The sequence below is a fragment of the Psychrobacillus sp. FSL K6-1464 genome (genome assembly GCF_038003145.1).
Lineage (GTDB): Bacteria > Bacillota > Bacilli > Bacillales_A > Planococcaceae > Psychrobacillus > Psychrobacillus psychrotolerans.
On sequence record NZ_JBBOOP010000001.1, the window covers coordinates 1,613,395 to 1,671,065 of the forward strand.

The window sequence follows — 57,671 nt, forward strand, 5'->3', positions numbered from 1 at the left end:
GATTATTATTTAGAGAAGAAAAATCGTCGTATTACTTTTGAATATATACTACTCAAAGATGTAAATGACCATGTAGAAGAGGCACTTCAACTTGCTAAACTTCTAGAAAACAAACGTCATCTTTCGTATGTGAACTTAATCCCATACAATCCAGTAGATGAGCATGGTCAGTATCAACGAAGTGATGAAAAATCGATTAGTGCTTTCTTCCAAACATTGAAAAACAAAGGGATTAATTGTGGTGTTCGTATGGAGCAAGGTAGTGATATCGACGCTGCATGTGGTCAATTAAGAAGTAAACAAATTAAAAAAGATAAAGTAAAAGTAAACAATTAAATTGTGCATGAATGAAAAAACGCATTAGCCATTATGGCTATGCGTTTTTTTATCGTCTTTTTCAGGTAAATCATCAATTGTATGCTTAAATGCGTACCCTTTATTAATAGTGAAAATAGTGAGACCTAATACTATTAAGAAAATAAAAATACTAATAATAATTACAGTAGTCATTTATATACCTCCTAATTCGGATTATTAGTTATATCATAGCAGATATTTTAATATACATCGTAAGGGTTCTAACTTTAAAGGCAATAAGTAAAAAAATAAGGCTATGTTAAAGTTAATGCTAGATTTTGTATAGAAAAAGGCGAGCTTGGAAAAACACTTTTAAGCTCACCTTTTTCTGTTATTTCTTTGGCTGTTTCAAAATAATTTTTTCTTTACCTTCCCAAGATGAACAAGAGAAAAAGTAACATAGCTTATTTTTTAATTCGAATATTCCTCATGTAAACATAAAGTTCTATACCTAGCATAAAGAGCGTTGCAACTAAGAATCCAATCATAAAAATTTCATGTAAAAGAGCAAAATACGCTATATAAATTACAATAGCTATTAAAAATAAAATAACTAAAAGATGAAACTTTACTGCTTTTTGATTATTCAAGATTTGCTTTTTTATATTACTGTTACCTTTAATCAAATTGTCTAAGCTAATATTCATTTCATCGCTTAATAAAATTAAATTTTCAATATCTTGGGCACCTTTTTCTTGTTCCCATTTTGAAATAGCCTGTCTAGTAATTCCAATTTTATTTGCCAATTGTTCTTGGCTTAAATTATTTCTTTTACGATAATCTAAAATCGATTTCCCAATTTTCATTTTTATCATTCCTTTCTAAATTTGATATCACCACCATATCAAATTTTTTTCTGTGGCAAAAGAAACCAATGATTTCAAGTTCGCAACGCTTCGTTGCAATCAAATGAAACTTACGATTTCTTTACTGAATACGTATGCAAACCGAAAAGAAGTTGCAAAAATCCATTTATGTTACTTAAACTAACTAACCTGCTTAGTTAGTTTAAGTAACACTTTCACAAACCTGTACCTATTCTTCGTAATCATTAACGACTATCAACCTTTTTCTTTAGACCCAAACTAAAAGCATACAAATTAAATTAATTAATAATTCATAATGTTATTGACTATTATTCTTATCCGGTGTAACATTGCTTTATCGTAATACTTTAGCGAGTTGAATCACTGATGTATTGAATGTAAATTGGGGGTATTAAAGATGGGAAAAACAAAGAAAAAGTTTGGTATGGTATTATCCGCTGCTGTTTTACTATTAGCTGCATGTGGTACAGATGATTCTGCTGCAACAAAATCCACTTCTACAAAGTCTGACGATAAAGAAGTATTTAAAATAGGTGTTACTCAAATTGTAGAACATCCATCATTAAATGCAGCTTACGAAGGATTTCAAAAAGCCATTGAGGATGCAGGACTCGAGGTCGAATATCAATATGAGAATGCTCAAAATGATAATAGTTTAAACTCAACTATTGCTAATAATCTAGTAAACTCAGGAGCCGATTTAATATTTGCCAATTCAACACCTAGTGCTCAAGCAGTTGCGGCTCTTACAGAGGACATTCCAATTGTATTTACTTCTGTAACTAACGCTGTTGATGCTGAACTTGTAGATTCAATGGAAAGCCCAGGTGGAAATGTAACTGGAACAGTTGATACACAACCTGATGCGATTCCAAATACTATTGCATTTTTGAAAAATGAGTTAGGTGCAAAGAATGTTGGTATGGTATTTAATGCAGGAGAGCAAAATTCACGTTCATCTGTAGATGCAGTAAAAGAAGAAATGGCCAAAGTTGGTCTAAATGTAGTAGAAGCTTCCGTTTCAACATCAGCTGAAGTGAAGCAAGCAACTGAATCTTTAATAGGGAAAGTTGACTCCTTATATATCATCACTGACAATACGGTTGTTTCAGCTCTTGAATCCGTAGTAGATGTTGCTAATGAGCATAAGTTACCGATGATGGTAGGTGAGTTCGATTCTGTTAAACGTGGCGGATTAGGAGCATATGGCTTTGAATTTTATGATATCGGTTATGAAGCTGGAGAAATGGCTGTTAAAATCTTGAAGGGTGAAAGTAAACCAGCTGATTTGGCCGTTCAATATCCACAAAATTTGAAATTTATTTTAAACAAAGATACTGTTGATGCCCTTGGAATAGAAGTAAAAGATGAATGGGAATCAGAATTTGCGGAATAGATAGGAGTTTGATGTTTTATGTTTACAGCAATCTTTGGGTCAGTTGAGCAAGGGTTTATATATGCACTTATGGCTCTCGGTGTTTATTTGACCTTCCGAGTGTTGGATTTTCCTGATTTGACGGTTGATGGAAGCTTTGTAACAGGAGCAGGAACAGCAGCGGCGATGATAGTGTTAGGCTATCATCCTGCTATTGCAACACTCGTTGCTATATTTGCAGGATTCCTAGCAGGATGTATGACAGGGATTTTACACACGAAAGGGAAGATTAATCCACTACTGTCGGGAATATTAATGATGATTGCTTTGTATTCCATCAATTTGAGGATAATGGGTTTTACAATTGAGAATTCTGTAGGAAGACCTAATATCCCTTTGATGAATGAAGGAACTATATTTAGCCAGTTTTTCAGTTGGTGGGGAAGCTTAGGTATAGATGATACTATTAATGGATTCTTAACTTCTTTAGGTGTTCAATATGTTCCTAAAACTTGGGGGACACTAGTAATTGTAGCTATTTTAATAGTTATAATAAAATTTATTTTTGATTGGTTCTTAAAAACGGAAGTTGGTTTAGCAATTCGTGCAACCGGTGATAACAAGAAAATGATTCGCAGTTTTTCAGCAAATACAGATACGCTTGTCATATTAGGATTAGGTATTTCCAATGCCCTTGTTGCATTTTCTGGAGCTTTAATTGCTCAGTATACAAAAGCTGCTGATATAGGGTTGGGTATTGGAATGATAGTAATCGGACTTGCCTCCGTCATAATAGGAGAAGCAATTTTCGGTACGAAAACAATCGTTAGAACAACTATTGCTGTAATCACTGGTGCTATCATTTATCGTATCGTTTTAGCATTAGCGCTTCGCGTAGAATTCTTGGATGCAGGAGATATGAAGCTAATTACTGCATTTATCGTAATTGTAGCACTCATTTTACCTCAGTTCTTCGAAAAACGACGTGAAAAGAGCAGGAAAGCAAAACGACATGCATTGCGTGAATCGGAAGTCTTAGCTCTTAATAGAAGTAAGGAGAGTGAGAACCTTGCTTAAATTAAATAATATTAACAAAGTTTTCAATGAGAGTACTGCAGATGAGAAAATTGCATTAGATCGTATAAATTTAACGCTAAATGTTGGTGACTTTGTTACCGTTATTGGAAGTAATGGTGCGGGTAAATCTACCATGTTAAATATGGTTTCTGGGGCATTGACTCCCGACTTTGGCCAAATTTATATTAATGGAGAAGAAGTGACAAAATTACCCGAATTTAAACGATCCAAGTTGATAGGAAGAGTGTTTCAAGATCCAATGTCTGGTACTGCACCAACCATGACAATTGAGGAAAACTTAGCAATTGCCTATTCTAGAAATAAAAAAAGAAGCTTGAAAATTGGAGTTGATAAACAGAGGAAAGAACTTTTCCTTCACTCACTTGAAAGTTTGCATTTAAATCTTGAAAACCGATTAAACGCTAAAGTTGGACTGCTTTCAGGTGGAGAAAGGCAGGCATTATCATTGTTAATGGCTACATTTACAAAGCCTTCTATATTATTGCTAGATGAGCATACAGCTGCCTTAGATCCTTCTCGAGCAGAACTAATAACAAATTTGACCGAAAAGCTTGTAAAAAAAGATAATCTAACCACTTTAATGGTTACTCATAATATGCAGCAAGCATTAGACTTAGGTAATCGTTTGATCATGATGGATAAAGGACAAATAATATTAGAGGTTGGGGAAGAAGAGAAGAAACACTTAACCATTGAAAAGCTAATGCAAGAGTTCCAACGTATTCGTGGCCAAAAGTTAACAAGTGATCGAGCATTATTATCGTCCTAAACAACAAAAAGAGCAGCCATGGGTTGCTCTTTTTGTCTGTTTAATGAGTCACGAATAGATAGACGTTTCCTTTTCGTAAGTATTGTTCAGTTGGTGCCATTCTAGAGGGTTTTTAACTATATAAAAAGTGGTTAGTAGTAACCTAAGTTACTACTAACCACTCTGTGAGTAAAGCTATGTTATTAAGTGGATATATTAAGCCATTGCAGCTTCGATATTGCCCCACGGAATTTCCATTGCTTCTGCAAGACCTTGTCCGTATGCAGGATCTGCTTTATAGCAGTGAATGATGTGACGAATCTTAATGAATTCCTCTACGCCGTCCATATTGCGTGTTGTGTTATCAAAAAGAACTTGTTGGTCTTCTGGACTCATCAATCTGAATAGTTTACCTGGTTGCTCATAGTAGTTATCATCATCTTCACGGAATTCCCAAATTCCAGCATCTCCATGAAGTGGTAAACGTGGCTCAGTGTATTGAGGTTGAGTTTTCCATTTTCCATAACTATTTGGCTCATAAGGTAATGTTCCACCTAAGTTACCATCCACACGCATTGCTCCGTCTCTATGGAAAGAGTGTACCGGGCATTTTGGTGTGTTAACTGGAATTTGATGATGATTTACACCTAAACGGTAGCGTTGTGCATCACCATAAGAGAATAGACGACCTTGTAACATTCTGTCTGGAGAGAAGCTAATACCAGGTACAACGTTAGCTGGTGTGAAAGCTGCTTGCTCTACTTCAGCAAAATAGTTTTCAGGGTTACGGTTAAGTTCCCATTCTCCAACTTCAATTAGAGGGAAGTCTTTTTTATACCAAACTTTTGTCAGGTCGAATGGATTGTAAGGCATGTTGTTAGCTTGTTCTTCTGTCATTACCTGAATGTACATTTTCCATTTCGGGAAATTGCCTTCTTCGATATTATCGTATAGGTCACGTTGGTGACTTTCACGGTCCACACCAACAACTTCAACTGCTTCTTGATCAGTTAAGTTTTCAATGCCTTGTTGTGAGCGCATATGGAATTTAACCCAAACGCGTTCATTGTTAGCATTGATCATACTGAATGTATGGCTACCAAATCCGTGCATTGTACGGTAAGATTTTGGAAGTCCTCTGTCACTCATTACGATAGTCACTTGGTGAAGTGCTTCCGGTAATGATGTCCAGAAATCCCAGTTGCTATTTGCACTGCGCATACCAGTACGTGGATCACGTTTAATAGCGTGATTTAAATCTGGGAAGTTAAGTGGGTCACGGAAGAAGAATACAGGAGTGTTGTTACCAACTAAATCCCAGTTACCTTGCTCTGTGTAGAAACGCATAGAGAATCCACGGATATCACGTTCAGCATCTGCTGCTCCACGTTCACCAGCTACTGTGGAGAAACGAACGAACATTTCAGTTTCTTTACCGATTTCTGAGAAAAGAGCTGCTGAAGTATATTGTGTAATGTCATGAGTAACAGTAAATTTACCGTAAGCACCAGATCCTTTTGCATGCATACGACGCTCAGGAATTACTTCTCTATCAAAATGTGCTAGTTTTTCTAATAACCATACATCTTGTAATAATAATGGGCCACGTGGTCCAGCTGATTGCGAGTTTTGATTGTCTACTACAGGCGCGCCCGCTGCAGTTGTCATTTTGTTATTGTTGTTGTTTTGATTTTCTGACATTCAATTTCCCCCTAGATTAGAATATTTATAATACAAGAATCATTATATCAAACAGATTAAAATATTGCTAGAATAGAGGTGTGAAGATTTTTAAAAACTTTATATTAGTATATTAAAAAATGTAACATCAAACGCTATAAACGTTGATGTTACACAGGCTTTTATCATATAAGTAATTCAAATAGAGTGCTATCTTTATTTACTTCTTTGTAAGAAAACCCATTCTCATTCATACGATAAAGAATACCAGAATAGTCTTCTTTGTTTTTCAATTCGATGCCCACAAGTGCAGGTCCACTTTCTTTGTTATTTTTTTTAGTATATTCAAAAGTGGTAATATCATCATTTGGTCCAAGAACCGTATCCAGGAATTGACGTAATGCTCCTGCTCTTTGAGGGAATTTGACGATGAAATAATATAGTAACTCTTCATAGATTAATGATTTTTCTTTAATCTCTTGCATACGCCCAATATCATTATTACCCCCACTTATGACGCAAACTACAGTTTTCCCTTTGATTTCTTCGCTATAAAAGTCCAATGCTGCTACGGATAGAGCACCAGCAGGTTCAGCGATAATTGCATGCTTGTTGTATAAATCTAATATCGTCGTACAAACTTTTCCTTCCGGTACAAGAACAATATCATCCACGTACTTTTTGCTTAGTTCATAAGAGAGATTACCAACACATTTTACCGCTGCTCCATCTACAAATTTATCTATTAAATCTAGCTTAATTGGACCTCCGTTTTGGAAAGCAGCCTGCATACTTGCAGCTCCCTCAGGTTCAACCCCAATTACTTTGGTGAAAGGAGAGACATTCTTTATATAAGTAGATAGTCCAGATATTAAGCCACCACCACCAATGCTACCAAACAAATAATCTATAGGAACATCAATATCATTCATTATTTCTACAGCAACAGTTGCTTGACCCGCAATGATATCCGGATCATCGAATGGGTGGATGAAAATTCTATCCTCCGTATCTGCATAAGCCGTTGCACTTTCTGCGGAATCATCAAATGTATCACCGGCTAGAATGATTTCCACAAATTCACGACCAAACATTCTCACTTGATCAATTTTTTGTGAGGGCGTGGTTAAAGGCATGAAAACCTTTGCGATGATACCGAGTTGTGCACATGCGTAAGCGACACCTTGTGCGTGGTTACCAGCACTTGCACAAACTACTCCTTTTTCCCTTGCTTCTGTCTCAATTGTTTTAATCTTATAGTAAGCCCCACGTAATTTAAAAGAGCGGACATGTTGTAAATCCTCTCGTTTGAAATAAATAGTTGCTCCATACTTTTCTGATAAATACTCGTTTTTTTGTAAGGGAGTATGATAGACGACATCTTTTAAAAACTGATGTGCAATTAGGACATTCTCCACTTGTATTGATTTCGTATCTGTTAATTGCATAAGGCGGTATACCTCCAATTTCATATAAAAGATTAATATAGTTTATCACACTACATCGCTAAAATGCTAGTTAATATTGATAATTCTAAATTGTTTTATAAATGGTTAAATGTTCGTTATTAACACTAAAAGTTTAAATTAAACAAAATATATTGACTTTATTGGTAGAATCGAACATAATATGTTCATAGTAAACGTTTTTATGAAAAGGAGAATTGTATGACTCCGATATTAAGAAAGAAACGCATCATTGAAGAGCTTGCCATAAATGGAAAAGTAGAAATTTTGGATTTAGTAAATTTACTAGATGTATCTGCGATGACCATTCGTCGTGATCTAGATGAACTAGAAAAACAGAAGAAATTGATAAGAACTCACGGTGGAGCCGCTATACCCGAGGCTATTATTGCAGAACAGAGCTATATTCAAAAAATTTCTGAAGCTCATCCACAAAAAGTAGAAATTGCTGAAATCGCTATAGGACTTGTAAAAGATGGTATGAAAGTTTTTCTCGATTCTGGTACTACTAATTTTGAAATTGCCAAACGTTTAAAACAGAAAATAAATTTAACGATTGTAACAAATGACATTAAAATAGCTGCAGAATTGATGGATAGCAAAGTGGAAGTCATTATGTTAGGTGGAAAAATTCAAAATGGTGTAGGGGCAGTTTTCGGAACATATGCAGAAAATATGTTAAAAGAAATCCATGTAGATATTTTGTTTTTAGGTGCCCATGCAGTTCATTCAACACTAGGCATTACATCTGCTACTTTTGAAAAAGCTTCTATAAAGAGAGAAATGATTAATAGTAGTGAATCAGTTTATCTAGTAGTGGATGCTCAAAAGTTCGGAAAGAAAGCGTTTGCTAAAATAGCGGATATCGATTGCGTGACAGCTATCATAACAGATCAAACACTTCCAGAAGAAGTAGAAGAAATCTACAGTGAAATGACTACCTTTATTAAGGGCGTGAAAAAATGAAAGTTGGAATTATTGCAGATGATTTAACCGGTGCTAATGCAACTGGAGTTCTCCTTTCTAAAAATGGGTTCAATAGTGCTACTGCAGTTTTTGGGGGTGAGGTGCCAAAAACGGGTGGTTTTACTTCCATTAGTGTTGACACAGATAGTAGATATTGTGCACCAAGTATTGCACAAAGTAGAGTGTTGAATGCGTACGAACAGCTTTCGACATGGGGGGCAAGTATTTTTTGTAAGCGCATTGATAGTACGGTACGTGGAAACCTTGGAGTAGAAACAGACACATTATTAGATGCAATAGGAAAAAATAGTGTGGCAGTAGTTGTTACATCCTATCCAGATTCAGGACGTATCGTATCTGGGGGGTATCTATTGATAGATGGTGTACCAGTTGAATCTACGGACGTTGCGAAGGATCCAATGAATCCAATTACAATCTCTCATGTGCCTACTATAATGATAGAGCAAAGTCAGTATCCAGTTTCCCACATAGGATTAGGGAGGGTTTTAAAGGGAAAAAATAGTATTCAATTGGAAATGATGAAACAAATAGAAACTGGAAATCGGATTATTGTTGTAGATGCTGTGACAAATGAAGACATTGATCATATAGCAGAGTCGATGGCTGCAATTGAGGGAGTGGTTTTTGTGCCCGTGGATCCAGGTCCATTATCCGCATCTTATAGTCGTTTAATGGCTCATCAGCATGTGTTGACGAATAAGTTCATCGTAACGGTTGGTAGCATAACTCCTTTAACTGGAAGACAACTAAATTATCTTATAGACAAGAAAAATGCTGACCCTGTTTATGTCAATACGGAGGCATTAGCTTCTACTACTAGTACGTGGGACGAAGAAATAGAGCGTGCGATGAAGGAAGCAATCATTAAATTAGAGGATCAAGAAGTATTAATCATCACTACGTATGCACCGGGTTCAGGGAAACTAGATTTAAAAGAAATAGCTGTTAGAGAAGGAGTAACAGAAGAAAAGCTTGCCAAGCGCTTAACGGAAGGTTTGGCTAGAGTTACTCATAGTGTTATTGACCAAACAGAACATGCAATTGATGGAATGTTTTCCAGTGGTGGCGATGTGACAGCAGCTCTATGCTCTGTCAGTGAAGCGCAGGCTATTGGTTTGCAGGATGAAGTACTTCCTTTAGCGGCATATGGTCATTTTATAGGAGGAGCTTTCGATGGCATTCCTGTAATTACTAAAGGTGGCATGGTAGGGGATAAGTACTCTATTTATAAGTGTGTAAGATTCTTAATAAACAAAAAAGAAGAAGGAAGTGTTTAGGATATGACTACAGTTCGAGAAATTATTGCAATTCCTATGGGAGATGCGGCAGGTATTGGTCCTGAAATTACAGTTAAATCTTTAGCAAAAGAAGAACTTTACACAATGTGTAAACCTCTAGTTGTAGGGGATGCGAATATACTTCGTAAAGCAATCGAAGTAACTGGTGTAAATTTAAAAGTTCGTGTCGTTTCATCACCAGCAGAAGGTTCCTATGAGTTTGGGACGATAGATGTAATGGACTTAGCAAATATTAATATGGAAGATTTCGCGCCAGGAGAGGTTTCGGCACAAAATGGACAAGCAGCATTTGAATTTATCAAACGCTCAGTGGAACTTGCAATGGCTGGCGAAGTTAAAGCAATTGCAACTACTCCGATCAATAAAGAATCATTAAAAGCAGCAAAGGTTCCTTATATCGGTCATACAGAAATGCTTGAGGATTTAGGTGGTGCTCCAGATCCACTAACAATGTTCCAAGTAAAAGGAATGCGTATATTCTTCTTAACAAGACATGTGTCAGTTGCAGAAGCAATTACGCAAATGACGAAAGAAAGAGTTCGTGATTATTTAAATAGATGTGATAAAGCTCTACAACGTCTAGGAGTTGAGAGTCGTAAGCTTGCAGTCGCAGGATTAAACCCCCATTCAGGGGAGGGCGGTCTATTTGGTATGGAAGAAGTAGAAGAAATTAAACCAGGTGTCGAACTTGCGAAAGCAGATGGAATTGATGCCTACGGTCCAGTACCGGCAGATTCAGTTTTCTTCCAAGCACTAAATGGTAAGTATGACGCTGTTCTTTCTCTATATCATGATCAAGGTCATATCGCGGCGAAAATGACGGATTTCCACCGTACAATATCTATTACAAATGGTCTGCCTTTCCTACGTACGTCTGTTGATCATGGTACTGCATTTGATATAGCGTGGAAAAACATTGCATCTGAGGTAAGCATGTACGAATGTATTAAACTTGCTGCTGAATATGCACCGAAATTTACTCGTGAATCATTATAAGTAATTAGTATAGAAGGAAAGTATTATACTTTCCTTTTTTAAAAACAGAGGATTGAAAGGGGTTTCATGGGATGTCATCTGAGTCACAAGTAATTTTAGGTCTTATCATTGGGGTAATTCTATTAGTTTATCTAGTAGTAAAAACGAAAATTCATGTGTTTTTAGCATTAATAATCGCAGCAGCAATAACAGGAATCATCGGAGGAATGTCACCACCTAAAGTAGCCGATGCCATAATTGGTGGTTTCGGTAGTACGTTAGGGTCCATTGGTATCGTAATTGGGTTTGGAGTTATGATGGGTAGATTATTGGAAGTTTCCGGTGCTGCAGAACGTTTAGCATATGCACTTATCAAGTTTATAGGAAAGAAAAAAGAAGAATGGGCCATGGCCCTTGCAGGATACATAGTTGCGATTCCTATATTTGTAGATTCTACGTTTATCATTTTAACGCCATTAATAAAATCTGTTGCAAGAAAAACTGGTAAATCAGTTGTTGCAATTGGAATTCCGTTGGCAATTGGTGCGGTAGCAACGCATCATGCGGTTCCACCAACTCCAGGACCACTAGGGGTTGCAGGAATTTTCGGAGTAGACATTGGTCAAATGATTATTTATGGATTGATTTTTGCGATTCCTATTATGTTAGTTGGAGTTTTCTATGGTAAGTGGTTAGGTAAGAGAATATATCAATTGCCAAATGAAGACGGCACGGACTGGGTTCGTCCTGAGGATGAAATGACGTATGATGAATTTGTTCAACTCTCAAATGAACGTAATAAAGAGCTACCATCCTTGTTCCGTTCTATATTACCGATTGTCTTACCGATTGTATTAATCTTCCTGAATACAACGTTGACAGCATTAGAAATTACGGGTGGAATTTATGATTATCTTATTTTCTTAGGCCAACCAATTATTGCGGTAGGGTTAGCTGTAATTGCAGCTATTTATGCATTAGCAGGGCGTTGGAGTCGTGAAGATACACTTGCCAGGATGGAAGAAGGTATGAACGCAGCCGGGGTTATTCTATTAATCACTGGTGCAGGTGGAGCATTCGGCTATGTATTACGTGAAAGTGGAGCTGGGGACTATATTGGAAATCTCGTTGCTTCCTTACCATTACCTGCTGTATTAATACCGTTCATAGTTGCCTCCCTTATAAGGTTGATCCAAGGTAGTGGGACTGTTGCAATGATAACAGCTGCATCTATTTCAGCACCAATTCTAGTTAATATAGATGGTGTAAATATGGTGCTCGCAGCACAAGCCGCAGCACTTGGCGCAATGGTATTCTCATATTTTAGTGATACAATGTTTTGGGTTGTTAACCGGTCACTTGGTATCACAAATACGAAAGAACAGATTATGGTATGGTCAGTACCAACTACATTAGCTTGGGGTGCATCACTAATAGCTATTCTGGTTGCAGATATATTTGTTTAATAATTTTTTCTAAAGACGCTCTCTATGGGCGTCTTTTTACTATTAGAGAATAATTCGTTTTAATGGTGAACGAATAATACGTAATTATCAATTCCATTCTTCTAAAATGATATAAGGTCGACTGCAGGACGAAAATGGAGAATCGAAAATCTTGAATATAACGAATTTTTTCGCTTAGTAGAAGGAAATTTAAATAGATGCTAGGAGTGAAAGGGTGTATAGTGTTTAGAGTGGTTTTATAGATTCGGTGAGATGTTGAAGGGAAGTAATAGGGTTGAAAAAAATTTTCACAAAGTCCACAATGCTACTCTTGTTTTTAATTTTTGTTTGGGGAGCAAGTTGGCCTATATATAAACTTGCATTACCATATACTCCTCCCGTCATATTTGCAGGAATGAGAGCAACAATGGGTGGATTACTATTAGCAGTAATATTATTTAAAATTAGGGATAAATTAAATTGGCGTGAGAATTGGCGTCTGTATTGCACTTCTGCCTTATTAAATACAACTTTATTTTTTGGAATTCAAACAGTCGGGTTAAATTATTTACCGGGTGGATTATTTTCCATTCTTGTATATTTTCAACCTGTATTATTAGGGCTTTTTGCATGGATTTGGCTCGGTGAATTTATGACTCCTGGAAAGATTTTGGGGTTAGTAATTGGCTTTATAGGTATTGTTATTGTGAGCTTGGATGGTTTGACTTTCCATGTATCAGTTATTGGTGTAATTTTAGGGTTATTAACTGCTTTCTTTTGGGCTTTAGGTGTTATATACGTCAAAAAAGTGAGCAATAGAGTGAATCCATACTGGATGGTTTCCATGCAATGTATAATAGGCGGTTTTATATTGATAGGATTCGGGAGTTTTTTCGAGGACTTCTCAGATATCGTTTGGAATAGTAAATATATCAGTGCCTTAACATATGGTTCCGTATTAGGTATACCTCTGGCACAAATAGTATATTACAAACTTATTAGAGAAGGTGAAGCTAGTAAGGTAGGTTCCTCCACTTTTATGGTACCAATTATTGCCGTCATATTAGGAGCGGTATTCCTTGATGAACCAATTACATATTTACTAATTATCGGGTTAGTTATGGTTGGCATTAGTATCTTCCTTGTAAACTATAGAAGTAAAAAGAAACTGATAGACTATAGTAATAATCGCTAATAATTTTAATAGAAGGTGATAATATGAAAAATAAGACTGTAGTTCGTTCAATGGATATCTTAAATTTGTTTCTCGAAAACCCAGAACTCACTTTTCAAGAGATAATTGATCTATCTCAAATACCGAAAACTTCTGTTTACAGAATGCTTCTGACTTTAGAAGAAATGGGTTTCGTAGAAAAAGGAAAAGATTCAAAATACCGATTGGGTTTATTGTTTCTAACGTATGGAAACCTTGTAGCTTCCCGATTAAATTTGAGGCAAATTGCTTTTGATATTATGCAAGAATTACATAAAGAACTAAAAGAAGCTATAAATTTAATCGTTCGACAAGGCGATGAAACAATTTATATTGAAAAAGTGGATGTCTATCAAAAAGTTCGCTTGTATACTGCTGTCGGGAGAAGAAGCCCTCTTTACGCAGGGGCATGTGCAAGGGCTATTCTTTCTTTTTTACCTGACCAAGAAATCGAGACCTATCTAAATAAGACAGAGTTTGAAAGAATTGCAACTGGAACAATAACTACTAAAGAAGAGTTATTAAGATCTATAAGTGATGCAAGGGTAAATGGATATACAATAAGCCATTCTGAACTAGAGGATTATACTTCTGCAATTGCAGCACCCATTTTGGACTTTAAAGGGGAAGTAGTAGGTGGGCTTAGTATTGCAGGTATCGAAGCTAATTACCAAGATGAGAATATTGAATTTTATGCCCAAAAAGTAATGAAGGCTGCTGACGAGATTTCATATAAGCTAGGCTACACTAAACCCCCTCAATAAAAAATGAGGGGGTTTTGAATTTATGGATATAGTTTAAAGTTAATCGCTTTTTTGATAAGGTTTATCTTTTGTTCATTTTGAATAAATGCCTGCTCTGCTTCTTCCAATGTTACTAATTTAAACTGGATAGTAGCTTTGGGTGGAAGTTGAGCAAGGGTAGGCAAATCTGCAGAAATTACCTGTCCTATCTTTGGATAACCACCTGTTGTCTGTCTATCGGCCATAAGAATGATTGGCTGTCCACTAGGGGGGATCTGAATAGTACCAAATGTAACTCCTTCCGATAACAGTTCAAAGTTTTCAGAAAGAGAAAGTGATGATCCCTCTAACCGATATCCCATTCGATCAGACTGTAACGATAAAGTGAAAACTTCCGTCAAAAGTTTATGTTGACTTTCTTTATCGAACCTATCAAATTCTGTCCCCTGTATTACTCGAATTATTTGATGTTTGCCCAAATTTATCAACTCATTATAATTTATGCTCCAATTGCCCTTGTTTTTCTGCCTAATTTTTGACGTCTTGCTATTGAAGACTTTTGAAGAAGTTAGAGGAAGCACATCTCCTTTTTGTAAGGCCCTCCCTTTAAATCCGCCAATATTGGCACGAAGATACGTGCTTTTACTACCCATCACCTCAGGAATGTCAATTCCGCCTGCAATTGCTATATATGCTCTACTTCCATCTATGGCTGTATGAAATTTTAACACCGAGTTTTTCCTAACAATAATCGGACTCCATAGCGGTGCAGGCTTATCATTAATAGTAGGTAAGAAATTAGCACCAGTTATAGCAATTAGTGTATCTTCCTCAAATTGAAGCTTAGTTCCATACAGTGTGATTTCAAGAGCAGCCTCATTTTCAGTATTACCAACTAAGAGATTACCAAGCCTTAAGGAATAGGAATCCATTGCTCCACCTACGATTACACCGAACTTTTGAAAGCCGTACCTCCCTAAATCCTGAATAGTAGTCAGCAATCCCTGGTGTAGCACTTTGATACTCATTTCTTCAACCCCTCGTATAAGAAGTATTCCTCAGGCGCAATGGAAACAAATTGAATTTTGTCGCCTGCCTGTAAAAGTGAGGGAGGAGACTGTTTTGGAAGAAATAAGTTTAGGGGAGTTCGACCAATGATTTGCCATCCACCAGGTGTTTCTAACGAATAAATCCCTGTTTGTTTACCAGCAATACCTACTGAACCTTGCGGAATAGACAATCTTGGGGTATCTCTTCTTGGAGTTGCTATTCGTTCATTCATACCTCCCATAAAAGGAAAACCCGGTGCAAATCCTAACATATAAACCAAACAATCACTACTTGTATGAATATCAATAACCTCGTCAATTGTTAGGTTATTTACTGACGCAACATTCTCTAAATCAGGACCGAATTCACCACCGTAGCAAACAGGAATAGTTACAGTTCTTGTGTCGGTTCTGTTCTCCAAAGTTATTTGTTGAACAATTTTCTCTATATGATTACTCACTTTATCATAGGCGCTATTCGAACCACTGTGTACGTTTTGTACCAAAAAAGGATTATAGTACACGGTAATATTATTATAAGCAGGTACGTATTCTATAATTCCCTTAAAGGGATTAGTAGAAATCAGCTCTGAGAGACTTTTTACAAGTTTATGTAGGGTAGGACTTATACCTTCTCCAAGCTGAACAATAAGTGCAGAATCTCCTAAAGGTTTAATGTCGACTTCTAACTGGGAAGAATTCATAATTGGAAAAACTCCTTTAGTTTCGAATTGCGGTACTTTAGTTCTTAAAAATGAACTATATAAATTATTATAATTGTCTAAATTTAAATTACAAGTTTTGTTTTTGCACCATATTTAATAACTTAATAAAAAATAATATCTATTCAGAAAAATCAAACTGTGGTAAACTTTTTTTAAGTTTCAAAACTAAGGTTCCATATTACGGAACTAATCAGAGCTGATTCTTTTATTTTAAATCTAGGGAGGGTTTAGAAAAATGTTTAAAATAGATATAAATTGTGATTTGGGTGAAAGCTATGGACGTTATCAATTAGGAGAACAAAAAGAGATATTGAAATATGTAACTTCTGCTAATATAGCATGTGGTTTTCATGCGGGAGATCCTAGTGTGATGCGAGAAACTGTAAAACTAGCTATAGATTATGGGGTTAAAATCGGTGCACATCCAGGTTTACCAGATTTAAACGGATTTGGTCGTAGAGAAATGAATATCTCTCCCCAAGAAGGCTACGACATGGTAGTTTATCAAATAGGAGCATTACAAGCATTTTTAGCAACATTTAATGAAAAGATGCAGCATGTAAAACCTCACGGAGCATTATTTAATATGGCAGCGAAAAACAAAGAGCTAGCCGAGGCTATTGCTCAAGCCGTTTATGATGTGGATCCATCCATAATTCTCTTTGGGCTAGCGAATAGTGAATTAACAGCTGCAGGAGAAAGAATTGGTTTACAGACAGCTCATGAAGTTTTTGCAGACCGCACCTACCAGGAAGATGGAACTTTAACTTCTCGTCAACATGCAGATGCATTAATAACTGATACGCATCAATCGGTTGCACAAGTTGTCAAAATGATTAAAGAGGGGGTAGTGATATCTCAACAAAATACGGAGGTATCGATAAAAGCAGATACAGTTTGCATCCATGGGGATGGAGAACATGCGGTTACATTTGCAAAACAGATTAAAGAAACTTTAGAGCGCAGCAATATTGCTATATCTTCGTTAGTAGACTAGGGGGAGAGAGAGATGTCAAAAAAGAATATTATTGCTGTGAATAGTAACAAGAAAGTTACGAATAGCGTATTGCTTGGTGCTGCATTTTTAATGGCAACTTCATCCATTGGACCAGGTTTTTTAACACAAACAACCGTATTTACTCAACAATTAGCAGCTAGTTTTGGATTTGTAATTTTAATTTCTTTAATATTAGATGTATTTGCTCAACTTAATATTTGGAGAATCATTACTGTATCTGGTCTTCGTGGTCAAGAGATTGCAAATAAGGTATTGCCAGGGCTTGGTGTAGTTTTAGCAATTCTTATTGTGATGGGTGGACTAGCATTTAATATAGGAAACGTCGCAGGTGCTGGTCTAGGATTAAATGCAATGCTCGGAATTGATCCGATTACTGGTGCAATAATAAGTGCTGTCTTTGCTATATTTATCTTCGTAGTTAAAGAAGCAGGTAAAGCAATGGATAAAGTTGCTCAAGTAGCTGGCTTTGTCATGATATTACTAATGCTTTATGTAGCGTTTATAACATCTCCTCCAGTAGGAGAAGCGATAGTAAGAACATTTGCACCTTCTGAAATAAGTATTTTTGCGATAGTTACATTAGTCGGTGGTACAGTAGGCGGCTACATTACTTTTGCCGGTGGACATAGATTGCTGGATGCAGGAGTAAGTGGAATAGAATCGATACCAGATGTGACAAAAAGTTCGGTGACCGGAATTGCTGTTACAGGTATCATGAGAGTCGCTTTGTTCCTTGCAGTTCTAGGAGTAGTATCTCAGGGGTTGGCAATAGACCCAGAGAATCCACCAGCTTCAGTATTTAAACTTGCTGCCGGTGAGATTGGGTATCGTATATTTGGTGTAATTATGTGGGCGGCAGCCATTACTTCAGTGGTAGGCGCAGCTTATACATCCGTTTCATTTATTCGTTCTTTCCACCCAAAAATCGAAAAATATCATAATTGGGTAATTATATTATTTATTATTGTATCTACTGTGACATTTGCTTTTATCGGAAGACCTGTAAACGTTCTTATCCTTGTAGGAGCACTTAATGCACTAATTTTACCACTTGCCCTCGGCACTTTACTGATTGGAGCTTATAAAAAAGAAGTGGTTGGAGAGTATAAACATCCTCTTTGGATGACGATAGGTGGTGGATTAGTAACGATAATCATGGGTGTTTTAGGTATCATGACACTTATAGAACAAATTCCATTGCTTTTTTAACTAGTTAGGAGTGAATTAGTATAAATAACTATATATCCATGTCACCCAGTAACATACGTGAATTGATACGTTCTGGAGAAATCACAGGTCCTACAGCTGGAATGTCTAAAGGCTATACACAAGCAAATCTAGCGATATTAAAGAAAGAATATGCTTATGATTTCTTGCTGTTCTGCCAGCGAAACCCTAAGTCATGTCCTTTAGTCGATGTAACTGATATAGGTTCTTTTGTGCCTAGGTCAATTGCTCAAAATGCTGACATACGCAAAGATATCCCAAAGTATCGGATTTATAAAGATGGCATCTATGTAGAGGAAGTTTTGGATATTACTGATTACTGGGAAGATGATATGGTAGCTTTCCTTATTGGATGTAGTTTTACGTTCGAAACTCCACTACTGGATGCTGGTATCCCGATTAGACATATTGAAGAAAACTGTAATGTACCAATGTATAAGACGAATATTGCGTGTGTGAAAGCAGGAGTTTTTGAAGGGCCGACAGTAGTAAGTATGAGACCAATGTCTTCTGCAGACGCAATTAGAGCTACACAAATTACTTCCAGATTTCCAGGGGTACATGGTGCGCCAATCCATATTGGAGATCCAAGAACAATTGGAATAACGGATTTATCGAAGCCTGATTTTGGAGATTCAGTTACGATAAAGGATGGAGAAGTGCCAGTTTTCTGGGCTTGTGGTGTTACACCTCAAGCAGTCGCTATGCAGTCCAAGCCTTCTATAATGATTACTCATGCACCCGGTTGCATGTTTATCAGTGATTTAAAAGACGAAAAACTGAGTGTATTTTAAGGCTTAGGTAATCCATTAAAACATGAAGATCGTGTAATTGCGATCTTCGTGTTTTTTTATGATTTATGTTAAAAGCCATTTAAAGAATTGGCTTTTAAATATTGTTGGCATTTACGGTTTTATTAATAAAACAATATAAGATGAATAAATTGAAGTAGAGGGAAACTAAAGGAGATGTATGGTTGGAAAATAATTACTTGAAAAGTGCAGTCTTTGAACATCAGTTTTGGCTTCGCGTGCTAGGAGATCATTCTCGCTTTATTCATGATTCGCTCTATCCTTCTCAAAAGAAGGACATCGAGAAGGCGAATTATTTCATAAAACATTTCTATCAACTTTTTTCTCAAGTAAATGCTTTGAACGAAACAAATGCTATTTCTTTTGCTAATATTGTCGCAGAATATGTGGATCAATTAAAATCATTTAAATTGTCCATTATCAAAAGGCATTTACTAGGGGAGATGGGGATTCACCTTACGCCTACCTTTATAAGTCATATGGTAAACGAGTTAGAAGAATATCAACTGGTATTAAGCTATCTGGAAAAAGGGGAAGTACCACCTATTTATCATGAATTGCATCACCATCTAATTTGGCTACTGGATGCTTCTGGTCATGCTGGTGCAATTGATGCTCGAATGGATGACACAGAGAAAAGACTAAAAGAAAAAAGTGAAATCTTTGCCAAACATTTTGAACAGTTTTATTTGAAAGCGGTTGAATTGACTGGTTACCTACGCACGAATATCAACAAGTTCCCAGCATTAAATAGATTTAATGATAATGTAGAGTTAGAAATAACTCTTTTTTTAGCTTTTCTAGATGAATTAGAAGAAATGGAACTAAATGCAGAGGTGCTTGGAACTTTTACTGTATCTATGGCTGACCATATGGCAAGAGAAGAACAATATTATTTATCAAAAGTGGCCGAATCCACCAATGCTGATAAAAAATAATCGCATTTATGCAGGGCATTATGATAGGTTTGAAATTAAAAGAACCGGGCGTGTAAAATGCCCGGTTCTTTATGGTTTTAAGAGGAAGATGTATGTTCGGTTACTGATATTGCCCAAGTAATGAGAAAAATTGTACAACGAAATCATGAAATACTTTTTCAGAAGGTGATAGATTCCTGGAAGCCGGACTAATGATTCCGACTGTTCTTCGAATATTAGGTAAATCAATAGGGATTTTCTTCGTGAATCTAGGTGTAGAGTCATAAAAAGTGCTTTCTGGCAACAGTGTTAGACCAATACCTGCGGCTACTAAACCTTTAATCGCATCCATATCCTCACCCTCTGAGGTAATTTTTGGTGTAAAACCAACAGAGTTGCATGCTTCGACCACTAGTTTTTGCATAATATAGCCCTCAGGGAAAAGAACAAAATCCTCATTGCGAAGATCAATAAGAGGAATCTTACTTCTTTTCGCAAAGGGATGGTTGGCATTTAAAAGAACGGAAAAATTCTCTGTAAAAAGAATCGTGTTATTTAAATTACTATCTTTGGGAGGAAGTGGGCCTAAAAACGCCAAGTTGAGCTCACGCTGTTTAACCGCTTCTATTAAATAATTGTAAGATCCCTGTCGCAAGTGAAAAGCAACGTTTGGATGCTCCTTTTTAAATGCAGAAATTACTGTCGGCAACAAGTGACCTGCTAAACTTGTTGGGAAGCCAATTTTAATAGTTCCTATTTCAGGATTTAAATATTCATCAATTTGTTTCTTGGCAAAATCGATGGCCTTAATAGCAGAGACACTGTGGTCTAAGAAAATCTTCCCTATTGGTGTTAGCTTTACATTTCTACCGATCCGTTCAAATAATTGAACTCCGAGTTCATCCTCTAAATTCGCTATCTGTCTACTAACTGCGGACTGAGCAACATGTAAATGGACTGCAGCCTCCGAAATATGCTCTCTTTCTGCTACTTCTATAAAGTATCTCAATTGGCGTAGTTCCATCGAATTCTCCTTATCTATCTCAATATTAGATGGTTTATATCCAAATTATATATTGTTTATATTATTTTGAAAACATACAATATTCTTAAGACACTTTTTTAGGTTAAAGGGAGGTATAAACATGACATTTCACCAACTACCACAAGCACAAGGTATGTATGACCCGTCTTTTGAACATGACGCATGTGGGATAGGTTTATACGCACATATAAAAGGTAATGCAACACACGATATCGTAAAAAAAGGACTTGAGATGTTATGTCGCTTAGAGCACCGCGCTGGCAGAGGTGGCGATGGTAAAACGGGGGATGGAGCAGGCTTAATGGTTCAAATACCTGACATATTCTTTCGTGTTGTATGTAATGAATGGGATTTACCCGAAAAAGGTAAATACGGAGTCGGAATGTTATTTTTCACAAACGATTCCAATGAACGCGAACTAATCGAACAAAAAATAAATGATTTGATAGTTGCAGAAGGGCAAGTTCTGATTGGCTGGAGAACAGTACCAATCGATACAAGCATGTTAAGCGATAAAGCAAGGGAAACAGTACCTTTCGTTCGCCAGGTTTTTATTCAGGCAAATAATGAAATGGAATCATTAGCTTTTGAACGCAAACTATATATTATCCGCAAGCAAGCGGAACATTGGGCTGGTCATCAAAGCCTTAAATTCTATTGTGCAAGCCTTTCTAGTCAAACAATTGTTTACAAAGGATTGCTAACTCCAGAAGAGGTAGATTTGTTTTATGTAGATTTACAGGATGAACTATTCACTTCTGCATTTTCACTTGTACATTCTCGTTATAGTACAAATACATTTCCGAGTTGGGAGCGAGCACATCCCAATCGCTATATAGTTCACAATGGGGAGATCAACACATTGCGAGGCAATATCAATTGGATGAAGGCTCGAGAAAAACAATTTGTTTCCAAAGCCTTTGGTGAGGACTTAACCAAGTTACTACCAGTTATCGATACAAATGGTAGTGACTCTTCTATGCTAGACAATGCATTTGAGTTATTTGTTTTAGCAGGTAGAACTCCTGCCCATACAGCTATGATGCTTATTCCTGAACCTTGGACTGAGAATCCTCATATCACAGAAGAAAAGAAAGCTTTCTATGCATATCATAGCAGTTTAATGGAACCATGGGATGGACCAACAGCAATTTCTTTTACAAACGGCAAACAGATAGGTGCTATTTTAGACCGCAATGGATTACGCCCAGCGCGTTATTTGGTTACGAAAGATGATTATATTGTGTTTTCCTCTGAAGTTGGGGTTGTAGATATTGAAGAAGAAAATATTTTATATAAAGAGCGTCTAAGTCCTGGCAGAATGCTATTAGTAGATTTGGAAAAAGGCAGAATTATTTCGGATGAAGAGATTAAATCAGAAATGGCTCAAGCGCAGCCTTATCAGCAATGGTTAACAGATAATATGTATAAAGTACCAGCGACCGAAGAAAAAGTAGAGCAACTAGAGGATTTGTTATTCCGTCAGAAAGTATTTGGCTATACGTATGAAGATGTGCATAAATATATGATTCCGATAGCGTTAGACGGGAAGGACCCAATTGGATCGATGGGGAACGATACTCCTTTAGCGGTATTATCTGATCGTCCCCAGTCTTTATTCAACTACTTTAAACAGCTATTCGCGCAGGTTACTAATCCTCCGATTGATTCGATTAGGGAGCATATTGTAACTTCAACGATGACACTGCTTGGAGCGGAAGGTGACCTACTACATCCGAATGCGTCAAATGCAAAACGGATTTTCTTAGAAACACCTATTTTAACAAATAGCCAACTAGCACATATTAAAAAGAATAGTATAAAATCATTTACTGCTGCTTCACTCCAGCTGAATATGTCTGAAGACTTAGAAATTGACTTGGACCTTCTATCCAAAAAAGTGGATGAATTGATCGACCAAGGAATCTCTCTCTTCATACTTTCAGATAGAGGGATATCGGTACAACAGCAGACCATTCCAGTTTTGTTAGCAGCAAGTCATGTGCATCAGCATTTACTGCGAACTGGTAATCGGACAAAGGTGAGTATTATTGTTGAATCGGGTGAGGTACGTGAGGTACATCAGTTTGCTGCACTTATCGGCTTTGGGGTAGATGCTATTAATCCCTATTTAGCTTACGCGACGATTGCCGAGGCAATACAGGATGGGCACATAACGAGTAGTTATCCAGATGCAGTTGCTAAATATAGTAAAGGAATAGCAGATGGAGTAGTAAAAGTAATGTCAAAAATGGGCATTTCCACTGTACAAAGTTATCGTGGTGCACAAATTTTTGAAGCAGTTGGAATTAGTAAAGACGTAATTGAACGATATTTTACTGGAACGGTTTCACAACTTGGTGGAATTGACCTAGCAACAATTGCGAATGAAGCTAACAAAAGACATGAACAAGCAATTCTTTCGACTAGTGATTCTTTAGAATCTGGTAGTGATTTTCAATGGAGAAATACGGGAGAACATCATGCCTTCAATCCAAAAACAATTCATACGCTACAATGGGCAACTAAAAGAGGGGATTATGGTTTATATAGACAATATGCGCAAATGGCAAATGAGGAGCGTATCGGGTTCTTAAGAAATCTACTGACCTTTGATAAAGCAATTAAAAAAATTCCTCTAGAGGAAGTAGAATCTGTCGAATCAATAGTTAAACGTTTTAAAACGGGCGCTATGTCCTATGGTTCTTTAAGCCAAGAAGCACACGAAACACTAGCTATTGCGATGAATCGAATAGGTGGTAAAAGTAATAGCGGAGAAGGCGGTGAACACCCTAGTCGTTATGAACTGGATGCAAACGGCGATAATCGTCGCAGTGCTATTAAGCAAATTGCATCTGGTCGATTTGGTGTTAAGAGTCATTATCTCGTTCAAGCAAATGAATTGCAGATTAAAATGGCGCAAGGGGCAAAACCAGGAGAAGGTGGGCAATTACCTGGTAACAAAGTATATCCTTGGGTTGCAGATGTTCGTGGTTCAACTACAGGAGTAGGGCTCATCTCTCCACCACCACATCATGATATTTACTCAATTGAAGATATGTCTCAATTAATACATGATTTAAAAAATGCAAATAGAGCAGCTAGGATCAGTGTTAAACTTGTTGCAAAATCAGGTGTAGGAACAATTGCTGCTGGTGTAGCAAAAGGGGCAGCAGATGTAATTGTAATTAGTGGATACGATGGTGGAACTGGTGCATCACCTAAAACGAGCATAAAACATACCGGTCTTCCGTGGGAATTAGGCCTTGCAGAAGCACATCAAACGTTAATGCTAAATGGTTTGCGCGACCGAGTTGTGTTAGAAACTGATGGCAAGTTAATGACAGGTAAAGACGTAGTAATGGCAGCTTTGCTTGGCGCAGAAGAATATGGTTTTGCAACAGCACCACTTATTGTAATGGGTTGTATCATGATGCGAGCATGTCATTTAGATACATGTCCAGTTGGAATTGCGACACAAAATCCAGAGTTGCGTGATAAATTTACTGGAACTGCAGATTATGTAGTTAACTTTATGAAGTTTGTAGCAGAAGAAGTTCGAGAATACATGGCATTATTAGGATTCAGAACAATGGAAGAAATGGTCGGTAGAACCGATGTATTGCAAGTTAGTGAACGTGCTAAATCCCATTGGAAAGCAAAACAGCTAAATCTAGAGGCTCTTTTATATCAACCAGAAGGACCGAGAACTTGGAATACATTACAGGATCATAAAATTGATGAATCATTCGATATGCGTGTATTGTTACCAAAACTGGAAAAGGTAATAGAAAGTCAGTCAAAAGCAGAATTGTATTACCCTATAACTAACAGAGAACGTGTAGTAGGTACCATAATTGGCAGTGAAATCTCTAAAAAATATGGAGCGCGAGGGTTAGTGGATGATTCCATTGTTTTAAGATTTACAGGAGCAGCTGGCCAAAGTTTTGGGGCATTTATACCAAAAGGAATGTCGATGTATATAACCGGCGATGTAAATGACTATTTTGGGAAAGGCTTATCTGGCGGAAAACTAATCGTAACAGCACCGATTCAAGGAAAAGCAGAACAAAATGTTATTGCTGGAAATGTTGCGCTTTACGGGGCAACGAGTGGAACTGCTTTTATCAATGGCCGTGCTGGGGAGCGTTTTGCAGTACGAAATAGTGGTGTCGACGTTGTCGTTGAAGGTATTGGCGATCATGGCTGTGAATACATGACAGGTGGTCGAGCGGTTATATTAGGAGATGTAGGAAAGAATTTTGGAGCAGGAATGTCGGGTGGAATTGCATATGTTCTTGTGGATGATATGAGTGGCTTTAAAGAAAAGTGTAATCCAGAGATGATTGGGTTTGAACAAATTCAAACTGCAGATGAGCTACATGCTGTACGCCAATTAATCATGGATCATTATTATTATACGAAAAGCACAAAAGCTATGAATCTCTTAGACAATTGGGATGAAGCATCTAGTCGATTTGTGAAAGTTGTACCAAATGATTATAAAAAAATGGTGGATAAAATTCAATCGTTCAAAGTTCAAGGCTTAACAGACGATGCTGCTGCAATGCAAGCATTTTTGGCAACTTCGAGTGTGGAAAAAAAGGAAAAGAAAGTACTAGCGAAAAAATAAGGAGAGGGGAGATACTTATGGGAAAACCTACAGGGTTTATGGAATATGAGCGTGAAAAAGGTAAAGAGGTGGCCCCTCTCAAACGTATAAATAATTGGAAGGAATATTCTTCTAAACTATCGGATGTGTCCTTACAAAAACAAGGGGCAAGATGTATGGACTGTGGAACTCCATTTTGTCATATGGGTATTGAGGTTAGGGGGGCAACTTCCGGTTGTCCTATAAATAACCTTATTCCAGAGTGGAACGATTTAGTATATAAAGGGAAATGGGAAGAAGCATTAGAAAGATTGCAGATGACTAATAATTTCCCGGAGTTTACTGGGAGAGTTTGTCCGGCACCATGCGAAGGGTCATGTACTTTAGCTATTTCAGATCCAGCAGTTTCCATCAAGAATATTGAGCGTACTATTATTGATAAAGGATTTGAAAATGGGTGGATCGTACCAAGAATCCCATTGGCGAGAACTGGGAAGAAAATAGCTATTATCGGCTCAGGGCCTGCTGGTCTTGCCAGTGCAGATGAGCTCAATCAGGCGGGACATTCCGTTACCATTTTCGAGAGAGCTGATCGAGCGGGAGGTCTTCTTATGTATGGAATTCCGAATATGAAGCTGGAAAAAGATATAGTAGAGCGTCGAATTCAGATACTCCAGCAAGAAGGTATAGATTTTGTCCTGAACACGGAAGTAGGTAAAGATATTTCCGCAGACCAGCTAAAGGAACAGTTCGATGCCGTAATCTTATGTATAGGAGCACAAAAACAACGTGTGCTTCATATGGAGGGCAGTGACTCTAAAGGGATACATCTTGCGATGGAATATCTAACGACGACTACAAAGAGTCTATTGGATTCAGATTTTAAGGATAATCAGTTCATCAATACGAAAGGGAAAGATGTCATCGTAATTGGTGGTGGGGATACGGGAGCAGACTGTGTGGCGACAGCCCTACGACAAAAATGTCGAAGTGTAGTTCAATTTGGGAAGCACCCTCAATTGCCATTAACACGAGCAGATGATAATCAATGGCCAACGGACCCTTCTATATTTAAACTGGAATATGCTTATGAAGAGGCAGATGCAAAGTTTGGAAAAGATCCAAGAGAGTATTTAATTCAGACGAAGAAAATCGTTGCAGATACGAATGGTCATTTAAAAGAACTGCATACGATTCAAATGGAGAAAATTCTTGGAGAAGACGGCTTCTACTTTTTTAAAGAAGTGCCAGGTACAGAAAAGATATGGCCTGCTCAGTTTGTTTTTGTTGCTATTGGCTTTGAAGGAGCAGAAACTACATTGCCGGACCAATTTGGGGTACAAATGACCAATAAAAAGATTGCTGCATCTTCTAAAGATTATCAAACAAATGTAGAGGGGATCTTTACAGCTGGCGATGCTAGAAGAGGTCAAAGTTTAATTGTTTGGGCTATCAAAGAAGGGCAAGAAGTAGCTAAACGAGTAAATGAATATGTTAGTAAAAAACCGGTCATAGTCTCATGACCGGTTTTTACCGTGCTAGTGAACTAAAGTTTTTGTTCCGTTTTTGGTCATAAGATGTCATAATAGTTACATAACGAATATGGAGGCAATAACATGATTGGTATTATAGATTATGGTGCAGGGAATTTACATAGTGTGTTAAAAGCGATCAAGCAGCTTGGCTATGAAACAAAACTTATTACAAAAGCTAGTGATCATACCGATGAAATTACCAAGCTTATCCTGCCTGGCGTTGGAAATGCAAAAGTGGCGATGGATGTGTTGGATCGGAGCGGTTTAAGTGATTACTTAAAAGAAAGAGTTTCAGATGGTATTCCATTACTTGGTATCTGTCTTGGGATGCAGCTTTTATTAGAAAAGAGCGAGGAAGGAAATGTGGATTGCCTCGGATTTCTAAAAGGCAGTGTACCTGAATTTACCGATGAATCAGAGAAAATTCCCCATATGGGTTGGAACCAAGTGACAGATGTACAAAATCATTTTCTTTTTGAACATATTCCAGATGAAACAGACTTTTACTTTGTGCATTCTTATTTTGCTATGCCGGAAAATCGGGAAGATATTTTAGGAGAGACAAATTATGGTATAAATTTCGCTTCTGTTATTGGTAATTCACAAGTAATGGGCGTACAATTTCATCCAGAAAAAAGTGGTAAATACGGCATCCAACTTTTAGATAACTACTGTAAGCAAGGAGATAAATAAGATGTTAAGAAAACGAATTGTACCAGCCATCGATGTACTAAATGATCAAGCAGTGAAGTATATTCAATTTAGAAATCCTACTATTATTGGTGATCCTGCCGAACTTGGTAAAAAGTATACGGAAGATGGTGCGGATGAATTAATCTATCTTGATACGACCGCTTCTTTAAAAAACCAAGATGTAAAATTGGAATGGATCCAACGGGTGGCCGAACAAGTAAATATTCCATTTTCCGTAATCGGAGGGGTGCGCACAGTAGATGACTTTAAAAATTTACTACGGGCTGGGGCAGACAAAGTTGGAGTCAACTCGGCGGCAGTAATGCGCCCAGAGTTACTGAAGGAAGCAGCAGATATTTATGGTAAACAATGCGTCGTTTTAGGCTTAGATGCTATGCCAATATATAATGGTGACCAAGAAATTATTAGATGGGAAGTTTATACACATTCTGGTCATGAGAAAACAGGAATGGATGTTGTGGAGTGGGCGCAGCAAGCAGCTGACTTAGGTGCGGGAGAAATTATTTGCACAAGTATCCATAAGGACGGCATGAAAAACGGTTATGATGTAGCGCTGATCAAGTTATTATCGGAAAAAGTTAATATTCCTATTATCGCGTCAGGTGGGGCAGGGAAGATCGAACATATCGAAGAAGTCTTCTCTGACGGTAAAGCTGATGCGGCTTTAGTAGCATCCATGATTCACTACGGAGACTACACAATTGGAGAAATAAAATCTTACTTACATTCAAAGAATGTGAATGTCCGACTTACTTAATAATACGACCTAGTCTCGGTATGGAGACTAGGTCGTTTTTGGTAGAAGGGACAATCGGTCGAATAGCCTTCCGAAATGTCGTCCAACAATTTATTAAATTTCCTATTGCACTCAGTCCATTACTTCCCAACCGCGTGCATTTGCTAGGCTTCTGAGCTTTTCCTCTGGTCTAACAGCAACTGGATTTCCTACAAGCTCTAATACAGGCATGTCTGAAAAGCTATCTCCATATGCATAACTATTTTCCCAATCTATTTGATGACCATCCAAAGCTTCATGAACCTTCAACGTTTTTTGCTGTCCGTTTACATGGTTGATTGCATTCTTTGTGTAAACTTTGTCGTCCTTATAAAATATATCGGTTCCAATAATCTGATTGAACACGAGACCATCCGTCACACGTTCTAAAAACTGCGTATACGCACCAGATACTAGTAATATATGAATATTCTCTTCCTGGTGACGTTTGAGTCTTTCTAATACTTTTGTGTTGAAATCTTGCTGCATAGTAGCTTTAATTTCACTAAAATAGATATCCATTTCTAGTTTTGTCAGTCCATTAAATGCCTCTAAATATAATTGCATGGATCGCTTTTTCATTTTGTTGTCCGGGTATAACTTTAACTTATTTGCTATGTACGGTGGAACAATAGCGCGATAAAAACGTTTGTATGAGGAATGATAAGTAGGGTGTTCTTTTAAATGTTTCATTAGTAGTGTGAATGTTTCTTCCGCATAGATAGTACCATCAAAATCAAAAATAGCTACTCGCATAAATTTCACCCTTTTCTCCATTAATAATTCATAAAGTTATTATACATGAACAAACAAAAAATCGCCCCAATCTCATGGGGCGAAATTTGTTATTTAGCTCATCATATTTCCTTGTGCAGGGGCATATGAATTCGTCAGAGCTTGCATACTTTGTTGATCCAACTGAGGTACTTGGTAATAATGGTGCTTGTTTTGATAAATAGAGAGCTCATAAGCCATTTCAATACAATTTGGAATGGAATCTGCAAGTACTCGGCGAACAACAGGATTAGTTGTTTCAAGTGCAGCGGTAGTTTTAATAGTTGCGGAAGCTTTAGCGGCACCAAGAAGGTATCCAGAAATCAGTTCGTCTGAAAGCTCATTGGCAGATTGAATTGGCTTTTTAGGTTGGGAAGGTTTTATCCCATATATGAAGTCATTTCCAGTCTGCATTTTATAGCTAGTAGTTGGATGGGAAGGATCTGCACCTGTTTTAAAGCATTCAACGGTAATATTATATTCGTCTAATGCAAATGCATATTGACGGTCTAACATACTTAGCAGTTCCTGGTCTTTTACATGGGGACGTAGAAGTACTTTTAAATTTAATCCGGAAATAACAGTCCCTAAAACTTCATGGACGTCAAATACCTCATGACCACCATGATTCATATTTTGTGAGATATTACCAGTTTGCATATTTTGATGCGTTTGACCTTGACCTTGTCCAAATGGATTTTGTGTCATTCCAATTTTCCTCCTTGTAGAAACTTTGATGGAACATCCTTTGTAGTTTGAGTAAAAAGTCATCAAATATGCAAGCTATAAAAAAATAAAAACAATCCCAATATCATTCTATTGGGATTGCGGATCAAAACTTATTTAATATTCGTCATTAATTTAAAGATTAATGAGTATAATAATTGATAAACTTCTTCCATAGTAAAGGAATCATCGAATCCTTTTATATAATTTATCGGTAAATTAATTTCCCATAAACCTTCGTTACCTGCGAACATTATACTATATTGCATCTTCTCTGAATTGTAATGTTCATCTAAAAATGCTCTAATTTCTGCTGTATATTTTTTTTGGATAAATAAACCAAACATTGCTGTGTAAACTTCAAACACTTCATCATATTCAACTGCAATCGCATCTACGCTTACAACATCCAACATATTAGCTTCTAAATAAACATATTCTTGCATATTGTCTTTAAGATAGGATGCAGGTGTTTGTAAAAATGAGGTAGGCTCTTTAGCTATTAACTCATCTGTTTCTTTATTGTACCTTTCGATAATTGCATCGTTAAATAAGTCTTGTGGAAGAATATTTAATCCTTCAGGAAGTAAAAGGTTTTTTTCTGCAAAATCTTTTTCCTCCATTGTTAATGTTATTTCATTGTTTGTAGCTTCTTCGATCTTTTTAGTTAGTTTGTTTGTAATCATAGAAATTGGTTCCTTCCTTCTTCTGCTATTTCTTCTGCTATTAATTGAAGATCATATGCATCTATGGTAATTACTCGGTAATCATTTTTTTCCGCATATTGCTCTGCTAATTTTTTGATGAACTTTGGAGAGCCCTCATTTTCTTCGTCGTAAATTATTAACATTCCATCGGTATTACGAACAACGAATTTATTTCGCTCTATAAACTGCCAGGGAGCTTCATACGGTTTTTTTGTGACACTTGTCTGATAATCAGCTTGCCTTAATAGGCTCTCATACTTTTCTTTCTTTTGTTCATTCCAATTTTTTTCCTGTTCTAAAAATGGGGTAATTATGGCAAACTTTAACTGCGGATACTCATCTTTAAGCACTAGGATTAACTCCGCAGTCCAAGTTTCTATACCTTGTTGACCACCTAATATTACCCACTCTAAACCTTCCTCCAACAAAACACGAAGTTGTGTTTCTATTGCTTTTTTTATGATAGGAATCCCATCATGAGTATCATTAAATATTCCCAATTCATGTGCTTTATAACCTGTTACTAATATTCTCTTAATCATTATCACCCAACTTATCTAAACGTCTTAGTCCATCATAGCATGTTCTCGTAACCATATAAAACCTTATGTCATACACTAGTAAGATTGTTAGGAAAGGATGGATAGACCATGAACGACAAGCCACAGGGAACGGTCGAATTTGTAAGTCAATTTGAAGGTTATGTTTACCAGGCAGCTAAAGGATTAAAGGACAAAATGATTGCTATTCAAACAACTAGAAGTACCATGCAAGGTATACTTAAAGGTATTGCACCTGATCATCTAGTATTAGATGTAAGTGGAACTCCATTTTACATTAGAATACAGCAAATAGTGTGGATTTCACCTACTAAATAAAAAAAGAGGAGCATGTTATTTGTTTCAACGAGTGGATAAGTTATTAATTGATCTACCTAGAGTTGAATATGGCGATGCAAATGCTGCATCGGCAGTTCAAGAGTTACTCGGCGGGAAATTTGGGGAAATGTCGACGTTAAATAACTATATGTATCAATCCTTTAATTTCCGTGGTAGAAAGAAATTAAAACCATTTTATGATTTAGTAGCAAGTATTACTGCCGAAGAGTTTGGTCATGTGGAACTTGTATCAAATACAATTAACTTGTTAAATAAAAATTCTTCTTTTACTGGTGATCCAAACAGTTCCCCTCTTCAAGATGCTATCGATAAACGAAATACGTATGCTTTTATAGCAAATGCTCAAACTTCATTGGCAGGAGATTCTATGGGGAATCCTTGGAGAGGTGATTATGTATTTTCTAGTGGCAACTTAGTGTTAGATTTACTGCATAACTTCTTTTTAGAATGTGGTGCTAGAACACACAAAATGCGCGTGTATGAAATGACAGATCATCCTACGGCGAGAGAAATGATTGGCTATTTACTAGTACGTGGAGGAACACATATTTTAGCGTATGCAAAAGCAATTGAAATAGCAACAGGGGCAGATGTGACGAAAATGCTTCCAATTCCTAACCTCGATAACCGTGTTTTTGATACTGCAAGAAAGTATGAGGAGCAAGGGTATGGAAATGTATTATTTACGTGGAATAATGTAGGGGATTACAAGGATATAAATCAGATTTGGAAAGGTAACAATCCTATGAGTGGCGAGAAGCTATTTGTGAAAGAAGGAAGTCCAAAAGGATATGATATTCCAGATTTAAGATCACTCCCCGAGGAGTTTGCACCTGGAATAGGACCTGAAGAATATGAAGCTATTGCTAAAAGATTAATGGCTAATATGTAAATCTACTATTAAAAAGACCAATTGCCCCGAGCAATTGGTCTTTTTAATATGAAAGCCCCAACGTTAGCTATTAATAACCTTGGAGGATAGCAATGACTGTGTTTCCTGTTCATTGTATCCAAGCTCCGTAAGTATTTCTTTGTTATGCTGTCCAAGCAGGGGAGCGGGAGTTCTAAATTGACCTGGTGTTTCGGAAAACTTAGCTGGAAACCCTAGTGTTTTCATTGAACCTGCTACAGGATGTTCGTAATCGACTATCATTTCTCTCGATAGAATATGTTCATCGTTTAAAGTTTGATCGTAAGAATAGATGGGTCCAGAAGGTACACCCGATGTATCTAGCAAGTCTAGCCAGTAGGAGGAGGGGTGTTTGCTTAGAACCTTCTCAATCTCCAACTCGAGTTGGCTAGCGTTAGTTGCTCGAATACTATTTGTTAAAAAACGTTCATCTGTAAGCCATTGTGGTTTATGGACGACTTGTAAACAAAACTTTTCCCAGAGTTTCTGATTGCCTGCCCCAATAAGGATAAAACCATCCTGTGTTTTAAATCCTTGATAGGGAGCAGAAACACGATGTGCTGTTCCATTTCTTTGAGGCACTTCACCTTTGCCGAAATATGCTGCGGCTTCCCACACAGTCCATGCAAGACCAGAATCTACAAGGGAGACATCAATATATTGACCAGTCCCTTTTTTAAGTCGATAAATATAGGCAGACAAAATAGATTGAATGGCCGTTTGAGCAGCAGCTATATCATGAATAGCGATTCCAACTTTGACAGGTTTCCCATTTTTTTCTCCGGTCATGTCAATCAGACCAGATAGACCTTGCGCCATAATATCATAGCCGCCTTTGTCTTTATACGGGCCTGTTTGACCATAACCAGATATAGAACAATAAATCAAAGCGGGATTTAAAGCTTTCAGCGTGTCATAATCAATGCCGAGTTTTTTCGTAACTCCCGGTCGATAATTTTCTATAAAAACATCCGCTTCTTTAATAAGTTTATATAATACCTCAAGACCTTTATCTGTTTTTAAATTAAGGCATATTCCGCGTTTGTTTCGATTGACCATCATATACATATAGCTTTCTTCATTTATATAAGGACCCATACTTCGAGTGTCGTCCCCATTTGGGAATTTTTCCACTTTTATAACGTCTGCACCCATATCAGCTAAAACCATGGTGCAATAGGGTCCAGCGAGAACTTGAGATAGATCAACTACTTTCATTCCATTTAATGCTTGTTCCATCACCAATCTACCACCTTATAAAATCCTTAATCCTTAAATAACTGTAGGTTTTGTACTTCTTCTAGATTCCGCGCACCACTCAAGGAGATAGAAACTCTAGTTTCTTGTAGGAAGTTTTCTAACACGCGTTCCACGCCTTCCTGTCCGCCACTGGCTAATCCCCATATTACTGGACGACCTATGCAAACTGCTGTTGCTCCAAGTGCTAAAGCTTTTACTGCATCAGAACCTCTTCTAATTCCACTATCAAATAAAATAGGGATTCGTCCATTAACTGCTTGAACTACTGCTGGAAGGGCATCGATACTCGCAATAACACCATCTAACTGGCGACCCCCATGATTAGAAACGATAATTCCATCTATTCCTTTTTCCACGGCAAGTTTAGCATCTTCCGGATGAAGTATTCCTTTTATTAGAATTGGTAGTGTTGTATGTTCACGTAACTCGGAAATATTCGTCCAGTTTAAAGTAGGATGGTATATATTTTCAATAATTTTATGGACAATAGTTTCTTGAGAATGATCGTTCAGTGCGGACATGAATACTGGATCAGACACATAATTACCTTGTCCGAAACCGCGTTTTAACGGAGAGTACTGATTGCGAATATCTTCCTCACGCCATCCAAGCATCGTCGTATCGACTGTAAGTACAATTGCTTTGTAACCTGCAGCTTCTGCTCTTCTTACCATACTAAAGGAAACTTCCTTCTGTTGAGAGGACCAATATAATTGGAACCATTTTGAACTTCCCTTTGTTTCAGCGGCAATTTCTTCAATAGAAAAACTAGACACGGTGCTTTGAATATATGGGAATTCCAATTTTGCCGCAGCTTTAGAAACCGCCAATTCGCCGTCTTCATGTGCTATTTTATTGACTCCAACAGGAGCTATAAAGAGGGGGTGGGGATATGTATGTCCAAGAATCGTTACTTCTGTATTTAAAGTAGACACATCCGTTAAAAAGCGGGGGATGATTGAATACTTATAAAAGGAATCTGTATTTTTCCTGTAGGTTTCTTCTCCACCAGCAGAAGAACGAATATAACCAAACGGGCCGGGTTCTAATGCTTGTTTTGCAGCAGCTTCCAATTCGGTAAAATTTAACGGGTAATGCTTACTTGCCTCGATACTTTTTAATAATAAATCATTCGTAGACATATCAAAGTTCACCTCTTATGCAAAATTTGGTTTTCTTTTTTCTAAAAACGCTTCAATGCCTTCTTTATAGTCATCGGAGCTGAAAGATTCTAAAATTAGCTTTTCAATTTCTTCTGTTTCTTCGTTGTCGCCATCAATAATTGCTTGAATTACTTGTTTTATCCCGTTGTTGGCAACAGAAGACTTACGAATAATTTGACGAGCGAATTCAAAGCACTTTTCCTCAATTTCTCCCAATGGATAAATATAATCGACTAAGCCAATTTCTTTTCCTTCTTCGGCTGTGATTAGCTTAGCGGTATACAATAATTCCTTTGCTTTCGTAGGACCGATAAGATTTACCAAGCGTTTCGTACTAACGAGATTATAAATAATGCCAATGTTTGCAGCGGTTATCCCAAGCTTGCTACCAGAAGAGGCGAATCGGAAGTCACAGGAATTTGCAAGTTCTAATCCCCCGCCTATAGCTAATGTTTTAATAAGGGCAATAGTAGGTTTAGGGAAACGATATAATTTCTCAATAGATTCAAGAGTTGCATCATTATAATCTTTTGCTTTTTGAGCAGAGAAACGATTTTCTAGAAACTCTGTTATATCTGCACCAGAAGAGAATGCAGTTTCATCTACTCCTTTAAGGATTAATAATTTAACTTTTGAATCCTTCTCCAGTTCAGTCAATAATTCACCTAACTGTTTAAACATAGCCAGTGAGAATGAATTCTTCTTGTCTGATCTGTTAAAAACAACTGTTGCGATAGATTCACTGCGCTCCACATATAATAGATTTGTCATTCGTAACCCTCCTACTAGTCTTTTTTAATATTCGCTGCAATACGGTTTCCGATAGATTGAATACTTTGGACAAGGATGATTAAAATGACTACTGTTGCATACATAACATCTACTTCATAGCGCAAATGTCCGAAACGATATGCCAAGTCGCCTAAACCACCTGCTCCGACCATTCCAGCCATTGCAGTAGCTCCAATCAAACTTACCGTTGAAATGGTTAACCCTAAAACGATAGAAGGGCGAGCTTCACGAAGTAAGACATTCCAAATGATGGCACCTGTACTAATACCCATTGCTGTATATGCCTCAATAACACCGTTCTCCACTTCAAGTAGGGCAGATTCCATTAGTCTAGCAATATATGGTGCTGTATAAATGACTAATGGCACGATAACTCCTTGCACACCAATAGTTGTTCCAACGATGAGTTTTGTAAATGGCAAGATGAAGAATAGTAAAATGATGAACGGGATAGAACGTACAATATTTATGATTAAATTAGTTAATTGATAAATAAACTTATTTGCCAATGCCTGACCAGGTCTAGTTAAAACGATTAAAATACCTAATGGAATCCCGATTAGTACAGAGAAGAAAAGGGAAATACCAACCATTTGAAATGTTTCTACAACAGATTCACCAATAATCGGTAGCCATTGCTCTACAAATTGATCTGTTCTACTCATGAGAATGTCCCTCCAATTCTTCCGTTGCTACACCCTGTGCTTCTAGATAGTGAATAGCGCTTTTCACGTGTTCTTTGTCGCCAATTAAGTGAACGACTATATTTCCGACGATGCCATTCTTCAATTCGATAATATTAGCAGTTAAAATGTTTGGCTGAACATTAAATTTTTGACTAACTTCTGCCAATAACGGTTTTCCAGTACTTTCCCCTACAAATGTTAAACGAGTGACTGCGCCTGTAACATTCAACTGAGCAATCAATGAATTGGATAAATTCCGTTGGCTAATTGTATTTAAAAACTTTTTGGTAGTAGGGTGGGTAGGCTTCGTAAATAGATTAATAGCTGTATCCTGTTCCACGATAACTCCATTTTCCATGACATATACATGATCGCAAATTTTTTGAATGACATTCATTTCATGCGTGATTAAGAGTATAGTAATTCCTAATTCACGATTGATCTTTAGTAGCAAGTCTAAGATGGAATCAGTTGTTTCTGGATCCAGTGCACTGGTTGCTTCATCGCTAAGCAATACTTCAGGTTCCTGAGCAAGTGCGCGAGCGATAGCAACACGTTGCTTTTGTCCGCCTGATAACTGGTTAGGATAATTTGTATGCTTGTCAGTTAAACCAACTATGTCTAAATATTGCTCCACCCGTTTTTTTACCTCGTCTTTGTTATAGCCGAGTAGCTTTAGTGGAATGGCGATATTATCATAAACCGTTGCTGTTTTAAGTAGGTTAAATCCTTGAAAAATCATGCCAACTTTATTGCGAGTTTTACGCAATTTAGGGAGGGGTAAGGAAGTAAGTTCGATGCCGTTTATGAAAACTTTACCTTCTGTAGGTTTTTCCAGTAAATTTACACAACGTATTAGTGTGCTTTTTCCAGCACCACTATATCCTATAACACCATGGATTTCTCCTTGATTTACCCGTATATTGACTTGTTTTACTGCCTTTACAGTTCCACTTTTACTATTAAACTCTTTCGAGACATTTTCTAATACAATCATTTCACGATCTTCCTTTCTTTTTAAAGAAAACGCTACCGAAGTCGGTAACGTTTATGACTCCATTATTCGTCCCAGCTAGGTAAAACTGAACCTTTAAATTCTTCTTCGATGAATTTTTTAACTTCTTCCGATTGATATGCTTTGATAAACTTTTGGATTGTCGGATCATCTTTGTTTTCTGCACGGACTACAATATAGTTCACGTAAGGAGAATTGGAAGATTCTAGTAATATGGAATCCTCTTTTGGACTAATACCTGCTTCAAGTGCAAAGTTTGTATTGATGGCAGCTGCATCTACTTCACTCAGTTGTTTCGGGATTTGAGCAGCTTCTAGTTCAATAAATTCTAGGTTTTTTGGGTTTTCTTCAATGTCATAAATACTTGCTGATTCTCTTTTATCTTTTTTAATTTTGATAAAGCCATTTTCTTCTAAAATATATAATGCACGAGCGCCATTTGTAGGATCGTTTGGTAAACCAAAAGTTGCTCCATCTGGCAGGTCATCTATAGAATCATATTTGTCTGAATAGACACCCATTGGATTTAATATCGTTTTTCCTACAGGAACTAAATCTGTGCCATGGTCTTCGTTAAACGTATCTAGGAATGGCTCATGCTGATAGCTATTTGCATCTAAATCCTCTTCCGATAAGGCTGTATTAGGTAAAATATAGTCAGAGAAAACTTTAAGCTTAACTTCTAATCCGTCCTTAGCAGCCACTTTAGCAGCCACTTCTACAATTTGTTCATGTGGCCCAGCAGTTACACCTACTACTATTTTGTCCTCATTAATCGCTGTAGCTTCTGAAGTTGCATCATCTCCACAAGCTACAAGAGCTCCAGATAAAAGTACCGTTGACAATAAAAATCCAAATTTCTTCATTTTCCATTCCTCCAAATAATTATTCAGAACGTTGTATAAATATAAAAGCCTCTCTTTCAAAAGAAAGAGAGGCGCATACATACGTTAGTCCTCTCTTATCTATCAAAACAAATTGTTTTGCTGGATTTAGCACCTTTCCACATAGATTATTAGGTGGATGGTTGCCGAGCTTCATAGGGCCAGTCCCTCAGCTACTCTTGATAAGAGATATCAGCTATTAAGTTTTTCAACAGTTCATAAAATATAATTTACTACATCAACTTATTAAAGTCAACCTACTTTTTTTGTAGTTGCGTATAACATTCTAAATAGTATATGTTTAATAAAAATAAATAATTATACAAAAAGGGTGTGTAAGCGTTGTCAAAAGTAAGAGCAAACTTTGCAGTTGGTCAGCTAGGAAAGGTAGTAGGAGCGCGTTTAGTATATGGAACTGATTTGCTAGAAGGAATAGAGGAATTGTGTAAAGTGAATGGAATTAATTCTGCTACAATTCTTAGTTGTTTTGGAAGTTTTCAAAGAAGTGGATTTGTTTATTTGATACCAAACGAAGATTCACCCATAGGTGTAGGGTACAATAACCTCGTTGTCAAAGAGGGGCCAATCGAGTTTTTGCAGGGGACGGGAGTTGTCTGTCAAAGAGATGGACAGTTTGAAACACATTTCCATGGGACAATATGTGACCAATATGGCAATATTTATGGTGGTCATTTTATGAAAGGGGAAAATCCTGTTATTACAGTAGATTTAGTGTTGGCAGAAACTATTGGTATGGATTTTCAGCGAAAGTTTGATGAAGAAACAGGAGCAAATCAGTTTTATCCGGTAGAAAAGAAAATAGATAAACCTAATCAGCTTTACCATAATTAGAAAATGCCGCCTCATTTAATGGGCGGCATTTTTGTTAAAATAAATCGCTATGTTAAAAGTGTTACGCTTAAACTAACGCAGCGGTTTAGTCGAATAAATAAAATTAGAAAAAAGCGGAACTTTAGTTTGTTTATATTCGTAAATTATTATTATGACACTTGAAAGGGGGATTTTTTATGTACAAAGTGAATGGTATAGAAGCTTATGAAGCACATAATCGAACTGAGTTATTAGCAGGTTTAGAGGCAAAATCTGAATATATTCTTATTAAAGGAGACTATTATAAAGAAGTAAGAAAGATTATGGATACTCATCTTCCAGAGAACGAAAGTATAGGAGTGGCACTAGGAAGTGCGGGTGTGTTATCAATTCTTATTTATGCAATAGATGCAGTAAGAAATTCATTCAGTAATGCAGATAAAATGGATAAAAAAATTGACAGAAAGTTAAATTCATTCATGGTTAAAAAAATTACAGATGATGGTTTATTATTGAGCTTAAAGCAGTTAGATTATTAGAACTTGCATACATAGAACTATTTTGGATAGTTCTATGTGAATAAATACACTTAAACAAACGGGTGTTTTAGTAAAAACATACACCAAAGTAAAATGAGCGTGGAGATATATTCCAGCTCATTTTTTTATGTGCATTTTAAAATCAACCTTTGCCTTTAGCATAGCCAAATAAATTAAGCTTTCCGATCCTTGTAATTGCTTCTTTCAATCGGTCTTCATCCACTAACAATCCTACTCGAACATATCCTTCGCCGGATGACCCAAATCCATTACCAGCAGCAACCGCTACGTCAGCTTCTTGTAACAATAAATCTGCAAAAGCTTCACTCGTATAATTATTAGGGACTGGTAGCCAAGCAAAGAAGGATCCTTTCGGTGCAGTCACCTTCCATCCAATGCTAGTACAAGCTTCGACTAAAGCATTCCGTCTGCCTTCATATAGATCAACCAGTTCCTTTACACATGCTTGGCTACCGTTCAAAGCAACAGTTGCAGCATCTTGAACAGCAGGGAAGATACTAACAAATAAGTGGTCTTGAATAATATTAATAGCTTCAATGATTTTAGAGTTTCCAACTGCAAAACCAACGCGCCAACCAGCCATATTATAAGTTTTGGACAGTGTGTACATTTCGATACCAACGTCTTTTGCTCCATCAGCTTGTAAGAAGCTTACTGGCTTCACACCGTCAAAACCTATTCCTCCATATGCAAAATCATGAACAATAGCAATATCATTTTCTTTTGCCAATGTAACAGTTTCTTGGAAAAAGTCTAAATTAGCGATAGCGCCAGTAGGATTATTTGGATAATTTAAGTACATAAGTTTTGCTTGTTGTTTTTGTTGTTCTGTTAATGAGCTATAATCCGGCAGGAAATTATTTTCCCCCAGTAATGGCATAGTATTAAACTCGACATTTGCCAATCCTACTCCCGATAAATAATCAGGATAACCAGGGTCTGGAAGTAACATTAACTCATGCTCATTCATCAAAGCTAATGGGAGCTCTACTAACCCAATTTTCGTTCCAAATAAAATTGCCACTTCCGTTTCAGGGTCAATATCTACATTATATTCCCGTTTATAAAAGTTGGATGCTGCTTTTTTAAAATCCCCCGTTCCACGAAAGGGACTATACTTATGATTTAGTGGATTAGCGGCCGCTTCTTGGACTGCTTGCACAATATGTGGGGGAGTGGGCTGATCAGGATTACCTTGTCCTAAATTAATCACATCTCGCCCCTCTAGAACTGCATCTCCCACTTTTTTGACAAGTGTAGCAAAGAACTGAGAAGGTAGATTGTTTAAACGGTTTGAAAATTCCATGTACAAAACCTCGTTTTCTAAAAAGTTGCATTTGTATTTTTATTCTAACAAAAATAAATAGCTTGTCTATGTATTGGTTGGTTTTTATAGTTATTGATTTTTAAAATGTGAATCTTTTTTCATGCTTGGACGTGTAGGACTGGACATCTTTTTCCTGTATTACATTTTTCCAACTAGCATGACGATAATTCCAACTAGAAAGCCCAAAATTCCAACTAAGTGTCCCAGAATTCCAACTAACCATCAAATTAGAGCTCCAAAAGATTGCCTTGATATCACTTACGCCCACTTTTTAAATAATTCCCTTCGTAATTCACTGAAAACCGCTTAATGAGATACTAAAAGCTACATAAAAAAGTATTACGGATGATTTTGCGTGTCTTGGCATAAGGTGTTGCCTACTAGGAATATATTAAGATAGGACTGCCAAAAGGATAGGATGGGTGCGATTAGACAGAGGTCGGTAACATCTGGCGGAATTGGATTTGGAGTAATATTAGCGATAGTTATCTCATGGACAGTTAACAAGTCGATACTGTGGGCGATTATTCATGGTTTCTTTGGATGGTTCTATGTACTATATTATCTGTTGCAATATTGACCTTCCAAGTACCCCAATAAAGCACTTAGGCACATAGTCTAGGTGTTTTATTAATACGACTCATCTTAGAAATAGTGGACTTTAAAATTAAACGTAAGTCCAGAATTGCACCCCATGCATAGTGCAATTCCATGGCAGATTACAATTTTCAAAAGAAGGGGGTTGTTAGATGAAACGATTATTAATACTTCTTACACTAACCTTACTAGTAACAGCATGTGGATCCGTTAACGAGAATATTAAAGCAGAAATGCATGGCGATGTTGAGCAGGTGCTTACTACTATTGAAACCTCATTAGAAATGGACAGAGAGCCGACAAGCGAAGAATGGGAAACTTTTAATGAATACAAAGAAAAGTATGACTCAAAATTAAGTGATGGAGAACTCAGTGATGATGAACGATTACTAGATACGTTGGTGGAAGGTCTCATTAGCAAAGTAGATAACAAACAATCTTTAGACTCTGCGGATAAAAGATTAAAAGGAGAGATAGAAGAAATACGGACTTTTATGGAGAAAGGGGAATATTAAATAAAGCAACGAATTCATTGTTTGATTTACAAGAATAGTTGCATTTATCCGTCAAATCTTATAACCTTTTAATAATTATGTCTTTAGGAGTGTCAAAATGAGAATTGCATGTGTTCAGTTAAATATAGCTTTTGGGGATCCGAAGGAAAACTTTAGAAAAGTAGAAGAAAAGGTGCGAAAAGCTGCGATGCTGAATGCAGAAATCGTTGTATTACCTGAAATGTGGAATACGGGTTATGATTTAACGAATCTTGAAGAAATAGCTGATGTAAACGGCGAAGATACTAAAAGTCTCCTCACGCGATTAGCTAAAGAATTACATATTCATATCATTGGCGGATCCGTTTCTACGAAAAGAAGTAATCATTTCTTTAATACGATGTATGTCGTGAATAATATTGGTGAGGTAATAGCCGAATATGATAAAGCACATTTGTTTAAATTAATGGATGAGCATCTTTATCTAAAGGCGGGAACAGACAAAAATATCTTTTCGTTAAATGATGTCGATATGGGCGGCGTTATTTGTTATGATTTACGTTTTCCAGAGTGGTTCCGAACACATTCATTGGCTGGAGCTAAAGTTATATTTGTACCGGCACAGTGGCCAGCTGGAAGAATAGATCATTGGAAAATATTATTGCAGGCTCGTGCGATTGAAAATCAGTGTTTCATCGTAGCAGTAAATCGAGTTGGAGAAGATCTGAACAATTCGTTTAATGGGAACTCGATGGTAATTGCGCCGTGGGGTGAAGTTCTTTGGCTTGGAGCAGAGGAAGAAACAATCGGTCTAGTAGAAATTAACTTAGATGAAGTGGATGAAGTTAGAAAGAGGATTCCTGTTTTTCAGGATCGCAGAGTGGACATCTATTAATAGAATCTCGCTATCTGTATTGACGTACGGGTAGCTTTTTTGTATGGTTTTCTAAAGGGGGAGTTATGATGGTAGAAAAAATTCGCGCTATTCAAGATGAGTACCCAGAGGATTTTGCTTGGTGTTACGGTTGTGGAAGGATGAACAAAGATGGGCATCATTTCCGTACTGCCTGGGATGGGGAACAGACAGTAACTATATATGAACCTAAGGAAGAACATATTGCTATACCTGGCTTTGTATACGGGGGTCTAATAGGGGCACTGGTAGACTGTCATGGAACTGGCTCTGCTTCACTCGCATTACATCGAAAAAATGGGTTTGAACCAGGAAGTGGAGAAACGCCGCCTCGTTTCGTAACTGGCTCACTTCATGTCGATTTCCTAAAGCCAACACCTCAAAAAGTTACTCTTAAAGCAGTTGGCAAAGTAGAAGAAATTCATCCAAAGAAATTCAAGGTAATAACAGAAGTGTTTGCGGGAGAAGAACTATGCGCTCGCGGTGAAGTTCTTGCTGTAGTGATGCCTAATACTTTTGGAAAACAATAGAATAATTATAAAACCTGCAACTAAAACAATACGTTTTTAGTGCAGGTTTTTTTGAAATATTGAGTAATACTATAAGAAAGCGAAACTAAAAGAGATAGGAAAAATTTACGAAATAAGACATGAAAGTAACTTTCTCTTATTATCCTAAAAGGCTCCTAGAAAACGAAAGAATCAGGATATGACGTTAAAGGACAGGCGATTTTGCTTGGGTTTTTAATTTTCTGATTAAATTTTTGGAATATGGGAATGGAATAGAAAGGAGGACGATTGAATGGATACGTTTTTATATTTTCTTTATACATTTTTATATACGGCATTATTGATATGGGGATTATATGGTATAAGAAAGCAAGAACTGGACAAATGGAGCAGTGTTATTTATATAGTAATACTCCCACTGATTTATGATAATTTGATACTAGCAACAGGCAAGTGGATTGGCGAAGGAGAATTATTGGAAAGCTTAAACTTCTCTCGTTTTTGCTTACACGCTTTAATAACCCCACTACTTGTAATGTACTCAATAGGAACACTACGAGAAAGTGGAATTCAATGGGCAAAGAAAAAATGGTTAGTTTTAGTAGGTATTATTTATACGATTGGTTTAATGGTTTTTGAATTTTCAGTAGAGGTTGTTGGATTGGAAATTGAAGTGGTGAAGGAGTATGGTGTCGTCAGCTATTCGAATGTGGAGGAAGCGACAGGCCCGCCAATTATGGTGTTATTTGTAACACTTATTCTTATTGTAGCGAGTGCAATCGTATGGAAAAAAACAAAATGGCCGATTTTCTTTATAGGTGCCATAGTTATGACTATTGGAAGTGCCGTACCTCTTAATATAGAAAGTGGAGCAGTGACGAATGCATTTGAGTTGTTTTTAATCTTTACATTAATATGGACTAAACGACGTTTGATAACAGGACAGCTTCATGTTAAATAGCATCAGGATAAAAGGCATACTAGATTCTAGTATGCCTTAACAGCCTAACTGTTTACGATTTGATCCACAGGAGGTGCAGTTTTTGGTTCTGGAACTTTTGTTAGAATGATAAAGCCAATAATGAATAGTATTATCAGACTAAATACTCCGTAGGAAGAGTTTCCTGTTACTTGTGCAGTAATAGCTACTAATAGCGGTCCCATAATAGATGCAAATTTACCAAAGATATTATAAAATCCGAAAAACTCATTGGAATTTTCTTTTGGAACTATTTTAGCGAAATAGGATCTACTAAGGGCTTGAATACCGCCTTGAGAAGTGGCGACAAGCATTGCTAAGATCCAGAAGTCAACTATAGTATCTAAGAAAAATGCATAACTACATACAATAATATAAACAATGATCCCCACATATAGCATTTTCTTTTCCGTAAATTTAGAAGCTAATTTCCCATATAAAAGTGCAAAAGGTCCAGCGACAACTTGGGTGGCAAATAGGACTATAAGTAAACTTGTTGCACTCAATCCTAAATCAGATCCATAAGCTGTAGACATGGAAATAATCGTACCAACTCCATCAATATAAAAAAAGTATGCTAGTAAAAACAAAAATACAGTGCGATATTGTCTAATTTCTTTGAAGGTGTTTCCTAATCGTTTAAAACTTTCAACGATTAAATTTCCTTCTTTCTCCACAAAATGAATTTGCTTCACATTTTTGAACATTGGGATAGAAAATATAACCCACCAGACCGCTGTTATTACAAATGCAATTCGACTAGCATTTGTCGACGAAATAGGGATAATTTCTCTCTGAGCCAATAAAATAATGACAATACTAAGTAAAAATGGGATAGTGGACCCAATATAACCAAGGCTATATCCACGTGAAGAGACTTTATGCATCCGTTCATTGGTTGTGACGTCAACAATAAAGCCGTCATAGAAGACGTTTGCTCCAGTTGCACCGAGTGCGGCAAGGGTATAAAAGATTAATAATAATAGCCAGTTATCAAAAGGCACAAATGCTAACATCGTAGTAAATGTAACTCCTAATACAAAGAAAAAAGTGAAAAATTTCTTTTTCATCCCACGATAATCTGCGATTGTTCCTAGAATTGGTCCTATCAAGGCAAGTATAAAAGTAAAAATAGCAATTGTATATCCGAGATATGCTGTGGAATCTGCTGCATCAACCCCCCCAGCTGTTGCGGATGCTTTGTAAAAGATAGGGAAAACAGCTGTAGTAATAGTGATTGAATAGGCAGAAGAGCCCCAATCATAAAGAGACCAGCTATTCTCTTCTTTTGTGAATTTTTTCAATATATTCATCCCTCCAAGCCTTGTTATAAATTATTGTACATCAAATAAATAAAGGGGAGTATAAATAATTCAGAAAAATAACTTAAATTTACATTATTAATATTGAAGAGGAGAAATAAGGAATAAACTTTATATAAAGGAGTAGATTTTATGAAACCTATTAGTGAACAAAAAGCAATAATAGATATCGGTTCCAATTCTATACGTCTAGTAGTTTTTAGTTATAGCAGTAAAGAGGGGTTAGTAGAACATTATAATTATAAAACGGTAGCACGCTTAAGTATGCATATTGATACATTTGGAAATTTAAGTGAAGAAGGTATTCACCTTTTAATAGAAACATTATTTAATTTCAAAAAAATTTTAGATGATTTATCAGTAACCGATGTATTTGCTGCTGCTACTGCGGCTGTTAGGCAAGCGGAAAATCGTGAAACTATCATAACCAAGGTTAAACAACAAACAGACATAAAAGTAACTATAATATCTGCTAAAGAAGAAGCATATTATGGTTATTTAGCAGTAATACATTCTACTAGTATCCCCACAGCTGTAACGATCGATATGGGTGGAGGAAGTACGGAAGTTACATACTTTGAAAACAAAGAAATGAAGTTTTCGCATAGTTTCCCATTTGGAGCAGTTTCATTAAAAAAGAGATTTATAACGAACGGTTTTATGACAACAGAGGAAAAAATATCCCTTATAGAATTTGTTAGAGAACAATTTCAATCGCTTGAATGGTTACATAATTTGCAAGTGCCAATCATTGCTATTGGGGGCAGCGCACGTAATATAGCACAAGTAGATCAGGAAAGAAAAAACGATTCTTTGCATGGAACTCACCAATACGAGTTAAGCGCAGTGGATTTGCAGGAAATAAGTTATAAATTCACCCAATCATCTTTAGAAGGGTTAAAGAAAATAGATGGCTTATCCAGTGATCGAGCGGATATTATTGTACCTGCTTTAGAAACTTTTCGCGTATTTATGGAAGTGGTACAAAGTATGGTCTTTATATATAGCAAAAAAGGACTGAGGGAAGGGGTAATTTACGCTCAGCTTATAAAATATTTTCCAGATGATTTTAACGTTAATAGTGTAACAAAAAATGCTGTTCGGCATGTGTTAGGGAAATTTCATGTTGATGAACATATATCACTTCATCTATATGAAATATTTTCTTCGATATATAACAAATTTGGACAATGGGGTTATATTACCCCCATGCAAAATGATGCGTTACTTCAATATGCCTACCAACTATTTCATATTGGAAAGGAAATTGATCAGGAGGCATCTAGTCAGCATACTTTTTATCTGTTAACTAATTTAACAATAGATGGGATTTCAAACAAGGATCGCTTGAAATTAGCCTTACTTGCATCGTACAAAAATAAAGATACCTTTAAACAATATATAGACCTCTATCCACATACTATTAATAGTACGGAAAGTAAGGAACTTCGAGATATTGGTGCATTAATCCGTTTTACGAAAGGGATGGACGTCCTTGGAAGATCTCATATAAAGAATGTTTCCATTAAAAGATCCGTGGATAAAATTGAATTTATATTTTTAGTTGTTGGAAATAATATTTTAGAACAATACCAAGCTGAAAAACTGAAAAAACATTTAGAGAAAATAGTTCATGTAGAAGTGGAGTTGAAGTTTTTAGACATGGAGGAAATTGAGTGATGACTAATAAGACTGTAGAAAAACATCCTTTTAATGACTATGCCTATTATAATAACAGAGAAATCAGCTGGCTAGCTTTTAACGAGCGAGTTCTCGAAGAAGCGGAAGATGAGTCGAATCCTCTTTTAGAGCGGATGAAGTTTTTGGCTATATTTAGTTCCAATTTAGATGAGTTTTTTATGGTTCGTGTAGCAGGATTACAAGATCAGGTTCGTGCAGGATTCAATAAACCTGAAAACAAAGCAGGGTTGACACCAAAAGAACAGTTAAATCGTATTGCATCTATTACAAAACAATTAGTCTCGAGACAAATGAAAATCTATAAAGAACTAATTGAAAAACAACTCCCAAAGCAAGGGATTTCTTTAGTTAAATATAGTGAACTAACTACCACTCAAAAGAAGGAACTGCAGAAATTATTTGAAGAAGAAATTTTTCCTGTTTTAACACCGATCGCGGTAGATGCATACCGTCCATTTCCTATATTGTTGAGTAAAACAATGAATATTTTAGTCATGATTGAAGACAATCAATATGATTTAGTGGAACAAAATAAGATTGCCATTGTACAAGTACCGTCTGTTCTAAAGCGTTTTATCCAAGTTTCTACAGTTGATGGTTCATTTGTAGCTGTCCTGCTTGAAGATGTCATTATTGAACATATTTCCAAGCTTTTTCATGGGTACCATGTGAAGCATGCGAACCCTTTCAGAATAACACGTAATGCAGATTTAACTCTCCATGAAGAGGGGGCGCGAGATTTATTAATTGAGATAGAAAAAGAATTGAAAAAACGGAAGTGGGGCGCAGTTAGTCGATTAGAAGTAAAAGTAAGTGAAATAAAGCCTAAGTTATTAAATTACTTGCTGGACGAGCTAGAAATTCAACCTGAGGATGTCTATAAAGTAGATGGCCCATTAGATGTAACTTTTTTGTTTTCCTTCATAAAAATTTTTAAAGGGAAGCATATGCACTTATTCTATGAACCTTTTATACCACAACCACCACTAGACATAGCTAGTGATGAAGATGTTTTTGCAAAGGTTCAAAAACAAGATTTATTTTTTCATCATCCCTATGAATCTTTTCAGCCAATCATAGATTTCATCGAAAAGGCAGCTGACGATCCCTCCGTATTGGCTATCAAGCAAACTTTGTACCGTGTTAGTGGGAATTCTCCTGTAATTCTTGCTTTAAAGCGTGCTGCAGAAAATGGTAAACAGGTGACTGTGTTAGTAGAGTTAAAAGCTCGTTTTGATGAAGAAAATAATGTGCAGTGGGCAAAGGAGCTAGAAAAAGCAGGGTGTCTCGTAATTTACGGCATGCATAATTTAAAAACGCATTCCAAAATAACATTAGTTGTTCGAAGAAGGAACAATAGAATTGAGCAATATGTCCATCTCGGTACAGGAAATTATAATGATCAAACTGCAAGAACATATACTGATATGGGAATTATTACGGCAAACAAAAAAATTGGTTCAGATGCCACCCAATTTTTTAATTTCCTCAGTGGATATACCGACAAACCTAACTATGATAAATTAGTCGTTTCACCATTTGATATTCGAGACAAATTCATTAGTTTAATAGATGGGGAGATAGAGTACCATAAGGCTTTTCATAATGGACATATAAAACTAAAGATGAATTCCCTTACTGATAAAGATTTAATATTAAAGTTATACGAAGCCTCTTCTGTTGGAGTGAAAATTGATTTAATAGTTAGGGGAACTTGTTGTTTGTTACCTAAAGTTCCAGGAGTTAGTGAGAATATAAATGTGACGAGTATAGTTGGAAGATTTTTAGAACATTCTAGAATTTACTGGTTTTATCGTAATGGAGCATCGCGATTATATCTATCCTCAGCTGATATGATGACTAGAAATATGGTAAAGCGCGTAGAGATATTATTTCCAGTATTATCTCCTTCTATTAAAAAGAGAGTAATGGAAATTTTAGATTTAGAATTACGAGACAACGTTAAAGCGCGAGTCCAAGATCAAAATGGAAAATATCACTATAAAGACAAAACGGAATGCGAAGTAGATAGTCAGCAGATCTTATTAGATAAATCACGAAAGTATATACCAGAGGAATAGATAAAGGAGCTGAAACCATTGGTTCAGCTCCTTAAGTTACTTTTTATCCTCTTCTGAAACTACATAAGCAAGATCGTCATTTCCGAATAATTGAAGTACATCCAAAACAGTTCCTGTATCAATAATGGTTGAATTTTTCTCTGTAGTTTCCATTAGTTCTAGAATAACATTGTTGGAAGCTTGGTTGGGATATGCTCTATTATAAAGCTCTAAAGGATTAATATCATGATTTATACACCATTGGACATAAATTTGGATCATCATATTTTCATCGGCTTCATATTGTTCGATTACTTTGTTTTTCATGTCAAACCTCCTTATGAAAGAGAGTCAATTACCTGCCAAATATTCGAGGCTATTTCTTTTATTTCAAGTGACTGCGCTGTATTGTTCATCGTATTTGAAAAGCTATTTACTACTGTTTCCAAAAGAAACTTCCTAGTGTTATTACTTTTTAGTTCATCGATGATGAAGTTCATCAATTCAATTTCCTGTAACTTCAACTCTTTCTCATTTGTTTCTTTAAATGTCTGGATTAATTGAATTACATGTTCTTTAGTAATCCGAACTTCATCATAAAAATGATTAAAAACAAACGTGTCAATAATGACTTCATCGGACTCCACTAAATCTCCCATTAGTGAATCCATACGGTTCATCACATAGTTAACTAGTTCAACGGTAGAAACTTCTTTAGATTTAACTGTCCAAGGATGCTGCATCTGTTGAATCATTCCTAATAACAAGATAGCGCTATCTACTGAGCATTTCCGTGATTTTGCCCCGTACACATCTACTATCCTTTTGGCTAACCATTTTACTTCTTCGTAATGATTTTTTTTGATAATATCCCTAAGCTCTGAATCTTGTGAGTGGAAGATAACTAAAAAAATGGGTACTAAGTTTCGTTCCTTGTATACATCCATGCGGACTATTAATTGCTGTATTAATATGTCTTTGTTAGTGATATCTTGACGTATTAATAATTCTCTACGCTTTAGATCCGTTTCTTCCTTTGCGTTGTCAATTATAGAAATGATACATTCGTTCTTTGATGAAAAATAATTATAAAATGTACCTTTTGATATTTTACTTTCATTTATTATATCTTGAACAGAAGTTGCGGCGAAGCCATTTTTTATAAATAATTTTTGAGCAGTCAATAATACTTGATGCTTTCTATTCTTCATATTTACACACCTTTTATACTATAAGTCTAGTATCATAATACAAAACAAACACTATTAAATCAACAAATTTAAGATGTAAGCGTTTTTTGAGATTGCATTTTTTGGACTAAGGGTATAAAATGTTCAAAGTAGTGTACAACTAGTGGAAAATAATCACAAAATTTTAGGAGGATAAATAAGAATGAACGAAACGCAACAAAAACCCCCATACGCCATGATTGCAATCCTATTTGTAGGAGCATTCATAGCTTTTTTAAATAATACGTTATTAAACGTAGCTTTACCTACTATTATGGTTGAATTTGATGTTAAAGCGTCAGTTGTTCAATGGCTTACTACAGGGTACATGCTTATAAACGGTATTTTAATACCTGCGAGTGCATATTTTGTAACTAAGTTCTCGAACAGAAAGTTATTTATTACCGCAATGACCTTATTTTCATTGGGTACATTTTTGGCGGCTATTGCACCAGAATTTTGGGTCCTTATATTAGCTCGTATGATTCAAGCAGCAGGATCAGCAGTAATGATGCCTTTGTTAATGAATGTTATGTTGACTGCATTCCCTATTGAACGAAGAGGGACAGCAATGGGACTATTTGGTCTAGTAATGATTATGGCTCCAGCAATTGGACCAACACTATCAGGTTTCATCATTGAACATTACACTTGGAGAGTATTGTTCGAGTTAATCTTACCATTGGCAGTTATCGTATTGATATTTGCGATTTTCAAGTTAAAAAATATTACTCCGAACAAAGATATGAAACTAGATATTTTATCACTAGGTTTATCTTCAATCGGTTTTGGCGGTCTATTATATGGATTTAGTTCTGCAGGAGATAAAGGATGGGATGCACCGATTGTATATAGTACAATCGCAATCGGAGTAATTGCTCTTGTAATTTTTGTCCTAAGACAATTAAAACTAGATGAACCATTATTAAATTTACGTATTTATAAATATCCAATGTTTGCATTATCGTCTGTCATTTCAGTAGTTGTTTCAGCTGCAATGTTCTCAGGTATGATATTAACGCCTTTGTATGTACAAACAATTCGCGGTATTTCACCACTAGATTCTGGTTTGTTAATGCTTCCAGGAGCATTGGCAATGGGGTTAATGTCACCAGTAACAGGAAAGTTGTTTGATAAATACGGTGCTCGTTCGTTAGCGGTCATCGGTTTAATAATTACAACGATTGCAACATATATGATGAGTAATTTAGCAGCAGATTCGGATTATTATTACATCATGGCAGTTTATACAATCCGTATGTTAGGTATGTCCATGGTAATGATGCCTATTATGACAAATGGTCTAAATCAATTACCGATGAAGATGAATCCTCATGGAACTGCAGTGAACAACACGTTACAGCAAGTTTCAGGAGCTATAGGTTCTGCAATATTCATCACGATTATGAATGCTAGAATGGAATCAAAAGGTGCGAGTTTATTCGAAGAAGCAGCGAAAGCTGGAAATGTGCCGACTGCTACAGATGCTTTGGCGCAGTTTAAAATGCAACTTGGTGCTCAAGCAATGTTAGAAGGGATCAATTTCACTTTCTTCATCGCTACTCTTGTTACAGTTGTAGCTTTAGTGTTATCCCTATTCGTCAAACGAGTGGATATATCTAAAAGATAAATAGGTGAAGCATAAATTTTAAACGAGGCGAGAACAAAACTCTCCTCAAAAATAGAAAGCCCTGGAAATTTTACGATGATTAGTAAAGTTTTCAGGGCTTTCTATATAAATTTACATAAAGTTGTTGTTTATGTTTTGGCTAACTCTGTCCGGCTTATCATCCACGTATAATGCTGAAATTCATCTTATGTGGTGACACGCAATCAGAATTCTTTGGTCGCAAAATAGAAGACCATTGTTTATTTTATTAATTTGATGATAATATAGCAATATTTATCAAAAGTTCTTTCTTTTTATTCGTTATGATTATCTTGAGGTGAGTGAGTTGTATTACAGTGAAATAACGCGAAAGACAGTCTCTTATATAGAGAGTAATTTGACGGAAGATATTAATCTAGATAGTTTCACTTCCGTTATTGGATATTCGAAATTTCATTTATCCAGGTTATTTAAAAAAGATACAGGGAAGTCAATTGTGGAATATATACGTCTACGCCGATTAGCATTGGCTGCGACACTTCTGTTAGAAACGGAAGAATCCATTTTAACAATTGGTTTTTTATTTCGCTTTCAATCTCAAGAGGCTTTTTCAAGAGCGTTTAAAGAAGTGTACAGCTTGCCTCCAGGAAAGTATCGCCAGTTGATGAGAGCTGTACGAATAATAAAGGAGGAGAATGATTTGAACAATCAGGAACAGATTAATGGCTGGAACTTAAGTGGTTCTTATACTGAGCTATACGAATTGACGGTAGATGATAAGGTATTTCACACAGGGACAAAGTCGGGATTGCTTTTTGCTAAGGGTGAGGCAAATGAACAACAATTTGGGACAATGATGCAAGGGTTTCAGGCAGAGAATTACAAGAATAAAAGAATAAAAATGTCATGCTTCTTAAAAACTGATCAAGTGACCAAATGTGGTGCTTGGCTTCGCGTTGACAATGTTGCTGGTGATACACTTCAATTTGACAATATGGATAGTCGCTCTATTCATGGGACTACAGACTGGAATCACTATTCTATTGTTTTAGATGTTCCAGAAGAAAGTGCTTCCATTCACTTTGGCGTTTTACTTGTTGGTAAAGGAAAAGTGTGGGCAGATGGTTTTCGTTTTGAAGAAGTCAATGAGAAAGTAGATTCGACAAATATGCTTTTCCAAGATAACTTACCGAAACAACCAATTAATCTAGATTTTAGTGAGTAATCACTGCCTATTTTTCTACTTCATCTATAACGTACAGGAATAAAACAGAAAAAAGAGCTTGTATAGTACAAGCTCTCAGTTTGACGACAAAGGTATTTTTATAAACGGTTATGAATAGTAATGAATGTCCCTAAGGATGTTTATTCATCTTATTAAAAGTAAGGTATTAATTACTCTATTGGAACTATTTATAAGGCAAGGTTCACCACGAAGACTCCTGTGGGAATAGCTTGAGCTGATGACCCCGCAGGAGCATATGTTTTCTTAGTGACGAGGAGGCTGAAGCCAAGCCTACGGAAAGCGAAGTGGTGGGCCTTGCCGAGTTTAATATTCAACTCTATGCACCTAAAATTGAGTTTATCTACAGTCTGAGAGCTTGTATAGCACAAGCTCTTTTTTACAAATCAAGTAATATTTTAGTTGTTTTGATTAATTTCCTCTGTTAATGATTCCAATTCGTCAATCAAGGAACCTATATAAGCGATCGTATCTTTTAACGGCTTATCCGTCGTAATATCCACACCCGCCATTTGCGCTAGCTCTACAGGTGATTTAGTGCCTCCAGCCTTCAATACTTCCGTCCATTCGTCTACAGCAGTTTGCCCTTCTTCTAATATTCGTTTGGATACTTGAGTGGAGATAGTTAACCCGGCGCTATATGTGTACGGATACAATCCCATATAGTAATGAGGTTGGCGCATCCACGTAAGCTCAGCACCTTCTGTAATTTCTACTGCATCACCCCAGAATTCTTCTAAAACGCTACGTTTATAATCATTAAGAATTTGTGCATTTACATTTAAACCTTGATCGATTCGGTCATACACTTTACGTTGATATGCAGCCTCCAATAAATGAGTTACAAAATTATGATAGTACGTACGAGCTACTATAGAAGAAATTACCCAACGTTTAAATTTAGGGTCATCCGAATTTTTTAGTAAATGGTTGGCCACTAGCATTTCATTCATCGTGGAAGGAGCTTCAATGAAATATAGTGATGGGCGAGCGTTAAAGATATTCTGCTCTTTGTTTGCATAATAGAAATGCCCAGCATGACCTAATTCATGCGCTAGAACAAATACTTCATTCATCCGACTAGACCATGAAATTAGAATATATGGATGACTGCCGTAGGGGCTAGAGCAAAATGCACCAGTTGATTTCCCAGCATTTTGAGGGAAATCTATCCAACGTTCTACGTATGCACGATTGACCATTTCAATATATTCTTCCCCCATAACAGATAGTGCATCATCAATATAGTTTTTGGATTCCTCAACGGATATTTTGGGCTCATATGTGGGATCAAGAGATATTTTTAAATCCGCAAACGTCATTTTTTCTAGTCCATGTTCTTTTTGAAGCAATTTCGCATATTTTCTCATATGAGGTGCGAGTTCCTTCGTGATTAAATCAATTTGTCTATTATATAAAGAGCGGTCAACATCCTGGTTAAATAACAAGTAATCATAAACAGAATCATAGCCTCGTAGATCTGATGTTGTTTTCTCCATTTGCAAATGCATATCATACGTTTTAGCGGTTGTATGTTGGTATTCTTTTAATTTTTTAGAAAAAGATTCGAATGCCGCTCGTCTTTTTTCTGTGTCAGCTTCTCCTTCCCAGTCATTCTCAAATGACACATAGCTAAGGGGATACTCTTGACCATTCACCTCAAAATTATCAAACGCAATATCAAGCATTTTGGTAGTATCGTATAACTTATAAGGTGCTCCAAATGAAGCGGAGAAAGCAGCAAGTGTTTTTTCAACCTCAGGATGAAGTTGATATTTTTTCTTTGCTAGTAACTTATCTAAATAAAGTTGGTGAGCTGGAGATTTTGATATAGCTTCTTTAATGATTGCTTCCGGTAGTTCTACTAGTTCACTATTTAAGAAAGATAATTGACTGCTTACCTTTGCGGAAAGTGAACCGAATTTACTTGCTCTCATTTGTGCGTCGGTATTTGTTTGATCTGTACTTAACGAAAGACTAGCAAATGCTCCCGCAGGTACTATTTTCTCATATAGTTTCGTATATTCAATAAGTGCATCCACAACATCTGTAGCATTTTGGATGTTCCCGTGATAACGATTATTGAACTCCAATGCACCTTGTTCTATCTCTTTTAATGCTTCTGAAAAGTCATTTTCGGTCTGAAATAAATCATTTAAATTCCAAGTTTCTTCTGTCTTTACTTCGTCTCGCTTAGGCATATGGTTTACCATTTTATCTCTCCTCATTATTACGGATTTCGAACTATTAATAGTATATATATAATTAATTGAAAAGTAAAAACATATATTTTATTCAATTTATACCATAAAATGTATGTAATATTAGTATAAATAATAAAATATATCGCTTAATCTATCCTTGAAAAAATATTTTTAAGGAAAATATTAGAATGATAGAACAAGGAAATTGACCTATAAAACGTTATTTTATAAGGACTTAACGACTGCTTAAAATAATTATACTAATCTAATATTGTTAATTTTCTAAAAATGAAGAAAAATTAGTATAGACTGAATTTAAAGTTTGTTTTACAATAGGGTTGTTCTTACAAAATGATAATGTTTGAGTTTATGCTTGCTAAAAAGAGAGAGCGAGTAGTATGACTTATAAATTCAGAATTATCAAACAAAATGGGGGTAGTTATATGAAGAAATCGAAATTTGCATCACTTTTCCTTTCATCTACTTTATTGATCGGAATTTTAGCTGGGTGCGGAGCAGAAGAAGGAAATAGTTCAGAGGGTGGGGACACTATTAAAATAGGTGCAAATCTTGAGCTTTCTGGAGCTGTGGCCTCTTATGGAACATCCGAAGCAGATGCTATCGATTTGGCTGTTGAAGAGATCAATGCTGCTGGGGGTATAGATGGGAAACAAATCGAACTTATTAAAGTAGACAATAAATCAGATGCAGCTGAAGCAACAAACGCAGCCATCAAATTAACAAGTCAAGACAAAGTAACAGCTATTATTGGAGCTGCAACTAGTGGTAACTCCGTTGCTCAAGTTCAAATAGCAACAGACACAAAAACACCAATGATTTCTCCTTCAGGAACAAGTACTACAGTAACAGTAGGAGATGATGGAAAGGTAAATCCATTCACATTCCGTACAGCGTTTATCGATCCTTTCCAAGGAACGGTAGCTGCAAACTTCGCTGCTAATGAGTTAAAAGTTAAAACAGCAGCAGTGTATGCAGACAACGCAAGTGATTATGCAAAAGGTCTTGCAGCAGCATTCATTAAAGATTTTGAAGCAGCTGGAGGGAAAATTGTTGCAGAAGAATCATATGTGGCGAAAGATACTGATTTCCGTTCAAATTTAACTCGTATTAAATCTTCTAATCCTGAATTTGTATTTATTCCTGGATATTATGAAGAAGTTGGTTTAATTGTTAAGCAAGCACGTGAATTAGGAATCACAGTTCCGTTAATGGGAGCAGATGGTTGGGATTCTCCAACACTTGTTGACTTAGCTGGCGCGGATGCTTTAAATAATTCATACATTATTACTGCTTATTCATCTGAAGATCCAGATGGAAAAGCGAAAGAGTTCTCTGACAAATTTAAAGAAAAATATGGTAAAGATCCTAACTCATTCAATGCACTTGGGTATGATACAGTTTATCTATTAAAAGATGCAATTGAGCGTGCTGGTTCAACAGATGGAACTAAAATTAAAGAAGCAATTGAAGCTACAGATCAATTGGAACTTGTAACAGGATTATACTCTGTTGATGAAAATCACCATCCGATTAAATCGGCTACGATTATTGAATTCGTAGATGGAGCGCAAGTATTTAAAACGAAAGTTAATCCTTAAGATTCTTATGATTAATA

The 57,671-nt window shown here is 36.4% G+C and carries 54 protein-coding genes and 1 riboswitch (1 of these 55 running past the window's edge); of the genes, 31 read left to right on the forward strand and 23 right to left on the reverse strand.

The window, feature by feature from the left end:
* On the forward strand, window positions 1-336 hold the end of the coding sequence (rlmN, locus tag MKX39_RS07895; protein WP_340762138.1) for a 23S rRNA (adenine(2503)-C(2))-methyltransferase RlmN. It extends 738 nt beyond the left edge of the window; only the last 336 of its 1,074 coding nucleotides appear in the window; its start codon lies beyond the left edge, outside the window; the stop codon is at window positions 334-336.
* Window positions 337-360: 24 nt separating this feature from the next.
* On the opposite strand, the gene ytzI is transcribed toward rlmN, so the two are convergent.
* Together ytzI and MKX39_RS07905 are read right to left on the reverse strand one after the other, a co-directional pair.
* Window positions 361-510, reverse strand: a complete 150-nt coding sequence (gene ytzI / locus MKX39_RS07900) for a YtzI protein (RefSeq protein ID WP_094030739.1) — start codon at window positions 508-510, stop codon at window positions 361-363.
* A 251-nt stretch (window positions 511-761) separates the two neighbouring features.
* Window positions 762-1,163 (reverse strand): helix-turn-helix domain-containing protein, encoded by a 402-nt coding sequence (locus MKX39_RS07905; RefSeq protein ID WP_340769024.1) that lies wholly within the window; start codon window positions 1,161-1,163, stop codon window positions 762-764.
* A gap of 418 nt (window positions 1,164-1,581) precedes the next feature.
* Between MKX39_RS07905 and MKX39_RS07910 the strand changes: the two genes are divergently transcribed.
* The 3 genes from MKX39_RS07910 to MKX39_RS07920 are packed head-to-tail and all read left to right on the forward strand — an operon-like array spanning window position 1,582 to window position 4,426.
* Complete coding sequence (locus MKX39_RS07910) at window positions 1,582-2,580, forward strand: ABC transporter substrate-binding protein (protein ID WP_340769026.1); 999 nt, start codon at window positions 1,582-1,584, stop codon at window positions 2,578-2,580.
* A gap of 18 nt (window positions 2,581-2,598) precedes the next feature.
* Window positions 2,599-3,636 carry an ABC transporter permease gene (locus MKX39_RS07915; protein WP_340762141.1) on the forward strand — a complete coding sequence of 346 codons (1,038 nt, stop codon included), beginning with the start codon at window positions 2,599-2,601 and terminating at the stop codon, window positions 3,634-3,636.
* Window positions 3,629-4,426: an ABC transporter ATP-binding protein gene (locus tag MKX39_RS07920; RefSeq protein WP_340769027.1), complete on the forward strand. Its 798-nt coding sequence runs from the start codon at window positions 3,629-3,631 to the stop codon at window positions 4,424-4,426. The genes MKX39_RS07915 and MKX39_RS07920 overlap by 8 nt, the downstream gene beginning before the upstream one ends.
* A gap of 195 nt (window positions 4,427-4,621) precedes the next feature.
* Here MKX39_RS07920 and MKX39_RS07925 read toward each other — a convergent pair whose 3' ends face one another.
* A complete protein-coding gene (locus MKX39_RS07925) occupies window positions 4,622-6,106 on the reverse strand; it encodes a catalase (RefSeq protein WP_093534569.1) in 1,485 nt (494 codons plus the stop codon).
* Between the two features lie 164 nt (window positions 6,107-6,270).
* Window positions 6,271-7,533, reverse strand: coding sequence for a threonine ammonia-lyase IlvA (ilvA, locus tag MKX39_RS07930; RefSeq protein ID WP_340769029.1), 1,263 nt, complete (start codon window positions 7,531-7,533; stop codon window positions 6,271-6,273).
* A gap of 219 nt (window positions 7,534-7,752) precedes the next feature.
* On the opposite strand from ilvA, the gene MKX39_RS07935 reads away from it, so the two are divergent.
* From MKX39_RS07935 to MKX39_RS07960, 6 genes are all read left to right on the forward strand, one after another.
* A complete protein-coding gene (locus MKX39_RS07935) occupies window positions 7,753-8,517 on the forward strand; it encodes a DeoR/GlpR family DNA-binding transcription regulator (RefSeq protein ID WP_340762144.1) in 765 nt (254 codons plus the stop codon).
* Complete coding sequence (locus MKX39_RS07940; RefSeq protein WP_340769031.1) at window positions 8,514-9,815, forward strand: four-carbon acid sugar kinase family protein; 1,302 nt, start codon at window positions 8,514-8,516, stop codon at window positions 9,813-9,815. Before MKX39_RS07935 ends, MKX39_RS07940 begins: the two co-directional genes overlap by 4 nt.
* Before the next feature lie 3 nt (window positions 9,816-9,818).
* The gene (gene pdxA / locus MKX39_RS07945) at window positions 9,819-10,832 is read left to right on the forward strand and encodes a 4-hydroxythreonine-4-phosphate dehydrogenase PdxA (protein WP_093534561.1); all 1,014 of its coding nucleotides are present in this window, start codon (window positions 9,819-9,821) and stop codon (window positions 10,830-10,832) included.
* 71 nt (window positions 10,833-10,903) lie between these two features.
* Window positions 10,904-12,277 (forward strand): GntP family permease, encoded by a 1,374-nt coding sequence (locus tag MKX39_RS07950; protein ID WP_340769032.1) that lies wholly within the window; start codon window positions 10,904-10,906, stop codon window positions 12,275-12,277.
* A 274-nt stretch (window positions 12,278-12,551) separates the two neighbouring features.
* Window positions 12,552-13,451: a DMT family transporter gene (locus MKX39_RS07955; protein ID WP_340769033.1), complete on the forward strand. Its 900-nt coding sequence runs from the start codon at window positions 12,552-12,554 to the stop codon at window positions 13,449-13,451.
* A gap of 23 nt (window positions 13,452-13,474) precedes the next feature.
* On the forward strand, window positions 13,475-14,233 hold the full coding sequence (locus MKX39_RS07960; RefSeq protein WP_093534555.1) for an IclR family transcriptional regulator: 759 nt from the start codon (window positions 13,475-13,477) through the stop codon (window positions 14,231-14,233).
* Window positions 14,234-14,253: 20 nt separating this feature from the next.
* Here the strand turns inward: MKX39_RS07960 and MKX39_RS07965 are convergent, their stop codons facing one another.
* Together MKX39_RS07965 and pxpB are read right to left on the reverse strand one after the other, a co-directional pair.
* Window positions 14,254-15,240: a 5-oxoprolinase subunit C family protein gene (locus MKX39_RS07965; RefSeq protein ID WP_340769034.1), complete on the reverse strand. Its 987-nt coding sequence runs from the start codon at window positions 15,238-15,240 to the stop codon at window positions 14,254-14,256.
* On the reverse strand, window positions 15,237-15,965 hold the full coding sequence (gene pxpB / locus MKX39_RS07970) for a 5-oxoprolinase subunit PxpB (protein WP_340769035.1): 729 nt from the start codon (window positions 15,963-15,965) through the stop codon (window positions 15,237-15,239). Before pxpB ends, MKX39_RS07965 begins: the two co-directional genes overlap by 4 nt.
* Window positions 15,966-16,221: 256 nt before the next feature.
* Here pxpB and pxpA point away from each other — a divergent pair, with 256 nt between their 5' ends.
* The 4 genes from pxpA (at window position 16,222) to MKX39_RS07990 (ending at window position 19,981) form a co-directional block, all read left to right on the forward strand.
* Window positions 16,222-16,983, forward strand: coding sequence for a 5-oxoprolinase subunit PxpA (gene pxpA, locus MKX39_RS07975; RefSeq protein WP_340769036.1), 762 nt, complete (start codon window positions 16,222-16,224; stop codon window positions 16,981-16,983).
* 12 nt (window positions 16,984-16,995) lie between these two features.
* The gene (locus MKX39_RS07980; RefSeq protein ID WP_093534547.1) at window positions 16,996-18,213 is read left to right on the forward strand and encodes an NRAMP family divalent metal transporter; all 1,218 of its coding nucleotides are present in this window, start codon (window positions 16,996-16,998) and stop codon (window positions 18,211-18,213) included.
* Between the two features lie 38 nt (window positions 18,214-18,251).
* Window positions 18,252-19,025, forward strand: a complete 774-nt coding sequence (locus tag MKX39_RS07985; protein ID WP_093534545.1) for a putative hydro-lyase — start codon at window positions 18,252-18,254, stop codon at window positions 19,023-19,025.
* 182 nt (window positions 19,026-19,207) lie between these two features.
* Complete coding sequence (locus MKX39_RS07990; RefSeq protein WP_340769037.1) at window positions 19,208-19,981, forward strand: DUF2935 domain-containing protein; 774 nt, start codon at window positions 19,208-19,210, stop codon at window positions 19,979-19,981.
* Between the two features lie 100 nt (window positions 19,982-20,081).
* Here MKX39_RS07990 and MKX39_RS07995 read toward each other — a convergent pair whose 3' ends face one another.
* On the reverse strand, window positions 20,082-20,984 hold the full coding sequence (locus tag MKX39_RS07995; protein WP_340769038.1) for a LysR family transcriptional regulator: 903 nt from the start codon (window positions 20,982-20,984) through the stop codon (window positions 20,082-20,084).
* 121 nt (window positions 20,985-21,105) lie between these two features.
* Between MKX39_RS07995 and gltB the strand changes: the two genes are divergently transcribed.
* The 4 genes from gltB to hisF all read left to right on the forward strand — a co-directional run bounded on the left by gltB (window position 21,106) and on the right by hisF (window position 28,623).
* The gene (gene gltB / locus MKX39_RS08000; RefSeq protein ID WP_340769039.1) at window positions 21,106-25,638 is read left to right on the forward strand and encodes a glutamate synthase large subunit; all 4,533 of its coding nucleotides are present in this window, start codon (window positions 21,106-21,108) and stop codon (window positions 25,636-25,638) included.
* Between the two features lie 17 nt (window positions 25,639-25,655).
* Entirely contained in the window at window positions 25,656-27,140 is a 1,485-nt protein-coding gene (gltD, locus tag MKX39_RS08005) for a glutamate synthase small subunit (RefSeq protein WP_340769040.1), read from the forward strand.
* 93 nt (window positions 27,141-27,233) lie between these two features.
* Window positions 27,234-27,845, forward strand: a complete 612-nt coding sequence (hisH, locus tag MKX39_RS08010; RefSeq protein WP_340769041.1) for an imidazole glycerol phosphate synthase subunit HisH — start codon at window positions 27,234-27,236, stop codon at window positions 27,843-27,845.
* A 1-nt stretch (window position 27,846) separates the two neighbouring features.
* The gene (gene hisF, locus MKX39_RS08015) at window positions 27,847-28,623 is read left to right on the forward strand and encodes an imidazole glycerol phosphate synthase subunit HisF (protein WP_340769042.1); all 777 of its coding nucleotides are present in this window, start codon (window positions 27,847-27,849) and stop codon (window positions 28,621-28,623) included.
* A 111-nt stretch (window positions 28,624-28,734) separates the two neighbouring features.
* Here hisF and MKX39_RS08020 read toward each other — a convergent pair whose 3' ends face one another.
* The 4 genes from MKX39_RS08020 to MKX39_RS08035 all read right to left on the reverse strand — a co-directional run bounded on the left by MKX39_RS08020 (window position 28,735) and on the right by MKX39_RS08035 (window position 31,390).
* Window positions 28,735-29,397 (reverse strand): HAD family hydrolase, encoded by a 663-nt coding sequence (locus tag MKX39_RS08020; RefSeq protein ID WP_340771375.1) that lies wholly within the window; start codon window positions 29,395-29,397, stop codon window positions 28,735-28,737.
* A gap of 93 nt (window positions 29,398-29,490) precedes the next feature.
* The gene (locus MKX39_RS08025) at window positions 29,491-30,123 is read right to left on the reverse strand and encodes a spore coat protein (RefSeq protein WP_340769043.1); all 633 of its coding nucleotides are present in this window, start codon (window positions 30,121-30,123) and stop codon (window positions 29,491-29,493) included.
* 131 nt (window positions 30,124-30,254) lie between these two features.
* On the reverse strand, window positions 30,255-30,827 hold the full coding sequence (locus MKX39_RS08030; protein ID WP_340769044.1) for a branched-chain amino acid aminotransferase: 573 nt from the start codon (window positions 30,825-30,827) through the stop codon (window positions 30,255-30,257).
* A complete protein-coding gene (locus tag MKX39_RS08035; protein WP_340762166.1) occupies window positions 30,824-31,390 on the reverse strand; it encodes a DUF1273 domain-containing protein in 567 nt (188 codons plus the stop codon). The genes MKX39_RS08030 and MKX39_RS08035 overlap by 4 nt, the downstream gene beginning before the upstream one ends.
* Before the next feature lie 108 nt (window positions 31,391-31,498).
* On the opposite strand from MKX39_RS08035, the gene MKX39_RS08040 reads away from it, so the two are divergent.
* A complete protein-coding gene (locus MKX39_RS08040; RefSeq protein ID WP_093534524.1) occupies window positions 31,499-31,726 on the forward strand; it encodes a YuzF family protein in 228 nt (75 codons plus the stop codon).
* Window positions 31,727-31,745: 19 nt separating this feature from the next.
* Window positions 31,746-32,639: a manganese catalase family protein gene (locus MKX39_RS08045; RefSeq protein WP_340762167.1), complete on the forward strand. Its 894-nt coding sequence runs from the start codon at window positions 31,746-31,748 to the stop codon at window positions 32,637-32,639.
* Between the two features lie 63 nt (window positions 32,640-32,702).
* Here the strand turns inward: MKX39_RS08045 and MKX39_RS08050 are convergent, their stop codons facing one another.
* The 6 genes from MKX39_RS08050 to MKX39_RS08075 form a co-directional block, all read right to left on the reverse strand.
* On the reverse strand, window positions 32,703-33,896 hold the full coding sequence (locus MKX39_RS08050) for a CaiB/BaiF CoA transferase family protein (protein ID WP_340769045.1): 1,194 nt from the start codon (window positions 33,894-33,896) through the stop codon (window positions 32,703-32,705).
* Window positions 33,897-33,922: 26 nt separating this feature from the next.
* The gene (locus MKX39_RS08055) at window positions 33,923-35,059 is read right to left on the reverse strand and encodes an alpha-hydroxy-acid oxidizing protein (protein ID WP_340769047.1); all 1,137 of its coding nucleotides are present in this window, start codon (window positions 35,057-35,059) and stop codon (window positions 33,923-33,925) included.
* 15 nt (window positions 35,060-35,074) lie between these two features.
* The gene (locus MKX39_RS08060) at window positions 35,075-35,851 is read right to left on the reverse strand and encodes an enoyl-CoA hydratase/isomerase family protein (RefSeq protein WP_340769048.1); all 777 of its coding nucleotides are present in this window, start codon (window positions 35,849-35,851) and stop codon (window positions 35,075-35,077) included.
* 14 nt (window positions 35,852-35,865) lie between these two features.
* Complete coding sequence (locus MKX39_RS08065) at window positions 35,866-36,537, reverse strand: methionine ABC transporter permease (RefSeq protein ID WP_340769050.1); 672 nt, start codon at window positions 36,535-36,537, stop codon at window positions 35,866-35,868.
* Entirely contained in the window at window positions 36,530-37,555 is a 1,026-nt protein-coding gene (locus tag MKX39_RS08070) for a methionine ABC transporter ATP-binding protein (RefSeq protein WP_340769052.1), read from the reverse strand. Before MKX39_RS08070 ends, MKX39_RS08065 begins: the two co-directional genes overlap by 8 nt.
* Window positions 37,556-37,617: 62 nt before the next feature.
* The gene (locus MKX39_RS08075; protein WP_340769054.1) at window positions 37,618-38,439 is read right to left on the reverse strand and encodes a MetQ/NlpA family ABC transporter substrate-binding protein; all 822 of its coding nucleotides are present in this window, start codon (window positions 38,437-38,439) and stop codon (window positions 37,618-37,620) included.
* A gap of 92 nt (window positions 38,440-38,531) precedes the next feature.
* Window positions 38,532-38,646: riboswitch (SAM riboswitch) on the reverse strand.
* A gap of 153 nt (window positions 38,647-38,799) precedes the next feature.
* Between MKX39_RS08075 and MKX39_RS08080 the strand changes: the two genes are divergently transcribed.
* Together MKX39_RS08080 and MKX39_RS08085 are read left to right on the forward strand one after the other, a co-directional pair.
* Entirely contained in the window at window positions 38,800-39,309 is a 510-nt protein-coding gene (locus tag MKX39_RS08080; protein WP_340769056.1) for a PPC domain-containing DNA-binding protein, read from the forward strand.
* 176 nt (window positions 39,310-39,485) lie between these two features.
* On the forward strand, window positions 39,486-39,827 hold the full coding sequence (locus MKX39_RS08085; protein WP_093534508.1) for a hypothetical protein: 342 nt from the start codon (window positions 39,486-39,488) through the stop codon (window positions 39,825-39,827).
* A gap of 142 nt (window positions 39,828-39,969) precedes the next feature.
* On the opposite strand, the gene MKX39_RS08090 is transcribed toward MKX39_RS08085, so the two are convergent.
* Window positions 39,970-41,154, reverse strand: a complete 1,185-nt coding sequence (locus MKX39_RS08090) for a pyridoxal phosphate-dependent aminotransferase (protein ID WP_340769058.1) — start codon at window positions 41,152-41,154, stop codon at window positions 39,970-39,972.
* Between the two features lie 100 nt (window positions 41,155-41,254).
* Complete coding sequence (locus tag MKX39_RS08095; RefSeq protein ID WP_175496160.1) at window positions 41,255-41,398, reverse strand: hypothetical protein; 144 nt, start codon at window positions 41,396-41,398, stop codon at window positions 41,255-41,257.
* Between the two features lie 526 nt (window positions 41,399-41,924).
* On the opposite strand from MKX39_RS08095, the gene MKX39_RS08100 reads away from it, so the two are divergent.
* From MKX39_RS08100 to MKX39_RS08115, 4 genes are all read left to right on the forward strand, one after another.
* Complete coding sequence (locus tag MKX39_RS08100; RefSeq protein WP_093534504.1) at window positions 41,925-42,287, forward strand: hypothetical protein; 363 nt, start codon at window positions 41,925-41,927, stop codon at window positions 42,285-42,287.
* Window positions 42,288-42,384: 97 nt separating this feature from the next.
* On the forward strand, window positions 42,385-43,161 hold the full coding sequence (locus MKX39_RS08105; protein ID WP_340769059.1) for a carbon-nitrogen family hydrolase: 777 nt from the start codon (window positions 42,385-42,387) through the stop codon (window positions 43,159-43,161).
* Between the two features lie 65 nt (window positions 43,162-43,226).
* Window positions 43,227-43,709, forward strand: coding sequence for a PaaI family thioesterase (locus tag MKX39_RS08110; RefSeq protein WP_340762184.1), 483 nt, complete (start codon window positions 43,227-43,229; stop codon window positions 43,707-43,709).
* A 271-nt stretch (window positions 43,710-43,980) separates the two neighbouring features.
* Entirely contained in the window at window positions 43,981-44,649 is a 669-nt protein-coding gene (locus MKX39_RS08115) for a phospholipid phosphatase (protein WP_340769060.1), read from the forward strand.
* Between the two features lie 44 nt (window positions 44,650-44,693).
* On the opposite strand, the gene MKX39_RS08120 is transcribed toward MKX39_RS08115, so the two are convergent.
* Complete coding sequence (locus MKX39_RS08120) at window positions 44,694-45,974, reverse strand: MFS transporter (protein WP_340764437.1); 1,281 nt, start codon at window positions 45,972-45,974, stop codon at window positions 44,694-44,696.
* A 147-nt stretch (window positions 45,975-46,121) separates the two neighbouring features.
* On the opposite strand from MKX39_RS08120, the gene MKX39_RS08125 reads away from it, so the two are divergent.
* Together MKX39_RS08125 and MKX39_RS08130 are read left to right on the forward strand one after the other, a co-directional pair.
* Window positions 46,122-47,669 (forward strand): Ppx/GppA family phosphatase, encoded by a 1,548-nt coding sequence (locus tag MKX39_RS08125; protein ID WP_340769062.1) that lies wholly within the window; start codon window positions 46,122-46,124, stop codon window positions 47,667-47,669.
* The gene (locus tag MKX39_RS08130) at window positions 47,669-49,771 is read left to right on the forward strand and encodes an RNA degradosome polyphosphate kinase (RefSeq protein WP_340771376.1); all 2,103 of its coding nucleotides are present in this window, start codon (window positions 47,669-47,671) and stop codon (window positions 49,769-49,771) included. Before MKX39_RS08125 ends, MKX39_RS08130 begins: the two co-directional genes overlap by 1 nt.
* Before the next feature lie 36 nt (window positions 49,772-49,807).
* On the opposite strand, the gene MKX39_RS08135 is transcribed toward MKX39_RS08130, so the two are convergent.
* The gene (locus tag MKX39_RS08135) at window positions 49,808-50,077 is read right to left on the reverse strand and encodes a hypothetical protein (protein ID WP_093534490.1); all 270 of its coding nucleotides are present in this window, start codon (window positions 50,075-50,077) and stop codon (window positions 49,808-49,810) included.
* Window positions 50,078-50,088: 11 nt separating this feature from the next.
* Window positions 50,089-50,961, reverse strand: a complete 873-nt coding sequence (locus tag MKX39_RS08140) for a TetR/AcrR family transcriptional regulator (RefSeq protein WP_340769065.1) — start codon at window positions 50,959-50,961, stop codon at window positions 50,089-50,091.
* Window positions 50,962-51,142: 181 nt separating this feature from the next.
* Here MKX39_RS08140 and MKX39_RS08145 point away from each other — a divergent pair, with 181 nt between their 5' ends.
* Together MKX39_RS08145 and MKX39_RS08150 are read left to right on the forward strand one after the other, a co-directional pair.
* Window positions 51,143-52,609, forward strand: a complete 1,467-nt coding sequence (locus MKX39_RS08145) for a DHA2 family efflux MFS transporter permease subunit (RefSeq protein WP_340769067.1) — start codon at window positions 51,143-51,145, stop codon at window positions 52,607-52,609.
* Window positions 52,610-52,934: 325 nt separating this feature from the next.
* The gene (locus MKX39_RS08150) at window positions 52,935-53,813 is read left to right on the forward strand and encodes an AraC family transcriptional regulator (protein ID WP_340769068.1); all 879 of its coding nucleotides are present in this window, start codon (window positions 52,935-52,937) and stop codon (window positions 53,811-53,813) included.
* 416 nt (window positions 53,814-54,229) lie between these two features.
* Here the strand turns inward: MKX39_RS08150 and pepF are convergent, their stop codons facing one another.
* Window positions 54,230-56,044 (reverse strand): oligoendopeptidase F, encoded by a 1,815-nt coding sequence (gene pepF, locus MKX39_RS08155; protein ID WP_340769069.1) that lies wholly within the window; start codon window positions 56,042-56,044, stop codon window positions 54,230-54,232.
* A gap of 434 nt (window positions 56,045-56,478) precedes the next feature.
* Between pepF and MKX39_RS08160 the strand changes: the two genes are divergently transcribed.
* A complete protein-coding gene (locus MKX39_RS08160) occupies window positions 56,479-57,654 on the forward strand; it encodes an ABC transporter substrate-binding protein (protein WP_093534480.1) in 1,176 nt (391 codons plus the stop codon).
* The last annotated feature ends 17 nt before the right edge of the window (window positions 57,655-57,671 follow it).

What these genes read in the sequence shown, in the direction of transcription:
- ytzI (WP_094030739.1), bottom strand. Translation starts at nt 510, where the DNA reads ATGACTACTGTAATTATTATTAGTATTTTTATTTTCTTAATAGTATTA.
- MKX39_RS07905 (WP_340769024.1), bottom strand. Translation starts at nt 1,163, where the DNA reads ATGAAAATTGGGAAATCGATTTTAGATTATCGTAAAAGAAATAATTTA.
- MKX39_RS07910 (WP_340769026.1), top strand. Translation starts at nt 1,582, where the DNA reads ATGGGAAAAACAAAGAAAAAGTTTGGTATGGTATTATCCGCTGCTGTT.
- MKX39_RS07915 (WP_340762141.1), top strand. Translation starts at nt 2,599, where the DNA reads ATGTTTACAGCAATCTTTGGGTCAGTTGAGCAAGGGTTTATATATGCA.
- MKX39_RS07925 (WP_093534569.1), bottom strand. Translation starts at nt 6,106, where the DNA reads ATGTCAGAAAATCAAAACAACAACAATAACAAAATGACAACTGCAGCG.
- ilvA (WP_340769029.1), bottom strand. Translation starts at nt 7,533, where the DNA reads ATGCAATTAACAGATACGAAATCAATACAAGTGGAGAATGTCCTAATT.
- MKX39_RS07935 (WP_340762144.1), top strand. Translation starts at nt 7,753, where the DNA reads ATGACTCCGATATTAAGAAAGAAACGCATCATTGAAGAGCTTGCCATA.
- MKX39_RS07940 (WP_340769031.1), top strand. Translation starts at nt 8,514, where the DNA reads ATGAAAGTTGGAATTATTGCAGATGATTTAACCGGTGCTAATGCAACT.
- pdxA (WP_093534561.1), top strand. Translation starts at nt 9,819, where the DNA reads ATGACTACAGTTCGAGAAATTATTGCAATTCCTATGGGAGATGCGGCA.
- MKX39_RS07950 (WP_340769032.1), top strand. Translation starts at nt 10,904, where the DNA reads ATGTCATCTGAGTCACAAGTAATTTTAGGTCTTATCATTGGGGTAATT.
- MKX39_RS07960 (WP_093534555.1), top strand. Translation starts at nt 13,475, where the DNA reads ATGAAAAATAAGACTGTAGTTCGTTCAATGGATATCTTAAATTTGTTT.
- MKX39_RS07965 (WP_340769034.1), bottom strand. Translation starts at nt 15,240, where the DNA reads ATGAGTATCAAAGTGCTACACCAGGGATTGCTGACTACTATTCAGGAT.
- pxpB (WP_340769035.1), bottom strand. Translation starts at nt 15,965, where the DNA reads ATGAATTCTTCCCAGTTAGAAGTCGACATTAAACCTTTAGGAGATTCT.
- pxpA (WP_340769036.1), top strand. Translation starts at nt 16,222, where the DNA reads ATGTTTAAAATAGATATAAATTGTGATTTGGGTGAAAGCTATGGACGT.
- MKX39_RS07980 (WP_093534547.1), top strand. Translation starts at nt 16,996, where the DNA reads ATGTCAAAAAAGAATATTATTGCTGTGAATAGTAACAAGAAAGTTACG.
- MKX39_RS07985 (WP_093534545.1), top strand. Translation starts at nt 18,252, where the DNA reads ATGTCACCCAGTAACATACGTGAATTGATACGTTCTGGAGAAATCACA.
- MKX39_RS07995 (WP_340769038.1), bottom strand. Translation starts at nt 20,984, where the DNA reads ATGGAACTACGCCAATTGAGATACTTTATAGAAGTAGCAGAAAGAGAG.
- gltB (WP_340769039.1), top strand. Translation starts at nt 21,106, where the DNA reads ATGACATTTCACCAACTACCACAAGCACAAGGTATGTATGACCCGTCT.
- gltD (WP_340769040.1), top strand. Translation starts at nt 25,656, where the DNA reads ATGGGAAAACCTACAGGGTTTATGGAATATGAGCGTGAAAAAGGTAAA.
- hisH (WP_340769041.1), top strand. Translation starts at nt 27,234, where the DNA reads ATGATTGGTATTATAGATTATGGTGCAGGGAATTTACATAGTGTGTTA.
- hisF (WP_340769042.1), top strand. Translation starts at nt 27,847, where the DNA reads ATGTTAAGAAAACGAATTGTACCAGCCATCGATGTACTAAATGATCAA.
- MKX39_RS08020 (WP_340771375.1), bottom strand. Translation starts at nt 29,397, where the DNA reads ATGCGAGTAGCTATTTTTGATTTTGATGGTACTATCTATGCGGAAGAA.
- MKX39_RS08025 (WP_340769043.1), bottom strand. Translation starts at nt 30,123, where the DNA reads ATGACACAAAATCCATTTGGACAAGGTCAAGGTCAAACGCATCAAAAT.
- MKX39_RS08030 (WP_340769044.1), bottom strand. Translation starts at nt 30,827, where the DNA reads ATGATTACAAACAAACTAACTAAAAAGATCGAAGAAGCTACAAACAAT.
- MKX39_RS08035 (WP_340762166.1), bottom strand. Translation starts at nt 31,390, where the DNA reads ATGATTAAGAGAATATTAGTAACAGGTTATAAAGCACATGAATTGGGA.
- MKX39_RS08040 (WP_093534524.1), top strand. Translation starts at nt 31,499, where the DNA reads ATGAACGACAAGCCACAGGGAACGGTCGAATTTGTAAGTCAATTTGAA.
- MKX39_RS08050 (WP_340769045.1), bottom strand. Translation starts at nt 33,896, where the DNA reads ATGGAACAAGCATTAAATGGAATGAAAGTAGTTGATCTATCTCAAGTT.
- MKX39_RS08055 (WP_340769047.1), bottom strand. Translation starts at nt 35,059, where the DNA reads ATGTCTACGAATGATTTATTATTAAAAAGTATCGAGGCAAGTAAGCAT.
- MKX39_RS08060 (WP_340769048.1), bottom strand. Translation starts at nt 35,851, where the DNA reads ATGACAAATCTATTATATGTGGAGCGCAGTGAATCTATCGCAACAGTT.
- MKX39_RS08065 (WP_340769050.1), bottom strand. Translation starts at nt 36,537, where the DNA reads ATGAGTAGAACAGATCAATTTGTAGAGCAATGGCTACCGATTATTGGT.
- MKX39_RS08070 (WP_340769052.1), bottom strand. Translation starts at nt 37,555, where the DNA reads ATGATTGTATTAGAAAATGTCTCGAAAGAGTTTAATAGTAAAAGTGGA.
- MKX39_RS08075 (WP_340769054.1), bottom strand. Translation starts at nt 38,439, where the DNA reads ATGAAGAAATTTGGATTTTTATTGTCAACGGTACTTTTATCTGGAGCT.
- MKX39_RS08085 (WP_093534508.1), top strand. Translation starts at nt 39,486, where the DNA reads ATGTACAAAGTGAATGGTATAGAAGCTTATGAAGCACATAATCGAACT.
- MKX39_RS08090 (WP_340769058.1), bottom strand. Translation starts at nt 41,154, where the DNA reads ATGGAATTTTCAAACCGTTTAAACAATCTACCTTCTCAGTTCTTTGCT.
- MKX39_RS08095 (WP_175496160.1), bottom strand. Translation starts at nt 41,398, where the DNA reads ATGGTTAGTTGGAATTCTGGGACACTTAGTTGGAATTTTGGGCTTTCT.
- MKX39_RS08100 (WP_093534504.1), top strand. Translation starts at nt 41,925, where the DNA reads ATGAAACGATTATTAATACTTCTTACACTAACCTTACTAGTAACAGCA.
- MKX39_RS08105 (WP_340769059.1), top strand. Translation starts at nt 42,385, where the DNA reads ATGAGAATTGCATGTGTTCAGTTAAATATAGCTTTTGGGGATCCGAAG.
- MKX39_RS08110 (WP_340762184.1), top strand. Translation starts at nt 43,227, where the DNA reads ATGATGGTAGAAAAAATTCGCGCTATTCAAGATGAGTACCCAGAGGAT.
- MKX39_RS08115 (WP_340769060.1), top strand. Translation starts at nt 43,981, where the DNA reads ATGGATACGTTTTTATATTTTCTTTATACATTTTTATATACGGCATTA.
- MKX39_RS08125 (WP_340769062.1), top strand. Translation starts at nt 46,122, where the DNA reads ATGAAACCTATTAGTGAACAAAAAGCAATAATAGATATCGGTTCCAAT.
- MKX39_RS08130 (WP_340771376.1), top strand. Translation starts at nt 47,669, where the DNA reads ATGACTAATAAGACTGTAGAAAAACATCCTTTTAATGACTATGCCTAT.
- MKX39_RS08135 (WP_093534490.1), bottom strand. Translation starts at nt 50,077, where the DNA reads ATGAAAAACAAAGTAATCGAACAATATGAAGCCGATGAAAATATGATG.
- MKX39_RS08140 (WP_340769065.1), bottom strand. Translation starts at nt 50,961, where the DNA reads ATGAAGAATAGAAAGCATCAAGTATTATTGACTGCTCAAAAATTATTT.
- MKX39_RS08145 (WP_340769067.1), top strand. Translation starts at nt 51,143, where the DNA reads ATGAACGAAACGCAACAAAAACCCCCATACGCCATGATTGCAATCCTA.
- pepF (WP_340769069.1), bottom strand. Translation starts at nt 56,044, where the DNA reads ATGGTAAACCATATGCCTAAGCGAGACGAAGTAAAGACAGAAGAAACT.
- MKX39_RS08160 (WP_093534480.1), top strand. Translation starts at nt 56,479, where the DNA reads ATGAAGAAATCGAAATTTGCATCACTTTTCCTTTCATCTACTTTATTG.